This is a genomic window from Variovorax sp. FG153, assembly GCF_057809595.1.
The window spans coordinates 1-57,671 of sequence record NZ_JBMDKG010000039.1 but is presented as its reverse complement, the minus strand read 5'-3'; the positions used below and the strand labels follow the sequence as shown (position 1 = coordinate 57,671).

45 protein-coding genes (1 of these 45 running past the window's edge) are annotated in these 57,671 nt (G+C 71.5%); 27 read left to right on the top strand and 18 right to left on the bottom strand.

The window, feature by feature from the left end; translation table 11 throughout:
• The 15 genes from ACODT0_RS31460 to ACODT0_RS31390 form a co-directional block, all read left to right on the top strand.
• Nucleotides 1-780, top strand: partial view of a penicillin acylase family protein gene (locus ACODT0_RS31460; RefSeq protein ID WP_489043087.1) — the 3' portion only. Its footprint begins 1,686 nt before the window's first position; only the last 780 of its 2,466 coding nucleotides appear in the window; its start codon lies beyond the left edge, outside the window; it ends in the stop codon at nt 778-780.
• Between the two features lie 41 nt (nt 781-821).
• On the top strand, nt 822-1,829 hold the full coding sequence (gene paaA, locus ACODT0_RS31455; protein ID WP_057593739.1) for a 1,2-phenylacetyl-CoA epoxidase subunit PaaA: 1,008 nt from the start codon (nt 822-824) through the stop codon (nt 1,827-1,829).
• The gene (paaB, locus tag ACODT0_RS31450; protein WP_057593738.1) at nt 1,826-2,122 is read left to right on the top strand and encodes a 1,2-phenylacetyl-CoA epoxidase subunit PaaB; all 297 of its coding nucleotides are present in this window, start codon (nt 1,826-1,828) and stop codon (nt 2,120-2,122) included. The genes paaA and paaB overlap by 4 nt, the downstream gene beginning before the upstream one ends.
• Before the next feature lie 10 nt (nt 2,123-2,132).
• A complete protein-coding gene (gene paaC / locus ACODT0_RS31445) occupies nt 2,133-2,912 on the top strand; it encodes a 1,2-phenylacetyl-CoA epoxidase subunit PaaC (RefSeq protein WP_489043086.1) in 780 nt (259 codons plus the stop codon).
• A gap of 11 nt (nt 2,913-2,923) precedes the next feature.
• Nucleotides 2,924-3,442 carry a 1,2-phenylacetyl-CoA epoxidase subunit PaaD gene (paaD, locus tag ACODT0_RS31440; protein WP_093352182.1) on the top strand — a complete coding sequence of 173 codons (519 nt, stop codon included), beginning with the start codon at nt 2,924-2,926 and terminating at the stop codon, nt 3,440-3,442.
• Between the two features lie 11 nt (nt 3,443-3,453).
• A complete protein-coding gene (gene paaE / locus ACODT0_RS31435; protein ID WP_057593735.1) occupies nt 3,454-4,548 on the top strand; it encodes a 1,2-phenylacetyl-CoA epoxidase subunit PaaE in 1,095 nt (364 codons plus the stop codon).
• 45 nt (nt 4,549-4,593) lie between these two features.
• Nucleotides 4,594-5,739: an ABC transporter substrate-binding protein gene (locus tag ACODT0_RS31430; protein WP_261210023.1), complete on the top strand. Its 1,146-nt coding sequence runs from the start codon at nt 4,594-4,596 to the stop codon at nt 5,737-5,739.
• A 114-nt stretch (nt 5,740-5,853) separates the two neighbouring features.
• Entirely contained in the window at nt 5,854-6,882 is a 1,029-nt protein-coding gene (locus tag ACODT0_RS31425) for a branched-chain amino acid ABC transporter permease (RefSeq protein WP_261210021.1), read from the top strand.
• Entirely contained in the window at nt 6,879-8,795 is a 1,917-nt protein-coding gene (locus ACODT0_RS31420) for a branched-chain amino acid ABC transporter ATP-binding protein/permease (protein ID WP_489043085.1), read from the top strand. The genes ACODT0_RS31425 and ACODT0_RS31420 overlap by 4 nt, the downstream gene beginning before the upstream one ends.
• The gene (locus ACODT0_RS31415; protein WP_261210016.1) at nt 8,792-9,532 is read left to right on the top strand and encodes an ABC transporter ATP-binding protein; all 741 of its coding nucleotides are present in this window, start codon (nt 8,792-8,794) and stop codon (nt 9,530-9,532) included. Before ACODT0_RS31420 ends, ACODT0_RS31415 begins: the two co-directional genes overlap by 4 nt.
• A gap of 61 nt (nt 9,533-9,593) precedes the next feature.
• The gene (paaZ, locus tag ACODT0_RS31410; protein ID WP_261210014.1) at nt 9,594-11,657 is read left to right on the top strand and encodes a phenylacetic acid degradation bifunctional protein PaaZ; all 2,064 of its coding nucleotides are present in this window, start codon (nt 9,594-9,596) and stop codon (nt 11,655-11,657) included.
• Nucleotides 11,657-12,415 (top strand): SDR family NAD(P)-dependent oxidoreductase, encoded by a 759-nt coding sequence (locus ACODT0_RS31405; protein ID WP_422097854.1) that lies wholly within the window; start codon nt 11,657-11,659, stop codon nt 12,413-12,415. Before paaZ ends, ACODT0_RS31405 begins: the two co-directional genes overlap by 1 nt.
• 35 nt (nt 12,416-12,450) lie before the next feature.
• Complete coding sequence (locus tag ACODT0_RS31400) at nt 12,451-13,014, top strand: methyltransferase family protein (protein WP_489043084.1); 564 nt, start codon at nt 12,451-12,453, stop codon at nt 13,012-13,014.
• A gap of 126 nt (nt 13,015-13,140) precedes the next feature.
• Nucleotides 13,141-14,061: a c-type cytochrome gene (locus ACODT0_RS31395; RefSeq protein WP_489043083.1), complete on the top strand. Its 921-nt coding sequence runs from the start codon at nt 13,141-13,143 to the stop codon at nt 14,059-14,061.
• A gap of 64 nt (nt 14,062-14,125) precedes the next feature.
• The gene (locus tag ACODT0_RS31390; protein WP_261210007.1) at nt 14,126-14,926 is read left to right on the top strand and encodes a CPBP family intramembrane glutamic endopeptidase; all 801 of its coding nucleotides are present in this window, start codon (nt 14,126-14,128) and stop codon (nt 14,924-14,926) included.
• Between the two features lies 1 nt (nt 14,927).
• Here ACODT0_RS31390 and ACODT0_RS31385 read toward each other — a convergent pair whose 3' ends face one another.
• The 14 genes from ACODT0_RS31385 to ACODT0_RS31320 form a co-directional block, all read right to left on the bottom strand.
• On the bottom strand, nt 14,928-15,542 hold the full coding sequence (locus ACODT0_RS31385; protein ID WP_422097857.1) for a flavin reductase family protein: 615 nt from the start codon (nt 15,540-15,542) through the stop codon (nt 14,928-14,930).
• A gap of 58 nt (nt 15,543-15,600) precedes the next feature.
• Entirely contained in the window at nt 15,601-17,166 is a 1,566-nt protein-coding gene (locus ACODT0_RS31380) for a TerC family protein (RefSeq protein WP_489043096.1), read from the bottom strand.
• A gap of 270 nt (nt 17,167-17,436) precedes the next feature.
• Nucleotides 17,437-18,066: a hypothetical protein gene (locus tag ACODT0_RS31375; protein WP_489043082.1), complete on the bottom strand. Its 630-nt coding sequence runs from the start codon at nt 18,064-18,066 to the stop codon at nt 17,437-17,439.
• Nucleotides 18,067-18,085: 19 nt separating this feature from the next.
• A complete protein-coding gene (locus tag ACODT0_RS31370) occupies nt 18,086-19,681 on the bottom strand; it encodes a vWA domain-containing protein (RefSeq protein ID WP_489043081.1) in 1,596 nt (531 codons plus the stop codon).
• The gene (locus ACODT0_RS31365; RefSeq protein WP_489043080.1) at nt 19,678-20,943 is read right to left on the bottom strand and encodes a toxic anion resistance protein; all 1,266 of its coding nucleotides are present in this window, start codon (nt 20,941-20,943) and stop codon (nt 19,678-19,680) included. The genes ACODT0_RS31370 and ACODT0_RS31365 overlap by 4 nt, the downstream gene beginning before the upstream one ends.
• A gap of 13 nt (nt 20,944-20,956) precedes the next feature.
• On the bottom strand, nt 20,957-22,081 hold the full coding sequence (locus ACODT0_RS31360) for a hypothetical protein (RefSeq protein WP_422097860.1): 1,125 nt from the start codon (nt 22,079-22,081) through the stop codon (nt 20,957-20,959).
• Nucleotides 22,082-22,186: 105 nt separating this feature from the next.
• Nucleotides 22,187-23,662: an N-acyl-D-amino-acid deacylase family protein gene (locus ACODT0_RS31355; RefSeq protein ID WP_489043079.1), complete on the bottom strand. Its 1,476-nt coding sequence runs from the start codon at nt 23,660-23,662 to the stop codon at nt 22,187-22,189.
• On the bottom strand, nt 23,659-24,570 hold the full coding sequence (locus tag ACODT0_RS31350; protein WP_261209994.1) for a MurR/RpiR family transcriptional regulator: 912 nt from the start codon (nt 24,568-24,570) through the stop codon (nt 23,659-23,661). The genes ACODT0_RS31355 and ACODT0_RS31350 overlap by 4 nt, the downstream gene beginning before the upstream one ends.
• 11 nt (nt 24,571-24,581) lie before the next feature.
• Nucleotides 24,582-25,883: an amino acid deaminase gene (locus ACODT0_RS31345; RefSeq protein WP_261210133.1), complete on the bottom strand. Its 1,302-nt coding sequence runs from the start codon at nt 25,881-25,883 to the stop codon at nt 24,582-24,584.
• Nucleotides 25,884-25,885: 2 nt separating this feature from the next.
• Nucleotides 25,886-26,866, bottom strand: a complete 981-nt coding sequence (locus ACODT0_RS31340; RefSeq protein ID WP_261209992.1) for an ABC transporter ATP-binding protein — start codon at nt 26,864-26,866, stop codon at nt 25,886-25,888.
• Entirely contained in the window at nt 26,863-27,900 is a 1,038-nt protein-coding gene (locus ACODT0_RS31335) for an ABC transporter ATP-binding protein (protein ID WP_444814090.1), read from the bottom strand. The genes ACODT0_RS31340 and ACODT0_RS31335 overlap by 4 nt, the downstream gene beginning before the upstream one ends.
• Complete coding sequence (locus tag ACODT0_RS31330) at nt 27,900-28,739, bottom strand: ABC transporter permease (RefSeq protein WP_296738168.1); 840 nt, start codon at nt 28,737-28,739, stop codon at nt 27,900-27,902. The genes ACODT0_RS31335 and ACODT0_RS31330 overlap by 1 nt, the downstream gene beginning before the upstream one ends.
• A gap of 3 nt (nt 28,740-28,742) precedes the next feature.
• Nucleotides 28,743-29,684 (bottom strand): ABC transporter permease, encoded by a 942-nt coding sequence (locus ACODT0_RS31325; RefSeq protein WP_261209987.1) that lies wholly within the window; start codon nt 29,682-29,684, stop codon nt 28,743-28,745.
• A 174-nt stretch (nt 29,685-29,858) separates the two neighbouring features.
• Complete coding sequence (locus tag ACODT0_RS31320) at nt 29,859-31,430, bottom strand: ABC transporter substrate-binding protein (protein WP_489043078.1); 1,572 nt, start codon at nt 31,428-31,430, stop codon at nt 29,859-29,861.
• 205 nt (nt 31,431-31,635) lie between these two features.
• On the opposite strand from ACODT0_RS31320, the gene ACODT0_RS31315 reads away from it, so the two are divergent.
• Nucleotides 31,636-32,025 carry a RidA family protein gene (locus ACODT0_RS31315; protein ID WP_057597741.1) on the top strand — a complete coding sequence of 130 codons (390 nt, stop codon included), beginning with the start codon at nt 31,636-31,638 and terminating at the stop codon, nt 32,023-32,025.
• A 149-nt stretch (nt 32,026-32,174) separates the two neighbouring features.
• Here ACODT0_RS31315 and ACODT0_RS31310 read toward each other — a convergent pair whose 3' ends face one another.
• Complete coding sequence (locus ACODT0_RS31310; RefSeq protein ID WP_261209979.1) at nt 32,175-32,789, bottom strand: ATP-dependent Clp protease proteolytic subunit; 615 nt, start codon at nt 32,787-32,789, stop codon at nt 32,175-32,177.
• Nucleotides 32,790-32,870: 81 nt separating this feature from the next.
• On the opposite strand from ACODT0_RS31310, the gene ACODT0_RS31305 reads away from it, so the two are divergent.
• A complete protein-coding gene (locus ACODT0_RS31305) occupies nt 32,871-33,659 on the top strand; it encodes a sigma-70 family RNA polymerase sigma factor (protein ID WP_489043077.1) in 789 nt (262 codons plus the stop codon).
• A gap of 7 nt (nt 33,660-33,666) precedes the next feature.
• Here the strand turns inward: ACODT0_RS31305 and lolD are convergent, their stop codons facing one another.
• Nucleotides 33,667-34,344, bottom strand: a complete 678-nt coding sequence (gene lolD / locus ACODT0_RS31300; protein WP_261209975.1) for a lipoprotein-releasing ABC transporter ATP-binding protein LolD — start codon at nt 34,342-34,344, stop codon at nt 33,667-33,669.
• Nucleotides 34,337-35,593 carry a lipoprotein-releasing ABC transporter permease subunit gene (locus tag ACODT0_RS31295; RefSeq protein ID WP_489043076.1) on the bottom strand — a complete coding sequence of 419 codons (1,257 nt, stop codon included), beginning with the start codon at nt 35,591-35,593 and terminating at the stop codon, nt 34,337-34,339. The genes lolD and ACODT0_RS31295 overlap by 8 nt, the downstream gene beginning before the upstream one ends.
• Nucleotides 35,594-35,700: 107 nt before the next feature.
• Between ACODT0_RS31295 and ACODT0_RS31290 the strand changes: the two genes are divergently transcribed.
• The 9 genes from ACODT0_RS31290 to ACODT0_RS31250 all read left to right on the top strand — a co-directional run bounded on the left by ACODT0_RS31290 (nt 35,701) and on the right by ACODT0_RS31250 (nt 54,594).
• Nucleotides 35,701-36,672, top strand: coding sequence for a hypothetical protein (locus ACODT0_RS31290; RefSeq protein WP_489043075.1), 972 nt, complete (start codon nt 35,701-35,703; stop codon nt 36,670-36,672).
• Nucleotides 36,672-38,393, top strand: coding sequence for a single-stranded-DNA-specific exonuclease RecJ (gene recJ / locus ACODT0_RS31285; protein WP_489043074.1), 1,722 nt, complete (start codon nt 36,672-36,674; stop codon nt 38,391-38,393). The genes ACODT0_RS31290 and recJ overlap by 1 nt, the downstream gene beginning before the upstream one ends.
• Nucleotides 38,394-38,590: 197 nt before the next feature.
• The gene (locus tag ACODT0_RS31280) at nt 38,591-39,412 is read left to right on the top strand and encodes an SDR family NAD(P)-dependent oxidoreductase (RefSeq protein ID WP_296736001.1); all 822 of its coding nucleotides are present in this window, start codon (nt 38,591-38,593) and stop codon (nt 39,410-39,412) included.
• Between the two features lie 324 nt (nt 39,413-39,736).
• Entirely contained in the window at nt 39,737-44,014 is a 4,278-nt protein-coding gene (locus ACODT0_RS31275) for a DUF4132 domain-containing protein (protein ID WP_489043073.1), read from the top strand.
• Between the two features lie 61 nt (nt 44,015-44,075).
• Nucleotides 44,076-47,510, top strand: coding sequence for a DUF4132 domain-containing protein (locus tag ACODT0_RS31270; RefSeq protein WP_489043072.1), 3,435 nt, complete (start codon nt 44,076-44,078; stop codon nt 47,508-47,510).
• An 87-nt stretch (nt 47,511-47,597) separates the two neighbouring features.
• Entirely contained in the window at nt 47,598-48,740 is a 1,143-nt protein-coding gene (locus ACODT0_RS31265) for an ATP-binding protein (protein ID WP_489043071.1), read from the top strand.
• Between the two features lie 195 nt (nt 48,741-48,935).
• Complete coding sequence (locus ACODT0_RS31260) at nt 48,936-51,344, top strand: DUF5682 family protein (protein WP_489043070.1); 2,409 nt, start codon at nt 48,936-48,938, stop codon at nt 51,342-51,344.
• A complete protein-coding gene (locus tag ACODT0_RS31255) occupies nt 51,341-52,465 on the top strand; it encodes a VWA domain-containing protein (RefSeq protein ID WP_057596088.1) in 1,125 nt (374 codons plus the stop codon). Before ACODT0_RS31260 ends, ACODT0_RS31255 begins: the two co-directional genes overlap by 4 nt.
• The gene (locus ACODT0_RS31250; protein WP_489043069.1) at nt 52,462-54,594 is read left to right on the top strand and encodes an SWIM zinc finger family protein; all 2,133 of its coding nucleotides are present in this window, start codon (nt 52,462-52,464) and stop codon (nt 54,592-54,594) included. Before ACODT0_RS31255 ends, ACODT0_RS31250 begins: the two co-directional genes overlap by 4 nt.
• A gap of 3 nt (nt 54,595-54,597) precedes the next feature.
• On the opposite strand, the gene ACODT0_RS31245 is transcribed toward ACODT0_RS31250, so the two are convergent.
• The gene (locus ACODT0_RS31245; protein ID WP_261209953.1) at nt 54,598-55,479 is read right to left on the bottom strand and encodes a helix-turn-helix transcriptional regulator; all 882 of its coding nucleotides are present in this window, start codon (nt 55,477-55,479) and stop codon (nt 54,598-54,600) included.
• A gap of 270 nt (nt 55,480-55,749) precedes the next feature.
• Here ACODT0_RS31245 and ACODT0_RS31240 point away from each other — a divergent pair, with 270 nt between their 5' ends.
• On the top strand, nt 55,750-57,393 hold the full coding sequence (locus ACODT0_RS31240; protein WP_489043068.1) for an LVIVD repeat-containing protein: 1,644 nt from the start codon (nt 55,750-55,752) through the stop codon (nt 57,391-57,393).
• The last annotated feature ends 278 nt before the right edge of the window (nt 57,394-57,671 follow it).

The window sequence follows — 57,671 nt, the reverse complement described above, 5'->3', positions numbered from 1 at the left end:
TACGCCGACACCAACGCGCGCTACCTCGTGCCCTTCGCGCTCGAGGCGACGCGCGGCCTGCCGGCCGCCGACCCGGCGCGCCGCGCGGCCCAGCTGCTGGCGGACTGGAACATGCTCAACGAGGACCCGGCCGAGCGCGGCGTCTACGACAGCCCGGCCACCACGCTCATGACGGCCTGGCTGCCGATCCTCTACCGCAAGGTGCTGGCCGACGACCTGCCGCCCGAGGTGTTCGCGGCCTATGCGGGCACCGGCTATGCCGGCGAGACGCAGGTGGCCAGCATCCGCCCGGGCAACGGCCTGAAGCTGGTCTACAACGCGCTGCTCGGCCCCAAGGCCGGCGTGCCGCAGCGCTACGACTTCTTCAACGGCGAGGACAAGAACGCCGTGCTGCGCGCCACGCTCGCGCAGGCCGTGGCCGAGCTCGACAAGCGCTTCGGCAGCGACACCGCCAAGTGGCGCACGCCGGTGACGAAGCATGTCTTCCTCACCAGCAACTTCATCGGCGCGCCGCAGGCCGGGGCCGACGAGCAGCTGAGCCTGCCGAGCTACATGAACCGCGGCACGCAGAACGACAAGGTGGTGCTCGGCGCCAAGGGCGTCGTGCTGTGCACCGCCGCCCCGCCGGGCCAGAGCGGCTTCGTGGCACCCGACGGCCGCAAGTCGCCCCACTACGCCGACCAGATGGCGCTGTTCAAGGATTTCGGCTGCAAGAGCGAGGCCCTGACGCCGGCCGAGGTGGACCGCCGCGCGCGGTCCACGAAGCAGCTGAGCTACTGACAACCGATCGACGACCTCTTCACCTCTCAAGGAGAACCGCGATGTACACACAAGCCATGGACACCATGGGCAAGGACGCCGGCGACGGCAAGAAGGCCCTGCGCTCGGCCGACGAGTTGCGGCTCGAGGAACGCTTCGACGCGCGCATCGACGCCGGCGACTTCATCGAGGCCAAGGACTGGATGCCCGATCACTACCGCAAGACGCTGGTGCGCCAGATCAGCCAGCACGCGCACTCGGAGATCGTCGGCATGCTGCCCGAGGGCAACTGGATCAGCCGCGCGCCCACGCTCAAGCGCAAGGCGATCCTGCTGGCCAAGGTGCAGGACGAAGGCGGCCACGGCCTCTACCTCTATGCCGCCGCCGAGACGCTGGGCACCTCGCGCGACCAGATGTTCGACGCGCTGCACACCGGCAAGGCCAAGTACAGCTCGATCTTCAACTACCCCACGCTGACCTGGGCCGACATGGGCACCATCGGCTGGCTGGTCGATGGCGCGGCCATCATGAACCAGGTGCCGATCTGCCGCTGCTCCTACGCGCCCTATGCGCGCGCCATGATCCGCATCTGCCGCGAGGAGAGCTTCCACCAGCGCCAGGGCTACGAGGCGCTGCTGACCATGATGACCCACGGCACGGACGCGCAGAAGGCGATGGTGCAGGACGCGGTCAACCGCTGGTGGTGGCCCTCGATCATGATGTTCGGCCCGCCCGACGACCAGTCGCCCAACTCGGCGCAGTCGATGCGCTGGGGCATCAAGCGCTTCAGCAACGACGAGCTGCGCCAGAAGTTCATCGACGCCACCGTCGAGCAGGCGGCCATCCTCGGCGTGACCCTGCCCGACCCCGACCTCAAGTGGAACGAGGAACGCCAGGCGCACGACTTCGGCACCATCGACTGGAGCGAGTTCTGGCGCGTGATCGGCGGCGACGGTCCCTGCAACCGCGAACGCCTGCAGGCCCGTGTCGACGCCTGGGAAGACGGCGCCTGGGTGCGCGAAGCCGCACTCGCCCATGCCAACAAGCAACCGATGAAGGAGGCGGCATGACCGTCGAACAGAAACAAGAATGGCCCCTGTGGGAAGTGTTCGTGCGCAGCAAGGCCGGCCTGGACCACAAGCATTGCGGCAGCCTGCACGCCGCCGACTCGAAGATGGCGATCCAGATGGCGCGCGACGTCTACACGCGGCGCCAGGAAGGCTGCAGCATCTGGGTCGTGCGCTCCGAGCAGATCGTCGCGAGCGATCCGGGCGACAAGGACATGTACTTCGATCCCGCCGAGGACAAGGTCTACCGCCACCCGACCTTCTACGCGCTGCCCAAGTCCGTCGACCACATGTGAGCGGCCGGCCATGCAAGCATCGATCGAACTGAACCGCACGCCCGCCGTGCAGTACCTGCTGCGCATCGGCGACACCTGCCTGGTGCTGGCCCAGCGCCTGGGCGAATGGTGCGGCCACGCGCCCGTGCTCGAGGAGGACATCGCGATGGCCAACATCGCGCTCGACCTCGTGGGCCAGGCGCGCGCGCTGCTCACCCACGCCGGCAAGCTCGAAGGCGCCGGCCGCGAGCACGACGAGGACCAGCTCGCCTACCTGCGCGAGGAGCGCGACTACTTCAACCTCACGCTGGTCGAGCTGCCGCGCGGCGACTTCGCCTTCTCGGTGGTGCGCAACACCATGATCGCCACCCTGCTCAAGCTGCTGTGGGAACGGCTGGCGAGCTCGAGCGACGAGGAAGTGGCCGCCATCGCCGGCAAGGCGCTGAAGGAAGCGCGCTACCACCAGCAGCATTCGGCCGACTGGGTGGTGCGCCTGGGCGACGGCACCGAGGAATCGCGCCGCCGCACCGAGGCCGCGCTCAAGCAGGCCTGGCTCTACATGCCCGAGCTGTTCGAGGCCGACGCCGTCGACCGCGAGGCCAGCGCCAGCGGCCTGGGCCCGGCCTGGAACGAACTGCGCGAACCGTGGTTCGCCGAGATGCAGCAGGTGCTCGACGCCGCCGGCCTCGCCACGCCGGCCGAGGCCAAGTTCCGCAGCACCGGCAAGCAGGGCGTGCACAGCGAGCACATGGGCTACATCCTGGCCGAGATGCAGCACCTGCAGCGCGCCTTCCCCGGGGGCGTGTGGTGACTGCCGACACCATGGCCGCCTCGCGCATCGACGCCGCCTGGGAGGTGCTGCACTCGGTGCCCGACCCCGAGGTGCCGGCCGTGTCGGTCTGCGACCTCGGCATCGTGCGCGACGTGATCGAGCACGACGACGGCCTCGAGGTGGTGCTGACGCCGACCTATTCGGGCTGCCCCGCGACCGAGGCCATCGAGCACGACGTGCTGGCCGCGATCGAGCGCGCCGGCCTCGGCCCCGCGCGCGCCACCCTGCGCCGCGCGCCGGCCTGGACCAGCGACTGGATCAGCGACGAGGGCCGCGCCAAGCTCAAGGCCTACGGCATCGCCCCGCCCGCCCACCTCACGCCCGAGCAGGCCGCCGGCACCGCGGTGCCGATCCGCCTGTTCGGCCGCCTCGCCGGCGAGCGCATCGCCTGCCCGCGCTGCGCGAGCGAGCGCACCGAGCGGCTGTCGGCCTTCGGCTCCACCGCCTGCAAGGCGCTGTACCGCTGCCTCGCCTGCCGCGAACCCTTCGAACATTTCAAGCCGATCTAGGCCCCACGCCGATGAGTACCCTGTTCCACCCCCTGCGCGTGAAGGCCATCGAGCCCGACACGCCCGAGGCCGTCATCGTCTCCTTCGAGGTCCCCGAGACGCTGCGCGAAGTCTTCGGCTTCACGCAGGGCCAGTACCTGACCCTGCGCAACGAGATCGACGGCCAGGACCTGCGCCGTTCCTATTCGATCTGCGCCGGCGTCGACGACGGCGAGCTGCGCGTGGGCGTGCGCAAGGTGCGCGGCGGCCAGTTCTCGAACTGGATCAACGCCCACCTCAAGCCCGGCGACTCGATCCAGGTGATGGCGCCGCAAGGCCGCTTCTTCGTGCCGATCGAGGGCGAGTCCGCGCGCCACCACGTCGGCATCGCGGGCGGCAGCGGCATCACGCCGATCCTGTCGATCATGAAGACCGTGCTCGCGCGTGAGCCGAAGAGCCGCTTCACGCTGATCTACGGCAACCGCCAGCTCCAGTCCACGATGTTCAAGGAAGAGATCGAGGACCTGAAGAACCGCTACATGACGCGCCTGGTGCTGCAGCACGTGTTCTCCGACGAGCACACCGACTCGCCGCTGGGCTTCGGCGTGATGAACCGCGAGAAGATCGGCGAGTTCCTGCAGGGCCTGGTGCCCGCGGGCAGCATCGACCACGTCTACATCTGCGGCCCGTTCCAGATGAACGACGAGGCCGAGGCCGCGCTGCTGGCCGCGGGCGTGCCCGAGGAACGCATCCACATCGAGCGCTTCGGCGTCGCGCTGCCCTCGGCGAGCTCGACCGCCCAGGTCGGCGCCGTGGTGCACGAGGCCCAGCCCGGCGACGCCAAGCAAGCGCGCGTGACCATCGTGCGCGACGGCCTGCAGCGCGAGATCACCTACACCGAGGGCCAGCCCAGCATCCTCGACGCGGCCTCGGCGGCCGGCCTCGAGGTGCCGTTCTCGTGCACCTCGGGCGTGTGCGGCACCTGCCGCGCCAAGTGCGTGGACGGGGAAGTCCGCATGGAAAGAAACTTCGCGCTCGACAAGAATGAAGTGGCCGCGGGCTTCGTATTGACCTGCCAGGCCCATCCCCTTACCGAACGCGTCACGCTCTCGTTCGACGAGCGCTGAGATACTTCAGGCCTCAACCTTTTTTCAACCGGAGACAAGCCAACCATGAAATTCTTCAAGCCCCTGCTGATTGCCGCCCTGTGCGCCACGGCCCTGTCGGCCTGGGCCGACGTCAACGTCGGCGTGACCATCTCGGCCACCGGCCCGGCGGCTTCGCTGGGCATTCCCGAGAAGAACACGATCTCGCTGATGCCCAAGACCATCGGCGGCCAGAAGATCAACTACATCGTGCTCGACGACGCCTCCGACACCACGGCCGCAGTCAACAACACGCGCAAGCTGATCGCCGAGAACAAGGTCGACGTGATCCTGGGCTCGACCACCACGCCGGCCTCGCTCGCGATGATCGACGTGGCCGCCGAGGCGCAGACGCCGATGATCTCGGTCGCCGCCTCGGCCCGCATCATCGAGCCGATGGACGCCAAGAAGAAGTGGGTCTTCAAGACGCCGCAGAACGACATCATGATGTCGCTGGCCATCGCCGAGCACATGGCCGCCAACGGCGTGAAGAGCGTGGCCTTCATCGGCTTCTCCGACGCCTACGGCGAAGGCTGGTCGCAGGAATTCGCCAAGGCCGCCGAACTCAAGAAGATCAAGGTCGTGGCCAACGAGCGCTATGCGCGCACCGACACCTCGGTCACCGGCCAGGCGCTGAAGATCATGGCCGCCAAGCCCGACGCGGTGCTGGTCGCCGGCTCCGGCACGCCGGCCGCGCTGCCGCAGAAGACGCTCAAGGAGCGCGGCTACACCGGCAAGATGTACCAGACGCACGGCGTGGCCAACGCCGACTTCCTGCGCGTGGGCGGCAAGGACGTGGAAGGCACCTTCCTGCCCGCCGGCCCGGTGCTGGTGGCCGAGCAGCTGCCGGCCGCCAACCCGGTGAAGAAGTCCGCGCTCGCCTACGTGGCCGCCTACGAAGCCGCCTACGGCAAGGGCTCGGTCTCGACCTTCGGCGCGCACGCCTGGGACGCCGGCCTGCTCATGAGCTCGGCCGTGCCGGTCGCGCTCAAGAAGGCCCAGCCGGGCACGCCCGAGTTCCGCGCCGCGCTGCGCGACGCGCTCGAGCAGACCAAGGACGTGGCGGGCGCGCACGGCGTGTTCACCATGAGCGCCACCGACCACCTGGGCCTGGACCAGCGCGCGCGCGTGATGGTCAAGATCGAGAACGGCGCCTGGAAATACCAGCCCTGATCGCACGGGCTTGAACGACGGACACCGCGGGCCGGCGCCACCGGCCCGCGGTGTTCCTGCAAGAGGGGCACGGTTTTCTTTCGCCCCCAGGTTTTCTGAAGGAAAGTTGGTCGTATGGATTTGCAGATCGCCCTGCTGCTCGGGCAGGACGGCATCGTGAACGGCGCGGTCTACGGACTGATGGCGCTCGCGCTGGTGCTGGTGTTTTCGGTCACGCGCGTGATCTTCATCCCGCAGGGCGAGTTCGTCGCCTTCGGCGCGCTCTCGATGGCCGCGCTGCAGGGCGGCCGCGCGCCGTCCACGCTGTGGCTGCTGCTGGCGCTGGCGGTGGTCGTGCTGGCGGTCGAGGCCTGGCGCTGGAAACGCGGCGCCACGGTCGACTGGCGCTCGGCGCTCACCTGGTGCGTGGCCTTCCCCGCGGTCGCCGCCGCGCTGGTGCTGGTGCTCAAGCCCACCTCGCTGGCCGCGCAGGCGCTCACCGTGCTGGTGCTGATCGCGCCGCTGGGCCCGCTGCTCTACCGCCTCGCCTACCGCCCGCTGGCCGATGCCAGCGTGCTGATGCTCCTGATCGTCTCGGTCGCGCTGCACGGCGTGCTGGTCGGCCTGGGGCTCTTCTTCTTCGGCGCCGAGGGCTCGCGCACCAGCGCGTTCTCCGAGCTGCGCCTCGACCTCGGCGGCATCCCCGTCAGCGGCCAGTCGCTGGTGGTGGTCGGCGTCACGCTGGTGCTGGTGATCGCGATGTTCTGGTTCTTCGGCCGCTCGATGATCGGCAAGGCGCTGCGCGCCACCGCCATCAACCGCGTGGGCGCGCGCCTGTCGGGCATTCCCACCGAGCTCTCGGGCGACCTGAGCTTCGCGCTGGCGGCCGTCATCGGCGCCATCTCGGGCCTGCTGATCGCGCCGATCACCACGGTCTACTACGACACCGGCTTCCTGATCGGCCTCAAGGGCTTCGTGGCCGCCATCGTCGGTGGCCTCGCGAGCTATCCGCTGGCGCTCGCGGGCGCGCTCCTGGTGGGCCTGCTCGAGGCCTTCTCCTCCTTCTGGGCCAGTGCATACAAGGAAGTGCTGGTCTTCACTTTGATCATCCCGGTGCTGTGGTGGCGTTCGCTGCGCAGCCATCACGTGGAGGACGAGGAATGAACCCGTCTTCATCGACCCCTGTGACTTCTTCTTCCGCCAACGCCGTGCCCGAGGGCCGACCGCTGGTCACGCCGCGCGTGCTCACGCTCGTCTTCATCGTCGCGCTCGCGCTGGCCTGGGGCTGGCTGCCGCCCTTCACCGTCACCGTGCTCAGCAACATCGGCCTCTACGCGCTGGTGGCGGTGGGCCTGGTGCTGCTGACCGGCGTCGGCGGCATGACCTCCTTCGGCCAGGCCGCCTTCGTCGGCATGGGTGCCTATGCCACGGCCTGGATCTGCACCTCGCCGACCGCGGCCGGCTGGCTCGGCGGCCTCGCGGGTTCCGCGCTGGTGCCCTGGCTCGGCCTGCTGCTCGGGCTGGTGCTGACCTTCGCGCTGGCCTGGGCGCTCGGCGCGGTCACGCTCAAGCTCTCGGGCCACTACCTGCCGCTGTGCACCATCGCCTGGGGCCTGAGCCTGTACTTCCTGCTCGGCAACATGGAGTTCCTCGGCGGCCAGACCGGCATCACCGGCATTCCGCCGCTGGTGGTGGCGGGCGTCTCGTTCGCCACGCCGCGCATGCTCGGCGTGGTGATCTGGGCCGTGCTGCTGCTCGCGCTGTGGGCCATGCACAACCTGCTCGACTCGCGCGAGGGCCGCGCCATCCGCGCGCTCAAGGGCGGCCGGCTGATGGCCGAGTCGATGGGCGTGGACACCGCGCGCCACCGCATCAAGCTGTTCGTGCTGGCCGCGCTGCTGGCCGCGATCTCGGGCTGGCTCTATGCCCACATGCAGCGCTTCGTGAACCCCACGCCCTTCAACCTCAACATCGGCATCGAGATGCTGTTCATGGCGGTGGTCGGTGGCGCGGGCCATCTCTGGGGCGCGGTGCTCGGCGCCACGCTGATCACGCTGCTGAAGGAAAAGCTGCAGGACATCCTGCCCGCGCTGCTGGGCACCAGCGGCAACTTCGAGGTGGTGGTGTTCGGCCTGCTGATGCTGTTCGTGCTGCAGCGCTTCGCCGACGGCCTGTGGCCCACGCTGGCGCGGCTCACGCGCCGCTGGGTGCGCGAACTGCCGCGCGCCGCCGGCGCCGGCCCGGCCGTCTCGAGCACCGAGCAGCTCGCGCAGCGCGCGCTGCCGGCCACCGGCAGCCTGCTGCTGCAGGCCGACGGCGTGAGCAAGCGCTTCGGCGGGCTGGTCGCCAACAACGACATCTCGATGACGCTCAAGGCCGGCGAGGTGCATGCGCTGATCGGCCCCAACGGCGCCGGCAAGAGCACCTTCTTCAACATGATCTCGGGCGTGGACGATCCCACCACCGGCGAGGTGCGGCTGGTCGGCCAGGCGATGTCGGGCAAGCCCTCGCGCGCCTTCGCCTCGCTGGGCCTGGGCCGCACCTTCCAGCACGTGCGCCTGCTCGGCCAGCGCAGCGTGATCGAGAACGTGGCGCTCGGCGCCCACCTGCGCGCCAGGCGCGGCTGGATCTCGGCGATGCTGCGGCTGGACCGCGCGGAGGAAGCCGCGCTGATGGCCGAGGCACGGCGCCAGATCGAACGCTGCGGCCTCGGCGCGCATGCCGACACGCCCGCGGCCTCGCTCTCGCTGGGCCAGCAGCGCGTGGTCGAGATCGCGCGCGCGCTCGCGGGCCAGCCCTCGGTGCTGCTGCTCGACGAGCCCGCGGCCGGCCTGCGCCACCTCGAGAAGCGCGCGCTGTCGGAGCTGCTCGGCCAGCTGCGTGCCGAAGGCCTCGGCATCCTCGTGGTGGAACACGACATGGAGTTCGTGATGAACCTCGCCGACCGCATCACCGTGCTCGAGTTCGGCACCGTGATCGCCACCGGCTCGCCCGCCGAAGTGCAGGCCAACCCGCGCGTGCTCGAGGCCTACCTCGGCGGCGCCGACGACGAACTGCTCGAGGACGCATCGCGATGAGCCAACCCCTGCTTCAACTCGACGGCTTCTGCGTCGCCTACCGCGAGGTGGAGGCGGTGCACAGCGTGCGCCTGCACGTGAACGAAGGCGAGATCGTCACCGTCATCGGCCCGAACGGCGCCGGCAAGACCACGCTGCTGTGCGCGGCGATGGGCCTCTTGCCCTCCACCGGCAGCCTGTCGCTGCACGGCGAGCGCATCGCGCGCCCCGGCGTCGAGGCCATGGTGGCGCGCGGTGTGGCGCTGGTGCCCGAGCGGCGCGAGCTGTTCGGCGAGATGTCGGTGGAAGACAACCTGCTGCTCGGCGGCTTCTACCAGTGGCGCAAGGGCAAGCGCGACCAGCGCGCGCGCATGGACGAGATCTTCGAGATCTTCCCGCGCCTGAAGGAACGCCGGCCGCAGATGGCCTCCACGCTCTCGGGCGGCGAACGCCAGATGCTGGCGATCGGCCGCGCGCTGATGGCGCGCCCGCGCCTGCTGATGCTCGACGAGCCCTCGCTGGGCCTGGCCCCGCTGGTGGTGCGCGAGGTGCTGCGCGTGGTGGCGCAGCTGCGCAAGCACGGCGTGTCGGTGCTGCTGGTGGAGCAGAACGCGCGTGCCGCGCTGCAGGTGGCCGACCGCGCCTACGTGCTCGAGATGGGCGCCGTGGCGCTCGAGGGCCCGGCGCGCGAGCTGCTGCACGACCAGCGGATCATCGACACCTACCTGGGCATCGGCAAGAAGGACGACGCCCACTGACGAATGTCTCCCTCCCCCGCAGGGGAAGGCCCAACACAGAGAGAGCAAAGGACCCAGCACCATGAGCACCACCCTCCAAAGCTACATCGCCGGCCGCTGGATCGGCCGCGAGGCCGCGCAGTCGCTGCGCAGCGCCGTCAACGGCCAGGCCATCGCCAGCACGCACGCCGAGGCGATCGACTTCGCCGAGGCCCTGGCCCATGCGCGCCGCGTCGGCATCCCGGCGCTGATGGCGCTCGACTTCCAGCAGCGCGCCGAGCGCCTCAAGGCACTGGCCAAGTACATCGCCGCCAACAAGGAAACGCTCTACGCGGTCTCGGCCCACACCGGCGCGACGCGCGCCGACGGCTGGGTCGACATCGAGGGCGGCGCCGGCACGCTCGCGGCCTACGCGGGCATCGGCAGCAACGAGCTGCCCTCGGGCAACCTGGTGCACGAGGGCCCGGCCTTCCCGCTCGGCAAGAAGGGCGGCTTCGCGGGCACTCACATCCTGGTGCCGCGCGGCGGCGTGGCGGTGCACATCAACGCCTTCAACTTCCCGGTCTGGGGCCTGCTCGAGAAGTTCGCGCCCAGCTTCCTCGCGGGCATGCCCTGCATCGGCAAGCCGGCCACCGCCACCAGCTACCTCACCGAGGCGGTGGTGCGGCTGATCGTGCAGTCGGGCATCCTGCCCGAGGGCAGCCTGCAGCTGGTCATCGGCGGCACGGGCGACCTGCTCGACCGCCTCGAAGGGCCCGACGTCGTGACCTTCACCGGCTCGGCCGACACCGCCGCCAGGCTGCGCGTGCATCCGAACCTGGTGCGCCAGTCGATCCCGTTCAACGCCGAGGCCGACTCGCTCAACTGCGCGATCCTCGCGCCCGACGTCACGCCCGACGACGAGGAGTTCGACCTGTTCGTGAAGGAGGTGGCGCGCGAGATGACGGTGAAGGCCGGCCAGAAGTGCACCGCCATCCGCCGCGCCATCGTGCCGCGCCAGCACCTCGACGCCGTGGCCGAGCGCCTGCGCGCGCGGCTGGCCAAGACGGTGGTGGGCGATCCCTCGCGCGAGGAAGTGCGCATGGGCGCGCTGGCCTCGCATGCGCAACAGGCCGACGTGGCCGAGCGCGTGGCCGAGCTGCGCAAGGGCGCCGAGCTGGTGTACGGCGGCGGCGACGGTTTCTCGCCCGTGGGCGAGGGCACGGCCGAGGGCGCCTTCTTCGCGCCCACGCTGCTGTTGAGCCGCAAGCCGCTCGAGCACGACGCGGTGCACGACATCGAGGCCTTCGGCCCGGTCAGCACGCTGATGCCCTACGAGGGCATCGACGAGGCGCTGGCGCTGGCCGCGCGCGGTCGCGGCAGCCTGGTCGGCACGCTGGTCACGCGCGATCCCGCGACCGCCGCCAAGGCGATCCCCGTGGCCGCGGCCTGGCACGGCCGGCTGCTGGTGCTCGACCGCGAGGCCGCGGCCGAATCGACCGGCCACGGCTCGCCGCTGCCGCCGCTCAAGCACGGCGGCCCGGGGCGCGCGGGCGGCGGCGAGGAGCTCGGCGGCCTGCGCGCCGTCAAGCACTACCTGCAGCGCGCCGCGCTGCAGGGCTCGCCCACCATGCTGGCGGCCGTCACCGGCGAGCACGTGCGCGGCGCCAAGGTGCGCGAGACCGAGGTGCATCCGTTCCGCAGCCACTTCGAGGACCTGCGCATCGGCGACTCGCTGCTGACGCACCGCCGCACCGTGAGCGAGGCCGACATCGTGGCCTTCGGCGGCCTGTCGGGCGACTACTTCTACATGCACTTCGACGAGATCGCAGCCAAGGAGTCGCCGTTCGGCAAGCGCATCGCGCACGGCTACTTCGTGCTGTCGGCCGCCGCCGGCCTGTTCGTCTCGCCCGCGCCGGGCCCGGTGCTGGCCAACTACGGCCTCGACACGCTGCGCTTCGTCAAGCCCGTGGGCATCGGCGACACCATTCGCGCGCGCCTGACCTGCAAGCGCAAGATCGACCGCAACCGCAAGGACGCCAACGGCCAGGGCCAGGGCGTGGTGGCCTGGGACGTCGAGGTGACGAACCAGGACGGCGAGCTGGTCGCGAGCTACGACATCCTGACGCTGGTCGCGAAGAAGCCGGTGCCGGCGGCGGCGGCCTGATGTTCGACCTCGGCGGCAAGGTCGCGCTGGTCACCGGCGGCAACGGCGGCCTGGGCCTCGGCATGGCCCAGGGCCTGGCGCGGGCCGGCGCGCGCGTGGCGATCGCCGCGCGCAACCCCGAGAAATCGGCGGCCGCGGTCGAGACGCTGAAGGCGCTCGGCAGCGACAGCTTCGCGGTCGCCATCGACGTGGCCGACGAGGCCTCGGTGCGGCAGGCGGTCGACGCCGTGGCCGCGCGCTGCGGCCGGCTCGACATCCTGGTCAACAACGCCGGCACCACCGTGCGCAAGCCGGTCGACCAGCTCACGCTGGACGAGTGGAACCTCGTGCTCCAGACCAACCTCACCAGCGCCTTCCTCGTGAGCCGCGCGGCGCATCCGCACATGCAGCGCGCGGGCGGCGGCAAGATCGTCAACGTCGGCTCGATGATGTCGATCTTCGGCGCCGCCTATTCGCCCGCCTATGCCGCGAGCAAGGCCGGCGTGGTGCAGCTCACCAAGTCGACCGCGCTCTCGTGGGCGGCCGACAACATCCAGGTCAACGCGATCCTGCCGGGCTGGTTCCAGACCGAGATGACCGATGGCGCGCGCGCCCAGGTCGCGGGCCTCTACGAGCGCGTGGTCGCGCGCACGGCGGCGGGCCGCTGGGGCCGGCCGGCCGACATCGCGGGCACGGCCGTGTTCCTCGCGAGCCCCGCGGCCGACTACGTGACCGGCGTGGCGATCCCGGTGGACGGCGGCTACTCGACGATGGGCTGAGGGCGCCGGCGGCCCGGCGTGTAGATTCGGGCCCCATGCCTTTCGCCTGGATCCAGATCGCCCTCTTCGTCGCCGTCTCGGCCGCGCTGCTGTACGTCTCGCGCGGCGCGCTGCGCCGGCGCGGCTCGCACGGCTTCTACCGCTTCTTCGCCTGGGAGTGCATGCTGGCGCTGATCCTGCTGAACCTGCCCGTGTGGCACGTGGATCCGCTGGCGCCGCACCAGCTGCTGTCTTGGCTGCTGCTGGCGCTGTCGGCCTGGCTGCCGGTGCATGCCTGGCGCCGGCTGCGGGCCGCGGTGCGGCCCGGCGCGGCGCGCGACGACGATGCCGCGCTGCTCGGCTTCGAGAAGACCGACTCGCTGGTCACCGACGGCGCCTTCCGCTACATCCGCCATCCGATGTACACCGCGCTGATGCTGCTGGCCTGGGGCGCCTGCCTCAAGGACATCGGCGGCCCCGGCCTCGCGCTGGCGCTCGCGGCCACCGTGCTGCTGGTGCTGACGGCGCTCAGCGACGAGCGCGAATGCATCGCGCATTTCGGCGACGCCTACCGCGCCTACATGCGCGTCACCAGGCGCTTCGTGCCCTTCCTGCTCTGACGGCGCGGCCGGCGCGGCGCCGGGCATAGGCAATCCGGCCAATGCCCAGCCGCGGTGCTTTCTCCTATCGTTCGGGCTTGAAGGGCGCGCGCGGATCCGCCGCCGCCATCGATCCCACGATTCCCCATGACCGAGAAAAACAAGACCGCCCGCTGGCTGCGCCGCGGCGTGCTCGCGCTGCTGGCGCTGGCCCTGCTCGCCGCGGCCGCGCTGTCCGGCGCCGTGCTGATGGCGCACCACAAGATGGAACGCCGCGTCGACGTCGACGTGAAGCCGGTGGCCCTGCGCCCGCGCGGCGACACCGCGGCGCTCGAGCGCGGGCGCTACCTCTATGCCTCGCGCGGCTGCGTCGACTGCCACGGCGCCGACGGCGGCGGGCGTCTCTTCATCGACGCGCCGAACGGCCTGCGCGTGGCCGGGCCGCAGATCGCGCCCGGCGCCGCGAACGCGACCGCCGCCTACCGGCCCGAGGACTGGGTGCGCGCGATCCGGCACGGCGTCGATCCGGCCGGCCGGCCGCTGATGATCATGCCGAGCGAGGACTACAACCGCTTCACCGACGAGGACCTCGCCGCGCTGGTGGCCCACATCCGCGCCCTGCCGCCGGTGCGGGGCACGCCCGCCGTGGTCGAGATGCCGCTGCCGGTGCGCGCGCTCTACGGCTTCGGCCTGATCCAGGACGCGGCCGCCAGGATCGACCACCGGCTGCCGCCCGCGCTGCCGGTGGCCGAGGGCGTGAGCGTGGCGCATGGCGCCTATGTGGCGAACATGTGCCTGGGCTGCCATGGTCCGCAGCTCGCGGGCGGCAAGGTCCCGGGCGGCCCGCCCGACTGGCCCGCGGCCTCGCGGCTCGCGCCCGGCGAGGATTCGGCGCTGGCGCGCTATCCCGACGCCGAGTCGATGATCCGGCTCTTCCGCAGCGGCCTGCGCCCCGACGGCACGCCGGTGCGCGTGATGCCCTTCGAGTCGCTGCGCGAGATCAGCGACACCGACATGCGCGCGCTGTACCTGTTCCTGCGGCAGCTGCCGCCGCCGCGCAAAGGCTGAACGCGCCGGTCAGGCGGGCCGGGCCGGGCGCGGCTAACATGCGCGCCACCGCCCCGCCCGCGCCATGCCCTCCCCCCAACGCCCGGCCTTCCCCTCGGCGACGCAGGCCGTCCTGCTGTACCTCGCCCTGTTCCTGTGCGAGCTGCTCGTGGGCGCCGTGCTGCGCGACGCCAACCGGGTGTTCGGCCTGAGCACGATGCAGATCGGCGTGCTGTCGGCCGTGCTGGGCAACGGGCTGGTGTTCGCGGTCGTGATGCAGCAGCAGAAGCTGGGCTGGCGCGCGCTGTTCCATCCCTCGCGCGCCTCGATGCGCGCCACGCTGATGCTGGTGGTGCCGCCCGCGCTGCTGCTGGTGCCGGCGCTGATGCTGGCGATCACCTGCGCGATCAACCTGCTGACGCTGGCGCTGCCGCTGTCGGCCTGGGAGGAGGCGATGTTCAGCCGCATGGCCGACGGCAGCGTGGCGGCGGTGCTCGCGGTCTGCGTGATGGCGCCGCTGCTCGAGGAGATGCTGTTCCGAGGCATCGTGCTGCGCGGCTTCCTGCAGCGCTACGGGCGCTGGCAGGCGATCCTGATGTCGGCGCTGCTGTTCGGCGCGGCCCACATGAACATCTACCAGTTCGTGGTCGGCGTCGCCATGGGCACGGTGCTGGGCTGGCTCTACGAGCGCACGCGCTCGCTGATCCCCTGCATCGCGCTGCACGCGGCCTACAACTGCACCACGCTGCTGGTGGCCGGCTGGCTCGAGGACGCCTCGCCCGCCGGCGTGCTGAGCTTCGTGCTGCTGGCGGGCGCGGCCGCGCTGTGCGGCGGGGTGGTGCTGCGGCAGCTGCTGGTGGCCTCGGGCCGGACCAGCGAGGGCTGATTCAGCGCCCGGCCTGCGCCAGCGGCTTCGCGTCCACCGCCTCGCCATCGACGATGAAGTGCCCGCCCGCCACGTGGTGCAGCGTGCGCAGTTCGTCATGGCCCTCGAAGTGCCAGCGGCCGTTCGAGAACACGCGCGCATCGGCCTGGGCCGCGATCACCTCGCCGAGGAACAGGTCGTAGCGCTGCTGGATCGGCGGCTCGGGCAGCAGCCGGCATTCCAGCCAGGCCGCGCAGCCCTCGAGCAGCGGGGCCTCGGTGGCGCTGCCCGCGAAGCTGTGCAGCCCGTAGGCCTCGAACTTGTCGCGGCCGTCGCGCTCGACCAGCTCGCGGCCCGAGCTGCTGCCCAGCGCCTCGGTCAGGTCGAGCTGCGCGCGCACCGGCACCTGCAGCGCGAAGCTGCCCGCGCCCTCGAGCAGCACGCGGGTCCAGGTGCTCTTGTCGAGCACCACCGCCACCTTGGGCGGATCGAAGTCCAGCGGCATGGCCCAGGCCGCCGCCATGATGTTGCGCCGGCCCGCGTGGGCCGCGCTCACCAGCACCGTGGGGCCGTGGTTGAGCAGGCGGTAGGCCTTGGCGAGGGGAACGGGCTGGCGGTGGGAGGCGTTGGAGGTCATGCGCGAAGCGGGTCGGGAAGCGGGGGCGCCAGCCTACCAAAGCGGCGCCCTGCCCACTTCAGGCCTCGGGCAACGCCACGGGCACGCGCCGTACCGCCACCTCGCGGATGCGCTGCGCGTCCACGCCGGTGACGACGAACTCCCAGCCGTCGTGCACCCAGGTGGCCTCGGCCGCGGGCAGGCCGCCGAAGCGGTCGAGCAGCAGTCCCGCCACCGAGGTGTAGCTGTCGTCCTCGCTCGCCAGGCCGTCGGTCTGCAGCGCCTGTTCGAGCAGGTGCGGGTCGGCGCTGCCGGCCACGGTCCAGGCTTCGGGGCCGGTCTGCTGGATCTCGAGCGACTCGTCCTCGTCGGGGAACTCGCCCGCGATCGCCTCCAGCACGTCGATCGGCGTGACCACGCCGGTCAGCGTGCCATGCTCGTCGGCCACCAGCGCGAGCTGGCCGCGCGCGCCGCGCAGGGTGTCGATCAGGCGGATCACGCGCGTCGACTCGGCCACGTAGATCGGCGCGCGCAGGCCATGGCCCTCGTCGATGCGGCCGTGGCGCAGCAGCTGGCCCAGCAGGTCCTTGGCGCGCGCCACGCCCACCACCTGGTCGAGCGAGCCGCGGCACACCGGGAACAGGCCGTGCGGGGTGTCGAGCAACTGCTCGCGCAGCGCCTCGGGATCGTCGTCGAGGTCGACCCAGGAGACATCGGCGCGCGGCGTCATCACCGAGCGCACGTTGCGCTCGGCCAGCGAGAGCACGCCGCTGACCATGTTGCGTTCCTCGATGCCGAAGGCGGGTTCTTCCACGGGCGCATCGGCATCGGCCGCGGCGGCGCCCACCGGCACCGGTTCGCCGCGCGTGCGGCCGCCGAGCAGGCGGATCACCGACTCGGCCGTGCGCTCGCGCAGCGGCCGGCGCGCCTCGTGGCGCAGTTCGTTGCGGCGCGCCCACTGGTTGAGCGCCTCGATCAGCACCGAGAAGCCGATCGCGCCGTAGAGGTAGCCCTTGGGAATGTGGAAGCCCAGGCCCTCGGCCACCAGGCTCAGGCCGATCATCAGCAGGAAGCTCAGGCACAGCACCACCACCGTGGGATGGGCGTTGACGAAGCGCGTCAGCGGCTTCGAGGCCCACAGCATGATCGCGATCGAGATGATCACCGCGGCCATCATCACCGGCAGGTGGTCGACCATGCCGACGGCCGTGATCACCGCGTCGAGCGAGAACACGGCGTCGAGCACCACGATCTGCGCCACCACCACGCCGAAGCTCGCATAGGCGGTGGTGCCGGTCACGGCATGGGTCACGCCCTCGATGCGCTCGTGCAGCTCGGCCGTGGCCTTGAACAGCAGGAACAGGCCGCCGAACAACAGGATCAGGTCGCGCCCCGAGAAGCCCTGGCCGAACAGGCTGAACAGCGGCGTGGTCAGCGTCACCAGCCACGAGACGATGGACAGCAGCCCCAGGCGCATCAGCAGCGCCAGGCTCAGGCCGATGAGCCGCGCGCGGTCGCGCTGGTGCGGCGGCAGCTTCTCCGCGAGGATCGCGATGAAGATCAGGTTGTCGATGCCCAGCACGATCTCGAGCACGACGAGCGTGAGGAGACCGATCCAGACGGCGGGGTCGGACAGCAGTTCAATCATGGAAGGCGGTGCGCGAGCGCAGGCGGCCCGGCATGGCGCGAACCATGGCGGGCGATGAAGAGGGGATGGGGGAAGGAGACGGGGCCGGCGGACGCGGCGGAGGCCGTGTCAGGGGCGGGGACAGCACGCGCGGAAAACGGCGGCGGGGAGCAAGGCGGCTGGCGCAGGCCAGCGACGGACTGGGAGGCTCGGAGGAGGTTGTCACCCGCGCAGTCTACCGAAGCGCTCGCACGGCCCCACGTTTGCAAGGGCTTTGCCGGGGGCGCCTCAGCCTTCGAGGAAGTCGGGCTGCCTGAACTTCTTCTCGAGGAACCGGCCGTTGGCCACCAGCGCCGCGGCATCGCTCGCCGCCAGGTTGGCGACCACCTCGCGCAGCTTGGCATCGAGCAGGCCGAGCTGCTCGCCGAGCAGCTGGCGCGCGGTCTTGCCGTCCTTCAGCGGCTGCGTGACGCGAAAGGCCGGCGGCAGCGCCACGTAGTTGGCCAGGGTCTCGGGCAGGTAGCGCAGCACGGTCTCGCGCACGGTGAACAGGTCGTCGCCGCCCGCGCCGGCGTCCATCAACTGCGGCAGCACCTCGACCACCAGGCCGCGCACGCTCTCGAGGCTGTGCCGCATGTCCTCGGTGAGGTGCGGCGAGGCGCGCGCGACCACCTCGTCGAGCCGCCGCAGCGTCTCCTCCAGGCTCAGGCTGTCCTCGATGCGGCGCTCGAGTTCGGGCGCGCGCCGGCCCAGCAGCCAGCCGCCGACGTAGAGGCCGGCGGTGATGGCGAGCCAGCCGCGGTCGATGACGCCCGCGAACAGCAGCGCCGGACCGGCCAGCGCGAGCGCGCAGCCGAGGATGTTGCCGTTGCCGTAGAGGAACAGCAGCGCGCGCAGCTTCAGCGAACGCCGCGCCACGCCAGGCCTTTGCACAGGGTCACTGGTAGCCCCGGATTTCCTTGAACACCTGCGCCAGCACCAGCCGGCGCCCGTCGAACTCGCGCCCGCCCGAGGCCTTCGCGAGCGCCCGCATCTCGGCCACGTTGCCCTCGCCGAACAGGATCGGGAAGATGCGCGCCGGCAGCCCGTTCGCGTAGCGCGCCTGGAACTCCTCGGGCTTCAGGCCCGCGTTGTTCTGGCCGTCGGTCAAGAGCACGATGCTCACGAAGCGATCGGGATCGCTGCGCTGCTCCTCGCGCGCGAGGTCCTCGGCCACGGCCAGCGCGGAATAGATGGCGGTGCCGCCGTCGGCCTGCATCGCGTCGGCCTGGCGGCGCAGCTCCTCGCGCGCGGCGCCGATGCGCTCGGGCTCGAAGCGCACCCACACCGGCTCCGACACGCGCGTGGCGAACGGAACCAGCACCACCCGCTCGCGGCTCTGGAAGGCGCTGTAGCGCACGCTCGCCGCGGCGCCGGCCTCGGCCCCCGACAGCCGCTTGAGCGCCTCGCGCATGGCTTCCAGGCGCTGCCCCTGCATCGAGCCGCTGAGGTCGAGCACGAAGATGGAGGTGGAGGGCTTGCGCCAGCGCGCCTGGTAGGTGCCGAGCACGGCATCGATCACCTCGAGCCGGTTCGGAAAGGACAGCTCCGACACCGCCGCCGTGGGCAGCGCGCTCGCGGCCTGCACCTCGGGATTGGCCGGGCGCAGGAAGGCGGCCGACAGCGCATCGCGCTGGAACGCGGCCCCCTTCCAGGCCGCCACCAGCCGGTTGTAGGGCTCGCGCCGGGCCTCGTCGAGCAGCATCAGCGGATAGTCGGCCGAGATCATGCCGTCGCGCGGATAGATCGGCAGCAGCCGGTCGGCCGCGGGCAGCCGCTCGTTGAGGCGCAGGATCACCGCCTCGTAGTTGACCATCGCATCGATGGCCGCGGGATCGGCCAGGTAGGCATCGGCCAGCCAGCCCGAGCTGCCGGCCGTGAGCTTCTGGCCCGAGAGGAAGGCCTTGAGCGTCTTCTCGTCCACGTCCTGCGCAGTCAGGTCCTCGGTCTTGCCCGCGAGTGCCGAGGCGACCGCGAACAGCGCGCTCATGCCGGTGTTGGAACTGGTCGCGTTGGTCATGCCGTAGCGCAGCTGGCCCGTGCTCGCGGCCCGCGCGATGTCGGCCCAGCCGGGCGCGCGCTTGTCCCAGCCCAGCCGCGCGGCCTTGGCGGCCTTCACGCCGAGCGCGATGCGCGAATAGAAGAGCTTCTCGCGCGCCACCGCCGGTTTGGCGAGCGCCAATGCGGGATAGGCGCCGTTGGGCGGCAGGATCGCATCGAAGCGCTCGCCGGCATTCACGCGCTCCACGATGTCCAGCGTGCCCGCGTACGACAGCTGCAGTTCCACCCCGGCGGCGCGCGCGGCCTCGACCAGCGGCGCCTCGAGGTCCTTGAGCTCGGAGCCCGCGAGAACGGTGAAGGCCGTCGATGGCGGACTGACCTGCGGCGCGGCGGCGGTGGGCGTGGCCGCCTCGTCGCGGCCGCAGCCGGCCAGCCCGAGCGCCAGCGCCAGCAGCGCACCGAGCGCGAAGCGCCGTGCCGGCGCCAGGCTCACAGCACGACCCCGCTGCCCGCCGACGGCTCGCGCAGCGCGACGGCCGAGGTCTCGCGGCGCGCGCGGTCGAGGTAGCCGCGGCTGCGCGCCACCTCGTCGCTCAGCGTGTCGACCGTGGTCTGCATCGAGTCGAGCGCCTTGAGCTTGAAGTCGGCGATCGCGTCCATGGTCTGGTAGATGTTGGCGAAGGCCTGCTGCAGCTTGGCGATCTCGATCGTGCCCGAGGCCGCCTGCTGGTGGATCTGGCCGGTCTGTTCGCGCAGCAGCTCGCTGGTGGTCGCGATCAGGTTGCCGGTGGTGGCATTGAGCGCGCCGATCTGGTCGAGCACCAGCTTCTGGTTGGCCAGCGCCTGCGCCACGATCACCGCGGTGCGCAGCGCCGACACCGTGGTGGTGGTGGCGCGGTCCACGCCCTTGGTCAGCTCCTGGTTGTTCTTGCGGATCATGTCGAGCGCCAGGTAGCCCTGGATGTTGACCGCGAGCTGCGTCAGCAGGTCGGTGACCTTCTGGCGCGCGTAGAACAGCATCTCCTCGCGCACCACGCGCGCCTTCTCGGGATCGGTGGCGTCGAACTCGCGCGCCTTGGCGTCGAGGCGCGCGTCGAGCGCCTTGCCGATGTGCACGTACTTCTCGAGCCGCTCCATCAGCGTCCAGAGGTTGACCTTCTCCTGCTCGATGGCCGCGTTGTCGCGCAGCAGCTCGTCCTTGCCGCGCTTGAGCGATTCGATGATGGCGTCGAGGTGCGACTGCGAGGACTGGTAGCGCTCGAAGTAGGCGACCAGCTTGTTGCCCAGCGGGATCAGGCCCAGCAGCTTGCGCGGCGAGAACAGGTCGCCCTGCTTCGAGGGATCGAGGTCCTCGACCTGGTGGCGCAGGTCGATCAGCGACTGGCCGATCTGCGAGCCCTGGCCGAACAGCCCGTTGCGCAGCGAGCCCACCGGGCGTTCGAGCATGCGGTTGGAGACCGAGGCCGAGGCCTCGATCTCCTTGCTGCCCATCGAGTGGATGCGCGCCACCGCTTCCCTGAACTGCGGATGCTGGCTGTCGTGCGCCGTGATGTCGTCGATGAAGCGATCGACCTGCGCATCGAGCTCGCCGACCTCCTCGGGCTTGAGCCGCACCCGCCCGCTGGCGGATTCGACCGGCACCGGCGCGACGGGCGCCGGCGGCTCGAGCACGAAGGACTGCGGCGGCTGCAGCACGTCGGGCGCGGCAACGGCGACCGCCGTGGCGGGAGCGGACTCGGGACGGGAAGTGTTCATGGGTTCCTCGGGTTCACTTGAAGCGGCCTTCGATGGCGGTGGTCATGCGTTCGAGCCATTCGAAGCTGGGCGGGTCGATCACGTCGACCAGCACGTCGGGCACCTTGACGCCGCGGCCGGCCCAGTTCTCCGGCCCCTTGGCCTCGCCACCGGTGCGAAAGCCGTACTCGTGCGCGAGCTCGCGCAGCGTGGGATCGTTCTCCAGCGCCGCGCCCAGGCGCGCGCCGCCCGGCGTGTAGGGCACCAGCACGTGCTTCGAATAGACCGTGGGCCGCGGGTAGAGCAGCACCATGTCGCCGCGCAGCCGGTCGGGATGCTTGAGCCAGAACTCCACCAGCTGCGATTCGTAGGCCACCAGCAGCGGCGCCTTGCCCATGCCGAGCGCGAGGTAGTCCTCGAACGGACCGGCCGAGGACTGTTCCTGGAAGCCCTGGCGCAGGAACAGCGGCGCCACCGTCGGCAGCACGCGGTCCACGTCCTGCTGGCTCTGCACGATCTGCTGGCCGTTCGCGAGATAGCTCGCCAGCGCCAGGTACATCGCCGCCGAATTGGAGGTGCGCACGTCGGTCGAATTGATCAGCAGCGACTTGCTGGTGGAGAACGCGGCGCTGGCCTTGAGTTCCTTCCAGCGCGTGCCCTTCTCGATCATCGCCATCAGCCTGGGCAGGTCGACCACGTAATAGAAGTCGCCCTGCTTCTCGGCCACGCCATTGGCGATCAGGATCTCGGCGATCGGCCGCCAGCTCGCGAGCACGATCGGCGTGTAGAAGGGGTTGTAGACATTGGGCGCCTTCGCCAGCTCCTTGAGCCGCTGCGCGGCCGGCGCGCCCGAGGGAAAGCCGAAGTCGAACCTGCCGGCGTCGTAGCGCTCGGCGATGGTGCGAGAGCCGGCCTTCTCCACCGTGACCGTGATGCCCTGCGCGGCCAGCGCCTGCTTGACGCGCTCGTCGGCGAAGAACGACTCCTTCTCGGACCCGATCAGCCCGCGCAGCGCCACATGGCGCGCCTGCTCGATCCGCGCGGCGTTGCCGGCCGCCGTGTCGTCGCGCACGCGCTGGTTCGAATACCAGACGCCGCCCGCGACCGCGGCCAGCAGGACCACGGCAAGCGCCGGCGCGATCAGTTTGCGGATTTCCAACGGTGCTGCTCCTCGGCCCCTTCATCGGGGTTCGAGGAACATCCTAGCCACGCAATATGACGGTTCGTGACAGTCCGATGACAGCGGCGCGCCGCGCCGCCGCGCTCAGGTGCCGCGCGTCAGCATGCGCCCCGCGCGCGCCAGCACGCGCGCCTCGTCCACCGTCGCGCCGCCGCGGTAAGCGAGCTCGCCGTTCACGAACACGCGCTCGATGCCCAGGCTCAGCCCCTTGGGCCGGTCGTAGGTGGCGGTGTCGGCGATGGTCTCGGGATCGAACACCACCACGTCGGCCATGTGGCCCGCGCGCAGCAGGCCGCGCTCGGCGATGCGCAGGTTGCGCGCGCTCATGCCGGTCATCTTGTGCACCGCCTGCTCGAGCGTGAACAGCCGGCGCTGGCGCCAGTAGCGCGCGAACACGCGCGGGAACGCACCCCACAGCCGCGGATGCGGATGGCGGTCGTGCGGCAGGCCGTCGCTGCCGATCATGGTCAGCGGATGCGCGATCACGCGCTCCACGTCCTCTTCCTGCATCTGGAAATAGCAGGCGCCGCCGGGCTTCAGCCGCAGGCAGGCCTCCTGCTCGCTCACGCCCCATTCGCGCGCGATGTCCGACACCAGCCGGCCGGTCATCTCGGGATGCGGGTCGGACCAGGTCAGCAGCACGTCGATCACGCCGTCGACCAGGTCCTCGCGCAGCACGGTGGAACCGGCGACGTAGGGGTAGACGTCCATCGCGATCTTCTGGCGCCGCGCGAGCGACTCGATCAGCGGCAGCGTCTCCCTGGTGCGGCCCCAGTTCGCGGGCCCGGCGCACTTGTGGTGCGAGATCACCAGCGGCACGCCCGCGGCGAAGGCCGAGTCGCCGGCCTCGTGCAGCGCCTCGACGATCTGCTGCATCTCGCTGCGCAGGTGGGTGGCGTAGACGCCGCCATGGCGCGCCACCACGCGCGCGAGCGCGGTCACCTCCTCGGCGGGCGCGGCGAAGGCTTCTTCATAGAACAGGCCCGAGGACATGCCGTGCGCGCCCTCTTCCATGCAGGCCTCGAGCAGCGCCGCCATGCGCGCGAGCTCGTCGGCGCTGGCGGGCCGGTCGAGCGCCTCCATGGCCGCGAAGCGCAGGGTGGTGTGGCCCACCAGCGCGGCCACGTTGAGCGCGGGCTGCGTGGCGTCGACCGCGGCGCGGTACTCGGCCATGCTCGCGTGGCGGAACGAGTCGGCGCCCAGCAGCGTGAGCGGCGGCTTGGACTGCGGCGTGCGGTAGGGCGCGAGCGAGATGCCGCAGTTGCCCGTGACCACGGTGGTGATGCCCTGCGACACCTTGGGCAGGCACAGCGGGTCGCGCAGCACGATCGCGTCGTCGTGGGTGTGGGCGTCGATGAAGCCCGGCGCGATCACCTTGGCGCGGCAGTCGACGACCTCGACATCGGCCAGCTCGAGGCCCTCGGGCAGGCGCGCGCGCAGGCCCTCGCCGAGCGCGAGGATGCGGTCGCCGTGCAGCAGCACGTCGCCGGGCCACGAGGGGCCGCCCGAGCCGTCGACCACGAGGCCGGCCTCGAGCAGCACGGCTTGGGGAGCGCTCACGACCGGTGTCCTTTCTCGTTGATGCCGCCGCCGTCCCAGCTCTGCAGCGGGTGCGTGGTGGCGTCGATGCCGTGGCGCTGGAAGGCTTCGCGCGCGCGCTGCAGGCGCTGCACCGCCGGCTCGCCGCGCCGCTGCGCGACCAGCACCGTGAGGATCTCGATCGCCGTGAGGTGCGTCAGGTAGGCATCGATGCCCACGTGCATCACGGCGTCGTCGGGCACCGAGAGCCCGAGCAGGAAATCGGCCCTGGCCGCGAGCGCGGTGCCGGGCCGCGTGAGCGCGACCACCTTGGCGCCCTGCCCGCGCGCGATGTCGACCGCGTCGAGCAGCGAGGGCATGCCGCCCACGTGCGAGATCGCGATCACCACGCCGCCCGGGCGCTGCGCGGCACCGGCCACCTGCTGCAGGTGGTAGTCGGCCCAGGCATTGGCCGACAGGCCGAGCCGGAACAGCCGCGCCTGCAGGTCGTTGGCCATGAACCACGAGGTGGCGCCGGCGCCGTAGAGGTCGACGTGCGGCGCGGCCGCGATGGCCGAGACGGCGCCGTCGAGCACCTGCATGTCGAGCTGGCCGCGCACGCCCGAGACCGAGGCGGCCGCGCTGCGCGCGATCTTCGACACCACCTCGTCGGCGGCGTCCTCGATGTTGACGCGGCGGTGCAGCGGCGAGCCGCCGAGCGCGAGCTCCTGCGCCAGCGCGAGCTTGAACTCGCGCAGGCCCGCGAAGCCGAGGTCGCGGCAGGTGCGCATGATGGTCGGCACCGAGCTGCCGGAGCGCTCGGCCAGCGATTCGAAGCTCTCCTCGAGCACCCGGTCGGGGTCCTCGAGGATCAGGTCGAGGATCGCGCGCCGCGTGGCGGGCGCGCCCTCGCGGGTCTGCGCGATCTTCTGGAGCAGCGAGGGAGTCATCGGCCGCGCGGTCAGAAGTGCATCGCCACCGCGTCGCTCACGCGGTAGTCGTTCTCGACCACGGGCATCCAGTGCCACTTGTCGAAGGTGGTGCAGGGGTGCGAGATGCCCAGGCCCACGCGGTCGCCGACGGCCGGCGCGCGCGCCTCCTCGTCGGCCTCCCAGCGCAGGTAGGCATGCTGGTCGTTGAGCGCGGTGATCTTCCAGCCGGCGGGCACGGCCTCGGGCACCAGCACGCCGCGCGCCGCGCGCGCGATCGGCACCGGCAGCGAGAGGTCGAAGGAGATGTCGCGCTTGCCCACGGCAAGGATCGCGAGGCCGGGCTCGGGCCGCGACTGCACCGTGGCCCAGACCTCCATCGCGGGCACCAGGCTCTCGCCGCAATCGCAACCGAGGCGCTCGTCGACCGCGCTGACCATGCGCTTGTAGAAGCCATGGTCGTGCGTGACATAGCAGCCCGAGCGCAGCAGGCCGCGCACCGGCGACGCCAGCGCGGGCTTGAGTCGCCCGGCCACGAGGTCGAAGATGGCCGAGCCGCCGGCCGAGACCAGCACCTCGTCGGTCTCGAACAGCTGCTGCGTGTCGCAATGGCGCGCCACCGCTTCCACGCGGTCCATCAGGGTCGCGGCATAGGCCGCGTCGGGCTCGCTGGCGCCGGTGGCGCCCTGCCCTTCGTAGGTCTCGATGCCCACCAGCCGCACCGCGTCGCTCGCGCGCAGCCGCGTGGCGAGCGCCACCGCCTCTTCATGCGTGCGACAGCCGGTGCGCGCGCCCGCGACGCCGATCTCGAGCATGACCTCGAAAGGAACGCTGTTCGGGTGGCGGCGCGCCCAGTCCTCGATCAGCGCGAGCTGCGCCAGCGAATCGACCAGGAACACGATGCGCAGGCCCGCATGGTCGCGCAGCAGCAGCTGGATGCCGGCCAGGTCCTCGTCGCTCACCACCTGGTTGGCGATCAGCGTGCGGCGCGCGCCGGCGGCCACGCCCACCGCGAGCTGGGTCACGGTGGCGAAGGTCAGGCCCCAGGCACCGGCATCGAGCTGGCGCTGGAACAGCTGCGGCGACATGGTGGTCTTGCCGTGCGGCGCGAGGTCGATGCCCCATTCGCGCACGCGCGCCTGCATCCAGGCCAGGTTGTGCTCGAGCGCCTCGCGCTTGAGCACGGCCAGCGGCAGCGGCAGGTCGCCCGCGAGCACGTTCCAGCCCGCGGCGCCGATCTCGCTGCGCCGGCGCGGCGCCTGGGTGCGCGGATAGCCCTTGAAGCTGCTGCCCAGCAGCGGGTCGTCGAAGGAGGGAGCGGCGGTGTCGGTCATGGTCATGCGGCGATGGGGGAAAGCAGGTCCTTGCGGATGCAGGCGCTGTAGTGTCCGCTCGAAACCTGCTCGAGCGGCGGCACGGTCCGTGCGCAGGCCTCGATGGCATGCGGGCAGCGCGTGCGGAACACGCAGCCCGAGGGCGGCGAGATCGGACTGGGGATGTCGCCCTTGAGCGCGATGCGCTCGGTGGCGAGCTCGGGATCGGGCTTCGGGCTCGCGGCCAGCAGCGCCTGGGTGTAAGGGTGCGAGGGGCGCGCGAAGAGTTCGTCGGTTTCCGCGACCTCCATCACCTTGCCCAGGTACAGCACCACCACGCGGTCGCACAGGTACTCGACCACGTCGAGGTCGTGCGAGATGAACAGCATGGTCAGGCCCAGGCGCTCGCGCAGGTCGGCCAGCAGGTTGATGACCTGCGACTGGATCGACACGTCGAGCGCCGACAGCGGCTCGTCGGCCACGATGAACTCGGGCTCCACCGCGAGCGCGCGCGCCACGCCGATGCGCTGGCGCTGGCCGCCCGAGAACTCGTGCGGGAAGCGGCTCGCATGCTCGGCGCGCAGGCCCACGGTCTCGAGCAGCTCGGCGATGCGCCTGTCGCGCGCGGCCGCGCCCTTGTGCAGGCCGTGCGTGGCCAGCGCCTCGCCGAGGATCGCGCCGATGCGCATCTTCGGGTTCAGGCTCGCGTACGGGTCCTGGAAGATGATCTGCAGCTTGCTGCGCAGCTTGCGCATGCGCTCGCCCGAGAGCGCGCCGATGTCGTCGCCGCGGTAGAGCACCTGGCCCTCGGTGCGCTCGAGCAGGCGCAGCACGGTGCGTCCGATGGTGCTCTTGCCCGAGCCCGATTCGCCGACCAGGCCCAGCGTCTCGCCGGGCTGGATCGCGAACGACACATCGTCGACCGCGCGCACCGGGCGTTCGCCGCTGCCGAAATACTTCTTGAGTCCGCGGACTTCGATCAGGGGGGAAACGACGGCGTTCATGCGAGCCTCGCGAGGTGGGCGTCGGGCTGCACGCGGGTGCAGCGGGCCTGGCGGTCCAGGCGGATGTCGATCAGCGGCGGCATCGCCGTGGCGCAACCGGCCTGCGCATGGTCGCAGCGCGGCTCGAAGGCGCAGCCCGGCGGCGGCGCCAGCGGGCTCGACACCTGCCCGCGGATCGCGAACAGGCGCCTGGGCTTGGGCTGCCCCGGCTGGCGCGCCTTGCCCGGCAGGCAGGCCAAGAGGCCCTGGGTGTACGGATGCTCGGGCTGCGCGAACAGCGGGCGCACCGGCGCGCTCTCGACCACGCGGCCCGCGTACATCACGACCACGTCGTCGGCATGGTGCGCGACCACGCCGAGGTTGTGCGTGATGAACAGGATGCTCATGCCGGTCTCGGCCTGCAGCCGGCGCATCAGCACCAGGATCTGCGCCTGGATGGTCACGTCGAGCGCGGTGGTGGGCTCGTCGGCGATCAGCAGCGTCGGGTCGCAGGCCATGGCCAGCGCGATCATCACGCGCTGGCGCATGCCGCCCGAGAGCTGGTGCGGGTACTCGTGCAGGCGCTGCGCCGCGGCCGGGATCTCGACCAGGTCGAGCATGCGCTTCGCATGGGCCAGCGCGGCCTGGCGATCGAGCCCCTTGTGCAGCCGCACGCTCTCGGCGATCTGCTCGCCGATGGTGAACACCGGGTTCAGGCTGGTCATCGGCTCCTGGAAGATCATCGAGAGCTGGTTGCCGCGCAATGCGCGCATCTCGCGCTCGGGCAGGGTCAGCAGGTCGACGGTCCTGCCTTCGCGCGTGACGAAGCGCGCGCCGCCGCTGACCTGGGCGTTGGCGGTCCTGGGCAAGAGGCGCATCAGCGTGAGGCTGGTGACCGACTTGCCCGAGCCCGACTCGCCGACCAGCGCGGTGGTCTTGCCGGGCTGGATCGCGAAGCTCACGTCGGCCACCGAGCGGATCAGGCCGTCCTCGGTGGGGAAGCTGGTGCTCAGGCTGTCGACCACGAGGCGCGGGGAGGATGTGGCGGTCGTCATCACGCGGTCTTTTTGAGTTTGGGATCGAGCAGGTCGCGCACGCCGTCGCCGAGCAGCTGCAGCGACAGCGCCGTGAGGATGATCGCGAGCCCCGGGAACAGCACCACCCAGAAGGCCTGGTGCGCGTACTGCTGGCTGCCCGCGACCATGGTGCCCCAGGTCGGGATCTCGGGCGGCACGCCGACGCCGAGGAAGGACAGCCCCGCCTCGGCCAGGATCGCGTAGGCGAAGATGAACGAGACCTGCACCAGGATCGGCGACATCAGGTTCGGCAGGATGTGGCGCCACAGGATGCGCGAGGTGCGCACGCCGAGCGCGCGCACGGCCTCGACGAACAGCAGCTCGCGCACCACCAGCGTGGAAGCCCGCACCACGCGCGCCACGCGCGGCGTGTAGACCAGCACCAGCGCCAGCACCGTGTTGACCAGCGAGGGCCCGAGGATCGCCACCAGCGCGATCGCCAGCAGGATGTCGGGGAAGGACATCATCGCGTCGACCACGCGCATCAGTGGCGCGTCGAGCCGGCGGAAGAAGCCGGCCATCAGGCCCAGCACGGTGCCCGCGACGACCGCGCCCAGCGCCGTGAGCGCCGCGATCGCCAGCGAGTAGCGCGCGCCGTGCACGATGCGCGAATAGAGGTCGCGGCCCAGCTCGTCGGTGCCCAGCAGGTGCTCGGCGCTCGGCGCCTTCAGGCGCTGCAGCACGGCCGTGTCGTTGGGATCGATGGAGGCGAACAGCGGCGCGCCGATGGCGAGGATGGCGATCGCCAGCAGCACCAGCGCGGACAGCATCACGATGCGGCGGTGCATCAGCTGGCGAAGCATTCTTGGCATCCGCATGGCTCAGACCTTCACGCGCGGATCGACCACCGCATACAGCAGGTCGATCGAAAAATTGATGAGCACGTAGATCGCGGCGATCACCAGCAGCGCGCCCTGGATCACCGGGTAGTCGCGCCGCAGCACCGCGCTCACCACGAGGTTGCCCACGCCCGGCAGGCCGAACACGGTCTCGGTGATGACGGCGCCGCCGATCATCAGCGCCACCGTCAGGCCGATCACCGTGACGATCGGCACCAGCGCGTTGCGCAACGCATGCTTGAGCACCACCACCGTCTCGCTCAGGCCCTTGGAGCGCGCGGTGCGCACGTAGTCCTCGCCGAGCACGTCGAGCATCGAGGCGCGCGTGAAGCGGATGATGAGCGCGGAGTTCAAGAGGCCCAGCACCGTGGCCGGCAGCACCAGCGAATGCAGCCGCTCGGCCAGCGCCGCGTCGGGCGCGCCGTAGCCCGAGACCGGGAACCAGCCGAACGAGACCGCGAAGATCTGGATCAGCACGATGCCGAGCCAGAAGCTCGGGATGCTCGCGCCCAGCATCGCGATGCCGGTGAACAGCTGGTCGACCGCGCGGCCGCGGAACACGGCCGAGACGATGCCGCAGGGCACGCCGATCAGCGCGGCGATGGCCACCGCCATCAGCGCGAGCAGCGCGGTGGGCTCGGCGCGCTCCCACAGTGCCTGCGTGACCGGGCGCTGCAGGAAGATCGAGGTGCCGAGGTTGCCCTGCAGCACCTCGCGCAGCCAGTAGCCGAACTGCACGGGCAGCGGCTTGTCGAGGCCGTATTCCTTCTGCACGCGCGCGATGTCGGCCGCGGTGGCCTGGTCGCCCAGCAGCACCGAGACCGGGTCGCCCGAGGCGGCGCGCGTGAGCACGAACACCAGCACCGCCACGAGGGCGAGCACGATGAGCATGCCGGTGGCGCGGGATGCGATGTAGCGGATCATGGGATGTGGTTCTTTTCGGGAAATGCGGGATCGGACAGCCGGACGCAGAGGACGCGAAGGTTCCGCGAAAGACGCAAAAGGAAATTCATCTGAAGAATCTCCTTGGCTGTTCTTTCGCGCCCTTTGCGAAACCTTCGCGTCCTCTGCGTCCGGTACCCGTATCCGGCAGCCGCGTTACTTGATACGAGCGTTCCAGAAGAAGGGCCAGGTCGCCGGCTGGTAGTTGTCGAGCGCCGGGCTCCTGGCCGACAGCCCGTTGAACTTGCCGACGTTGATGTACGGCACCTCCTCGTAGACCACCTGCTGCACCTTGCCCCACAGCGCGCCGCGCCTGGCCGGGTCGCTCTCGACGTTGAAGGCCTGCAGCGCCGCCTTCTTGGCCGGCGTGTCCCACCAGCCGGGCGCGCCGTCGCCGAGTTGCGGCGGCGAGAGCATGGGCTCGGGGAACTGGCCCGAGTGGGTGACGTAGATGTCCCACAGCTTGGCGTCGTTGCGGCGCTGCACCAGCGTGGCCCAGTCGACCACGTTGAGGTCGACCTTGAAGCCGGCGCGCTTGAGCTGCTCGGCCATCAGCAGCGACATGTTGTAGTGGAAGTCGTACTGGCGGCTCGTGAGCACGCGGATCGGCTCGCCCTTGTAGCCGGCCTTGGCCGCGGCCTCCTTGGCCTTGGCGGCGTTGCGCTGGTTGTACTGGTCGGCGCCGGCCGTCGAATAGAAGGGCGAGCCCTTCGGGAAGTGGTTGGCCTCGGCCACGAAGAAGCGCGTGTCGCCGAAGCCGGCCGCGAGCATCTCGCCCTCGCCGAGCGCGGTCTGGATCGCCTGGCGCACCGGCTGGCTCGCGGCCACGCCTTCCTTGGTGTTGAGCACCAGGTAGGGGAAGCCGAACGAGGGCGTCATGATCGGCACCGTCTTGCCGCCCGACTTCTCGAGGCGCGGCAGCGCCTCCACCGGCAGCAGGTCGGCGAAGTCGTACTGGCCGGCCAGCGCGCCCTCGACGCGCGTGCTGGCGTTGGGCACCGGCACGAAGCGCAGCTCCTCGATCGCGGCCTCGCGCTTGCCGCCGTAGCCGCTCGCGGGCTCCTTGCGCGCCGCGTACTTGTCGAAGCGCGTGAGCAGCACGAACTGGTCGGGCCGGCGTTCCTTGAACTTGTAGGGACCGGTGCCGACGAAGTCCTTGAGCGGCGAGGCGATCGATTCCTTGGCCATGATCGCGGCCATGCCGCTGGGCAGCGCGAGCTGCGACAGCAGCGGCGCATAGGGTTCCTTGAGCACGATCTCGACCGCCAGCGGGCCCTTGGCCTTGAGGCTGTCGATCTCCTTGCCCACGGCCTTGCCGCGCGGCGACTGGTCCATCCAGCGCTGCAGGCTCGCGACCACGTCGTCGGCCGTGAGCTCGCGGCCGCTGTGCAGCATCACGCCCTTGCGCAGCGCGATCGCGTAGGTCTTGCCGTCGGCCGAGATCTTCGGCATGCCATCGGCCAGCATCGGCACCACGTTCCATTTGGCGTCGAAGGTGTAGAGCGTCTCGTAGACGTGCTGCATGATGGTTCCGACCAGGTCGGCGGTCGAGGCCATCGGATCGAGCGTCTGCGGCTCGGCCACCATCGCCAGCGTGGCGAAGTTGCGCGGACCCTGCGCCTGGGCGTTCAGCGGTGCCACGGCATACAGCGCCGCGAGCAGGGTGGCACCCAGAAGGGTGCGCTTCGACAGCATGGGCAGGCGCGGGAAAGAGCCGGCGTGGGGCATGGAGTTCTCCTTCATGGGGCGAGACGCGTTTGTGAAAAAAACTTTCTTTGCGGGCCGCACTTTGAAGCAGTATCTATGCCAAATCATCCGTGAAAACCCTTTATTCAGCGTTATCACTGAAATAGATTTTCAGTTTCGGCCGATACTGGCGGCCGTTTCCACCCCCCTCCCCTTTCATTTCCCTTCTTCAGACAGGAGTTCGTCCATGCCTCTCGAATACCTCGGCGCCCCGCCCACCGCTTCCGACCGCCAGGTGCGTCCCTTCTCGCCGGCCGTGCGCGCGGGCGACTTCATCTACGTGTCGGGCCAGGTGCCGGCCAATGCGCAGGGCGAGATCGTGGCCGGCGGCATCGAGGCGCAGACGCGCCAGGTGATGGAGAACCTGAAGACCGTGCTCGCGCTGGCCGGCGCCACGCTCGACGACGTCTGCAAGACCACCTGCTGGCTCGACGACGCGCGCGACTTCGGCGCCTTCAACCGCATCTACATGAGCTACTTCGGCGAGAACAAGCCCGCGCGCTCGACCACCGAGGCGCGGCTGATGGTCGATGCGAAGGTGGAGATCGACGTGGTGGCGTACAAGCCGAAGGCTTGAGACACGGGGATCGGGCAGCCGAACGCAGAGGTCGCGAAGGTTGCGCGGAGGTCGCAGAAGAAAACCGAAAATGTCTTCGGTCTTTTCTGCGACTTCTGCGTAGCTTTGGTTTTTCTTCTGCGTTCGGCGGTTCGGATTTCCGTCCAGCGTTAGCCCCGCAGCTCGCTCTTGCGCTGCACGATGCGCGAGACCAGCCCGTAGTCGACCGCCTCCTCGGCCGACAGCCAGCGATCGCGCTCGATGTCGGCCAGCACCACCTCGATGGGCTTGCCGGTCTCGCGCGCGATCTCGTGCGCGATGCGCTGGCGGGCCTTGACGATCTCCTGCGCCTGGATCGCGATGTCGGTGGCCTGGCCGCCGGCCCCGCCCGAGGGTTGGTGGATCAGGAAGCGGGTGTTGGGCAGGCACACGCGGCGCTCGCGCGGCGCGGCCAGGAACAGGTGGGTGGCGGCGCTGCCGACCCAGCCGGTGCCGATCATGTGCACCGGCGCGGCGATGAAGCGCACCACGTCGTGGATCGCATCGCCCGATTCGAGGTGGCCGCCGGGCGAGCTCACGAGGATGTCGATGGGCTTGTCGGCGCTGTCGGCGTCGAGCGCGATCAGCCGGCGCGTGACGTCGGCGGCCACGGCGTCGGTGATGCTGCCGAAGATCAGCAGCGTGCGCGAACGGAAGGCCTTCTCCTCGAGGTAGGAATTGCGCGGCTCGGCGGTGGCGGCCGGGCGGGTGTCGTCTTCGGATTCCAGCGTGAACATGGCGGTCATGAAAAGCTCCAGGGGGTGGGAACTGTCTTGACGAACAAGCCCACGCTTTCGTGACATCGCCGGCCGTGGCAAGCTGCGCCGATGCTCGACGAACGCTATCTCTCGCAATTTCCGGCCCTGCGCGGTCGTCTGGTGCGCGCGGCGGCGCGGCTGGCCGGCGGCACGGCGCAGGCCGAGGACCTGGTGCAGGACAGCTACCTGCGCGCGCTCGAGACCGGCGAACACGCCGGCATCGACACCGTCCAGGCCTGGCTCACGACGGTGATGCAGCACCTCGCGATCGACCGCCGGCGGCGCGAGGGCTGGATGCGACGCTGGCTCGACGAGGCAGGCGCGACGCCGGAGACGGCGGAATCGGCCGAAACCGAGGCCGCGCGCGCCGAAGAGACCGGGCAGGCCCTGCGCCTCCTGGCCGATCGGCTGAGCCCCGCCGATGGCGCCGCGGTGCTGCTGCGCGAGGTGTTCGAAGTCAGCTTCAAGGAACTGGCCGAGGCCACGGGCCGGACCGAGGCGGCCTGGCGCCAGCAGATGCACCGCGCGCTGCTGCGGCTGCGCGAGCCCCGCGAGAAGGCGCCCGACAGCACCGGACGCAACGCCGTCTTCCCGCTCTACCAGCAGGCGCTGCGAGATGCCGATGCGCGGCTGCTGTTCGCGATGCTGCGCCAGCCGCCGGCGCGGGCGATCGGGCTGTCGGCCCATGCCGCGCCGATCCCGGGCTCGGCCTCGGGCTCGCCGCGCGCGGCCTGCCAGGTGGTGCAGATCGGCGGCCGGCTCGGGCTGGTGCTGACGCTGGGCGGGAAGCTGTTGTGCGTGCTGCCGCTGGAGGCGCGGCAGGCAGCGCGGGAAGAAGCGGAAGCGCTGCCGCTCTAGGACGGGCTCAGCCCGCCAGCCGCCCCGCCACCAGCTGCAGCACCCGGTCGCAGCGCCGCGCCAGGTCCTGGTCGTGCGTGACCATCACGAAGGCCGTGCCATGGCGGCGCGCGAGGTCGAGCATCAGCTCGAACACGGTGTCGGCGGTGCCGCGGTCGAGGTTGCCGGTGGGCTCGTCGGCCAGCACGCAGGCCGGCTGCGTGACCAGCGCGCGCGCGATCGCCACGCGCTGGCGCTCGCCGCCCGACAGCTCGGCCGGCCGGTGGTGCAGCCGCTCGCCCAGGCCCACGCTCTGGAGGATCTTCGTCGCCGACTGCGCGGCCGTGGCCGGGTCGACGCGGCGGATCTTCAGCGGCATCGCCACGTTGTCGAGCGCGCTGAACTCGGGCAGCAGGTGATGGAACTGGTAGACGAAGCCCAGGTGCAGGTTGCGCAGCCGGCCCTGCTCGGCGGGGTCGGCATGCGCGATGTCCTTGCCGAGCAGCTCGACATTGCCCGAGGTCGGCGAATCGAGTCCGCCCATCAGGTGCAGCAGCGTGCTCTTGCCCGAGCCCGAGGCGCCGACGATGGCCAGCGTCTCGCCGGCATTCACGTCGAGGTCGATGCCGTGCAGCACGGTCAGGTCGAGGCGCCCTTCGTGGAAACGCTTGGTGAGGCCACGGGCCTTCAGGACCACTTCACTCATAGCGCAGCGCCTCGGCGGGGTTGACGCGGCTGGCGCGCCAGCTCGGATACAGCGTGGCCAGGAAGGCCAGCACCAGGGAGATGATCGCGATCGGCATGATGTCGCTGCGCTGCGGGTCGCTGGGCATCTTGCTGATCAGGTAGATGTCCTTGGGCAGGAAGCTCGCATGGAACAGCTGCTCGAGGAAGGGCACGATCACGTCGATGTTGTAGGCGATGCCCAGGCCCAGCAGCAGCCCGGCCACGGTGCCGATCACGCCCACCATCGCGCCCTGCACCACGAAGATGCCCATGATGCTGCGCGGCGAGCTGCCCAGGGTGCGCAGGATCGCGATGTCGGCGCGCTTGTCGGTCACCGTCATCACCAGCGTCGACACCAGGTTGAACGCGGCCACCGCCACGATCAGCGTGAGGATGATGAACATCATGCGTTTCTCGACCTGCACGGCCGCGAACCAGGTCTTGTTCTGGCGCGTCCAGTCGCGGATCAGGAACTGGCCCGGCAGCGAGACGGCCATCTCGTCGGCCACGTCGCGCGCCTGGTTGAGGTCCTTCAGGCGGATGCGGATGCCGGTCGGGCCCTCGAGCCGGAACACGCGCGCCGCGTCCTGCTCGTTGATCAGGGCCAGCGCCGAGTCGTATTCGTAGTGGCCCGAGTCGAAGGTGCCGACCACGGTGAACTGCTTCAAGCGCGGGACCACGCCGGCCGGCGTGACCTGGCCACCCGGCGCCACCAGCGTGACCTGGTCGCCGGGCTGCACGAACAGCGAGCGCGCCAACTCGCCGCCCAGCACGATGCCGAACTCGCCGGGCACCAGCTTGTCGAGCGTGCCCTTGGCCGCGGCGGCCGCGATGTCGGTGACCTCGGGCTCGAGCCTGGGCTCGATGCCGCGCACCAGCGTGCCCTTCATGTCCTCGCCGCGCGCGATCAGCGCCTGGGTCGCGATGAAGGGCGCCGCGCCGACCACCTCGGGGTACTTGCGCGCGGCCGCCATGATGGTGTCGAGCTCGGGCAGGGCCTGGCCGTCGCGCGAGATGATCTCGATGTGCGAGACCACGCCCAGCATGCGGTCGCGCACTTCCTTCTGGAAGCCGTTCATCACGCTCAGCACGATGATCAGCGCGGCCACGCCGAGCGCGATGCCGAGCATCGAGACGCCCGAGATGAACGAGATGAAGCCGTTGCGCCGGGTCGCGCGGCCCGCGCGCGTGTAGCGCCAGCCGAGCTGCAGTTCGTAGGGGAGTCGCATCAGGTCTCCTGCGGCGCTCGGGGCGACGGCATGGGTCGGTTCATGGGAAAAAGGGTGAAGACGAAGAGGAAGGCGGGCGGAATTGTGGCATCCCGGACAATAGGCCCATGGCCGAACCCGCTCCCGCCCGTCATCTCCTGATTCCCTTTGCCGGCCGCGGTTCCCCGTCCTGCCGCGCAGCCCTCCCAACCTTAAGGTTGCCCAAGCTCGAGGCCCTGCTCGGCCGGCTCGCCGTCACGGCCACCGACACGCAGGACGAAAGCACCCGCTCCCCGCCGCACGAACGCGCCCTGGCGCGCGCGCTCGGCATCGCCGCGGCCGACGGCTGCATCCCCTGGGCCGCGCTCGAGGCGCGCCGCAACGGCACCGCCGCGGCGGACGACACCGCCGCCTGGGGCCTGGTCACGCTGTGCCACTGGCAGGTCGGCATCGACGACGTGGTGCTCGGCGATCCCTCGGCGATCGAGATCGACGCCGAGGAGTCGGCCGCGCTGCTGGCCGCGGCGCGCCCCTTCTTCGAGGAGGACGGCATCGCGCTGCATCCGTCCGCGCGCCCCGGCCGCTGGCTCGCGCGCGCGCCGATCTTCCAGGACCTCGCCACCGCCGCCATCGACCGCGCCGTGGGCCATCCGATCTCGCAATGGTCGCCGCTGGCCGATGCCGCGCGGCCGCTGCGCCGGCTCCAGAACGAGATGCAGATGCTGCTCTACACCCAGCGCGTGAACGACGACCGCGCCGCGCGCGGCGCGCCGCCGATCAACTCCTTCTGGCTCAGCGGCACCGGCGCGCTCGCGGCCGGTGCCATCGGTCCCGAAGGCCCCGCGCCGCAGGTCGACGATTCGCTGCGCACCGCCGCGCTGCACGACGACGGCATCGGCTGGGCCGAGGCCTGGCAGGCGCTCGACGCCGGCCCCATCGCCGCGCTGCTCGACCAGTACAACGCGGGCGCTCCGGTCACGATCACGCTGTGCGGCGACCGCACGGCGCAGCGCCACGAGATCCAGCCGCGCGGCTTCGTGGGCTGGGCCCGCAGCCTGTTCGACCGGCCGCGCGCCGCCGCCGTGCTGGAGGCGCTCTGATGAAGATCCATCCCCGCGACATTCCCCCGCGCAGCGCCTGGGTGCTCGAGCAGGCCGGCGTGCATCCGCTGCTGGCCCGGCTGTTCGCCGCGCGCGGCGTCAGCGCCAAGGACGAGCTCGACGACGGCCTGGCGCGCCTGCTGCCGCCCGACACCCTGCGCGGCACGCAGGACGCCGCGGTGCTGCTGGCCGACGCGATGGCCGCCGACCGGCGCCTGTGCATCGTGGCCGACTACGACTGCGACGGTGCCACCGCCTGCGCGGTCGGCGTGCGCGGCCTGCGCCTGCTGGGCGCGAAGAACGTGAGCTACCTCGTGCCCGACCGCGTGGTCGACGGCTACGGCCTCACGCCGCCGATCGCCGAACGCGTGGCCGCGAGTGGCGCCGACATGCTGATCACGGTCGACAACGGCATCGCCAGCGTCGACGGCGTGGCCGCGGCCAAGGCGCGCGGCCTGCAGGTGCTGGTGACCGACCACCACCTGCCCGGCCCCGAGCTGCCGGTGGCCGACGTGCTGGTGAATCCCAACCATCCCGACTGCGGCTTCGAGAGCAAGTGCATCGCCGGCGTCGGCGTGATGTTCTACGTGCTGCTCGCGCTGCGCTCCGAGCTGCGCCGGCGCGGCGTGTTCGACGTGGCCACGCAGCCCAAGCTCGACGCGCTGCTGCCGCTGGTGGCGCTGGGCACCGTGGCCGACGTGGTGAAGCTCGACGCCAACAACCGACGGCTGGTGGCGCAGGGCCTGCGCCGCATCCGCGCGGGTGCCATGCCCGCGGGCGTGTCGGCGCTGTTCAAGGCCGCGGGCCGCGTGGCCGCCGCGGCCACCACCTTCGACTTCGGCTTCGCGCTCGGCCCGCGCATCAATGCGGCCGGCCGGCTGGCCGACATGACGCTGGGCATCGAATGCCTGCTGACCGAGGATGCCGCGCGCGCCGACGAGCTCGCGCGCCTGCTCGACGGCATCAACCGCGAGCGGCGCGACATCGAGGGCGGCATGCGCGACCAGGCGCTGCTCTTGGCCGAGTCGCTGTTCACGGTCGACGGCGAAGGCACCGAGACCGTGCCCGCGGCCATCAGCGTGTTCGACGCCGACTTCCACGAGGGCGTGGTCGGCATCGTGGCCTCGCGCATCAAGGAGCGCTTCCACCGGCCCACCTTCGTGTTCGCGGCCAGCGGCGCGCCCGGCAAGGAGCACGAGCTCAAGGGCTCGGGCCGCTCGATCCCGGGCTTCCACCTGCGCGATGCGCTGGACCTTGTCGCCAAGCGGCATCCGGGCGTGCTGCTGCGCTTCGGCGGCCATGCGATGGCGGCCGGCTGCACGGTCGCGCGCGAGCAGTTCCAGACCTTCGAGCGCGCGCTCGCGCAGGTGGCCGACGAATGGCTCGATGCCGCCACGCTCACGCGCCGCATCGACACCGACGGCCCGATCTCGCGCGAGTATTTGCGCGTGGACCTGATCGACACCCTGCACCGCGAGGTCTGGGGCCAGGGCTTCGCGCCGCCCACCTTCAGCGAGGAGGTCGAGGTGGTGTCGCAGCGGCTGGTCGGCGAACGGCATCTCGCGCTCAAGCTGCGCCACCAGGGCCAGCCCATCGACGGCATCTGGTTCGGCCACACCGACCCGCTGCCGCCGCGCGTGAAGCTGGCATTCCGGCTCGATGCCGACGAATGGCAGGGCGTGCGGCGCGTGCGCTTCCTGGTCGAGGGCGCGGAGATCTGAAGCCTTCGAGCCCCGGCCACAGGTTACGCCGGGGTTTCCGCTGCAAGCAATTGCATGCGCCGTCCCGCCTCGGCGGGCGCGCGCTCGGTACACATTCCTACATGGAAGGCACGCGGCGCTTCTACGCTGGTCTCCATGCACGGCGCGCCACGGCCGATTTCCGGCAGCGTCCACGCGGTGCAACGCAGGAGACCGGCATGCAGACACCCTCCCCCGACGTGTTCCCCGGCGCCGAACGCCGACCGCTCGCGCTGGTGACCGGCGCCTCCTCGGGCATCGGCTACCAGCTCGCGCGGCGCGCGGCCGAACATGGCTACGACCTGCTGATCGGCGCCGACGAATCGCTGGCCCAGGCCGAGGCCGAGCTGCGCGCGATGGGCGCGCGCGTGTTCGCGGTGCGCGAGGACTTCGCCACGCGCGACGGCGTCGATGCGCTGCTCGCGGCCTGCGAGGACCGGCCGATCGACGTGCTGTTCGCCAACGCGGGCCACGGCCTGGGCCATGGCTTCCTCGACCAGGAGTTCCACGACGTGCAGCACGTGATCAACACCAACGTGACCGGCACGCTCTACCTGGTGCAGCGCGTGGGCCGCGCGATGCGCGAGCGCGGCCAGGGCCGCATCCTCATCACGGGCTCGATCGCGGGCTTCCAGCCCGGCGCGTTCCAGGCGGTCTACAACGGCACCAAGGCCTTCATCGATTCCTTCGCGATGGCGCTGCGCAACGAGCTCAAGGACACGGGCGTGACCGTGACCTGCCTGATGCCCGGCGTGACCGACACCCACTTCTTCGCACGCGCCGACATGCTCGACACGCGCGTGGGCCAGCAGTCCGACAAGGCCGATCCGGCCGAGGTGGCGAGGGAAGGCTTCGAGGCGCTGATGAAGGGCGAGAGCGGCGTGATCGCGGGCTGGCGCAACAAGATGCAGGTGGCGCTGTCGCGCGTGATGCCCTCGCCCGCGCTGGCCGAGCAGCATCGCAGGATCGCGGAGCCGGGCAGCGCGCACGCGCCTTCTTGAGCTTTTTCGAGGCGTCGGCGCGCGAACCGCAGACCTTCTTCGTACATTCCCGACGCCCTACGTAGCCTTGCGACTTTTGGAGGTGCACGCGAGCGTGCCGCGCGGGCATGATCGCGCCCATGCGTTGTCCTTTCCCGATCGCTCCGGCGCGCAGCATGCGACTGCCGGGTGCCCATCGGGCGCCTGCGTCTTGAACCCCCGCGCCCTTCGATGCGCCGCTGGCACGCGGCGTTCACATGGCGCGCCTATCCTGCCCTCAGGCTTGCGTACGGCAACGCTTCTCGATGTCCGCTCACCGACGAACCCCAGGAGGATTTTCTTTCCATGCGCCGTTTTGAACTGATCGAGGGTACCGCCAGCAAGTTCTGGGAAGTGGAACAGGCGGAGAACGATCTCAACATCCGCTGGGGCCGCATCGGCACCGCGGGCCAGAGCCAGACCAAGTCCTTCGCCGATGCCGCGAAGACCGCCACCGCGCTGACCAAGCTGGTGAGCGAGAAGACCGGCAAGGGCTACAAGGAAGTCGGCGTGAGCGCCGATGCGAGCATCGGCAAGACCGAGGCCAGGCCGAAGGCGGAACCGCCTGCCGAGGCACCTGCAAGCGCACCCGTGGAGGCAGCGGCGAAGGTCACCGCATCCGCGCCCGCACCCGCCACGCCGGCACCGCCGCCCGTCGCGAGCGAAAGCCTCGACAGCCAGTGCGAGCGCGTCGTCGAGGCCGTGCGCGCAGCGATCGAGGACGGCAGCGTCAAGAGCGGCGACAAGTTCTCGGCCGCCGCGCTCAAGCGCCAGTACGGCGTGAGCGAGCAAGGCGCCACGATGGCCTTCGAGGAGCTCAAGTCCCATGGCCTGCTGTCGGGCTGGGGCACCACCGCCGAGGTGCGCGAGAAGGCGCAGGATGCGGCGCGCGAGCTCGCGCAACGCACAGTGGCCGCGCACGGCGAGACGCCCGCCCAGCCCGTGGCCGAAGGCGCACCGCCCTGGCTCGCGCAGGGCGCGCCGCTGCGCATCACGGCGCAGACGCGCGAGTTCGCCTATGCCTCGCGGCGCTTTCCCTCGACCCGTCCGGTGCTCGACCTGGCGCAGGCCTGGATCCGCGCCTGCAACGACCTCGAGCTGCCGCTGGACCTGGCCGCGACCGATGCCGCGCTGCGGCCCGCGGCCGAGCGCATGCTCGCGCGCGACAAGCCCGCCACGCCCGCGCCCGATGCCGAGGCCGATGCGCTGCTGCTGGCCTTCATGGACCACAACACGCGCCGCGACAAGGCCGGCTCGGTGGTGTTCCTGATCCAGTACCTGGTCGCGCAGTACGGACTGGCCGGCGCGATCGAGGTCTACCTGTCGGCGCTGCGCCTGCAGGTGGAAGGCAGCTACGACCAGAAAGCCAAGAAGTGGCGCAGCCATTTCTCGAGCAACCCCGGCCACGCGGTCAACCACGGCTGGTACGGCGCCGTGGGCGATGCCGAGGAGGTGCTGCGCGAGCAGCTCTCGACCGCGACCGAAGCCGAGTGGCAGCAGTGCGCCGACCTGATCGAGGCCGCGCTGCCCTCGCTGCACCCGAGCCGCCAGCCGCTGGCGGCGCTGCTGCTGCCCGAACGCCCCGAACTCTCGAACGCGCTCGCGCTGCGGCTGGCCGGCGAGAAGGACAGCGGCGAGACCTTGCACTGGCTGCTGCTGACCATCACCGATGCCGCCGCCGCCGCGCAGGCCGCCAAGGTGCGGCTCAGCTATTCGAGCGGCTTCTGGGGCCACTACAAGATGACGGCCACGGCGCTGCTGGAACGCGGCACCGAGGCCGTGGCGCTGCTCGAGCGCGGCGCGGCCGAGGAACACGCGGGCGAGACGCTCGCGGCCATCGGCACGCCCGAGGCAGTGGCGGCGCTCGCCAAGGTCGCGAGCGGCTCGAAGGCGGCACTGGCGCGGCTGTCGCTCGCGGTGGACCGCTGGCCGCAGGCCGCCATCGTCGCGCTGGCGCGGCTGGTGGCCGCCGGCGGCAAGGACGCGGGCCTGCTCACGCCCAGCCTCACGCGGCTGCTGCGCGCGCATGGCGGCCTGGTCGACGGCCTCAGGCCCTGGCTCGATGCCGGCGCGCAGGGCGCGATCGATCGCCAGCTCGCGCTGCTGTCGGGCCCGAGCGAGGTCGCCGAAACGAGCGAGCTGCCCGGCGTGCTGGCCTCGCCGCCCTGGCTCGCCAAGGTGCAGAAGAAGGCGGCCGCGGTGCTGGCACTCGAGCCGCTCGCGCTGGCGCCGGTCGAGCAATGGGCACCGGGCGCGCGCGAGGAGGCGCAGCGGCCCGGCACCTCGTGGCAGGTCAACCGCTTCGCGAGCGCGCGCAACGACGTGCAGGTGATGCTCAAGGAGCTGGGCTTCGAAAGCAAGGCCAGCAAGCTCGCGCACGAGGAGCAGGTGAAGCTGATGCAGGCCGCCTACGAGGCCGAGGACTCGCCCGACGCCGCGGTGCTGCAGGACATCCACCAGCGCGGCGAGGCGCGCGAGAAGGAACTGCTCGCGAGCCTGCGCGACCCGATCCTCGACACCGCGCGCGAAGGCATCCGCACGGGCGATGCGGGCAAGCTGATCGCCGCCTGGCGCGGCATGCTGGCCGCGCGCAAGCAGGAGCGCTACTACTTCTTCTGGTTCGACGCGCGCTATGCGGCGCTGCTGCCGCCCGAGCTCGGCGTGCCGTTCTGGAACGCGGTGGCGGGCCAGGCCGAGACCCAGGGCGCCGACTTCGTGATGGCGAACTTCGGCCTGCCCGCGCTGCCGGGGCTGCTGTCGGTGGTGCGCGCCAAGCCCGGCGAGAACCTGCAGCTGGCGCTGAACTACGGTGCGGTGGAACTCGCGGCACCGGCCGCGCGCGCCTTCGCCAAGCTCAAGACCGTGCGCCAGGCCGGCCGCGACTGGCTGCTCAAGTACCCCGAGCACGCGGCCTGCGGCCTGATCGCGCCCGCGCTCGGCAAGGCCGGCGAGGCGCGCGACGTGGCGGGCGCGGCGCTGCGCCTGCTGCAGTCCGAGGGCCATGCCGAGCTGCTGCTCGAAGTGGCCGGCCGCTACGGCAAGGACGAGGTGGTGCAGGCGCTGCGCGCCGTGCTCGAGGAGAGCCCGCTCGACCGCTTCCCCACCAAGCGCGCGAAGCTGCCCGAGTTCTGGCAGCCGCGCGGCTGGCGCCGGCCGGTGCTGCGCAACGGCAAGGCGCTGCCCGACGAGGCGCTCGACCACCTGGGCCAGATGTTCACCTTCCCGACCAACGAGGAGGTCTACGGCGGCATCGCGGTGGTCAAGGAGGCCTGCGCGCCCGAGTCGCTGGCCGACTTCGCCTGGGATGCGTTCAGCGCCTGGCTCGAGGCCGGCGGCCCGAGCAAGGAAGGCTGGGCGCTCACCGTGCTGGGCCTGCTCGGCAACGACGACACGGCGCGCCGGCTCACGCCCTTCATCCGCGCCTGGCCCGGCGAGGCCGCGCATGCGCGCGCCGTCACCGGCCTCGACGTGCTGGCCGGCATCGGCTCCGACGTGGCGCTGATGCTGCTCAACGGCATCGCGCAGAAGGTGAAGTTCAAGGGCCTGCAGGACCGCGCGCGCGAGAAGATCGACGCGATCGCCGAAGCGCGCGGCCTTTCGACCGAGGAGCTCGAGGACCGGCTCGCGCCCGACCTCGGCCTCGACGAACAGGGCACCTTGCTGCTGGACTTCGGCCCGCGCAGCTTCAAGGTCGGTTTCGACGAGGCGCTCAAGCCCTATGTGCGCGAACGCGCCGACGGCGTCGACGGCGCGCGCCTGTCCGACCTGCCCAAGCCCAAGAAGACCGACGACGCCGAGAAGAGCAAGGAAGCGGTCGAGCGCTTCAAGCTGCTCAAGAAGGACGTGCGCACCATCGCGAGCCAGCAGTTGCTGCGGCTCGAGGTCGCGATGTGCGCACGCCGGCGCTGGACGCCCGAGGTGTTCCGCACCTTCCTGGTCGAGCATCCGCTGGTGCGCCACCTGGTGCAGCGGCTGATCTGGGGCGCCTACCGCGTGCAGGGCGAGGCCAGCTACGGCGGCGAACTGCTGGCGTGCTTCCGCGTGGCCGAGGACGGCAGCCTGACCACCGCCGAGGACGATCCCTTCGAGCTGCCCACCGGCGAGGACATCCGCATCGGCGTGCCGCACGCGCTCGAGCTCTCGCCGGCCGACGCTGGCGCCTTCGGCCAGGTGTTCGCCGACTACGAGCTGCTGCAGCCCTTCGCGCAGATCGGCCGCGACACCTACGTGCTGACCGAGGACGAGAAGAAGAGCCAGAAGCTCGAGCGCTGGAAGGACGCCACCGTGCCCACCGGCCGCGTGCTGGGCCTGGTCAACAAGGGCTGGCGCCGCGGCGAGGCACAGGACGGCGGCGGCATCTGGTACTTCACCAAGCCGCTGGGCCCGAGCCGCGTGATCGAGCTCTACCTCGACCCCGGCATCATCGTCGGCATGGTCGACGAGTACCCCGAGCAGAAGCTCGGCGAGGTGCAGGTCGGCAAGCCCTCGGGCTGGGGCAACATGCAGAACGCCGAGACGCTGGACCGGCTCGATCCGATCTCGGCCAGCGAGCTGATCCGCGACATGGAAGGGTTGCGAGCATGAGCGCCACGCCGGGCCGCCCCAAGCAAGCTCGCACCGCAGTGCGAAGCACGAAGGTCTTCGAATGAGCGCCGCGCCGCTCGTGCTGCCACCCGAACTCCAGAACGCACTGCCGCCCGGCGAGCCCGGCGCGAAGCCGCCGCCCAAGGCCTCGACCTTGCCGACGCTGCGCAAGCGCGTGCTCGACAAGTGCAGCGAGTACCTGATCGACGCGCTGCTGCCCGAGCCCTTCGAAGTGCGCTCGCCCGCCACGCGCGGCTGGCTCGAGGCCGCGATGGACGCGGCCGACACGCGGCTGCTGGGCCTGATGATCGCGCGCTTCCGCGAGCAGGCCTACACCGGCCGCGACGAACCGGCCGAGGCGCTGGTGCACTGGCTGGTGCTGCAGCACGGTCTCGGCACCGCCTTCGACGCGCTGCTGCATGCGGCGCGCTGGCGCCGCGAACGCATCGGCCACAAGCCGCTGCGCCAGGATGCGCCGCCCGACGATGGCGCCCATTCCTTCTGGGGCCAGCCCGCGAGTTCGCTGTGGCAGTTCCGCGGCCACTGGATGGCGGCCGACGCCGCGACGCGCGCCGCCTGCATCGAGCGGCTGCGCGCGCTCGACCCGCAACTGCCGCTGGCCGCGCGCGCCCGCTTCGCGATCGCGCTGCCCGAATGGCGCCCGCTCGCGCGGCAGCTGTTCGACCAGGCCACGCCCGAGCAGCTCGAGCGCTGCGGTCCCTGGCTGCGCTGGGCCGCCGGCCTGCCGCTGGCCGAGGTGGCGGGCGACGGCACGCGGCTGCTCGACCAGCCGTCGCTGCTCGCGCTGCTGCTGCGCGAACACGGCGAGGCGATGCTGCCGCTGCTGCTGGACCTCGGCGCGCGCCAGCGCAGCGTGGCCGTGGCCTGGACGCTGGCCGCCTTCGACACGCCCGAGGCCACCGAGGCGCTGGTGCGCATGACCGCCGCCGATGCCGCCTGTGCCAAGGCGCTGGGCTGGGTCGCGGGCGAACGGCCCGAGCGCTGCTTCCTCGCGCTCGCGAAGGTGCTCGAGGACGGCGGCCTGCCCAAGGCCGGCGCCGCGCGCCTGGTGCCGCAGCTCAAGACCCTGGCCGGCACGCTCGGCGAGCGCCTGCCCGCGCTGTTGCCGGCGCTGCCGGCCGCCGTGCGGCGCCAGCTCGGCGCGGTTGCCGACCAGGCCGGCGCGGCACCCGAGGCCTTCGCCGAACGCGCGCGCTGGCCCGCGGTGCTCGCCGACCCGCCCTGGGCGCGGCGCGCCGCCGATGCGGCGCCGCCGCTGGTGCTGGCCGGCCTGCCCGTGCTCGAGGTGCCGCCCGAGGAGGACTGGGGCGACGAGGTCCGCCAGGACTGGATCGACCGCGACACGCCCTATGTCTACCGCCAGCCGATGGAGGCCGAGCGCGCCATCGGCGAGCGGCTGCGCGAATGGACGCCGGAGCGCGTCGCCGCGCTGCACACGCAGCCGCCGCAGGAACTCGAGCGCTTCATCGCCGACTGGCAACGCGTGCACGACGATGCCGCGCCCGACCGCCGCCAGTACGGCGCCTTCATCGCGGTGCAGTCCGCCTGGTTCCTGCCGCCGGCCACCGGGCTGGCGTTCTGGAATGCCGTGGGCAGCGGCAAGGAAGCGCCGCGCGCCGGTGGCTTCGTGGCGCGCTTCGGCAGCGCCGCGCTGCCGGGGCTGCTGCAGGCGCTGGCCAACGACGGCGACGAGTATTTCGTCGCGCGCTTCATCGGCGCCACGCAGCTCGCGCCCTTCATGGCGCAGGCGCTCGCGCGCCGGCCGACACGCCGCGCGCACGCGCGCCAGTGGCTGGTGCGCTTCGCGCCGCATGCGGCCGCCGGCCTGCTGCCCGCCGCGCTGGGTGCCGAGGGCGAGGCGCGCCAGCAGGCCCGCGCCGCGCTGCGCGCCATGGCCGCGCTGGGACAGGCCGAAGCGCTGCGCGCCATCGCGCGCCGCCACGACGATCCGGCCGTGACAGCCGCCGTCGATGCGCTGCTGGCCGAAGACCCGTTGCGCGACTTCCCGTCGCGCATCAACGCGCGCAGCAAGCTCCCGGCCTTCTGGCAACCGGCCGGCTGGCGCAAGCCGCGGCTGCGCGACGATGGCCTCGCGCTGCCCGACGAGGCGCTGCAGCCGCTGGGCCTGATGCTGAGCTTCGCGGCCGACCTGCCGCAGGGCTATGCGGGCCTGGACGCCGTGCGCGCCGCCTGCGAGCCCCAGAGCCTGGCCGACTTCGGCTGGGACGTCTGCGAATCGTGGGAGGCCGCGGGCGCCGGCGCGCCCGGCAACTGGGCGCTGCGCGCGCTCGGCCTCATCGGCACCGACGACACGGCGCGCCGGCTCGGCGCCCTCGTGCGGCGCTGGAGCGCGCCCGGCGCCGGCGGCACCGCCACGCGCATCGGCTGGGTGCTCGAGGCGCTGGCGCGGCTGGGCAGCGACGTCGCGCTGATGCAGCTCGACGCGATCGCGCGCAAGAACCGCATCGCCACGGTGCGCCAGTCGGCCGCCGAGAAGCTGGCGCAGGCCGCGGCCGAACGCGGCCTGAGCGGCGACGAACTCGAGGACCGGATCGCGCCCGACCTCGGCCTGGACGAACGCGGCGGCCTGCTGCTGGACTTCGGGCCGCGCCAGTTCCATGTCGGCTTCGACGAGGCGCTGGTGCCCTTCGTGCGCGAATCGGTCGAGGGCCGGCCCGGTCCGCGCCTGGCCACGGCACCGCGCCCGCGCGCGAGCGACGATGCCGAACGCGCGGCCGCGGCCGCGGAACGCTTCAAGGCGCTCAAGCAGGATGCCGCCACCGTCGCGGCCCAGCAGCCGCTGCGGCTGGAACGCGCGATGCGCGCGGGCCGCGGCTGGCCGGTGGAAGACTTCCGCCGCTTCATCGCCGGGCATCCGCTGATGCGCCACCTGGCCGAGCGGCTGGTGTGGGGCGTGACCGAGGGCGGGCGCGACGCGCGCGGTCTGACGCTGCTGCGCGTCGCCTTCCGCGTGAGCGCCGAAGGCGAATGGGTCGATGCCGATGAAGTGCCACAGACACTCGACGACGGCACCGCCACGCGCATCGTCGTCGCCCATCCGCTGCAGCTGAGTGCCGCGCAGATCGCCGCCTTCGCGCAGCAGTTCGCCGACTACGAGCTGATCCAGCCCTTCGAGCAGCTGCACCGCGCCGTGCATGCGCCGCGCGAGGACGAACGCGCGCTGACCGCGCTCACGCGCTGGTCGGGCCGCGTCGCGCGGCCTGGGCCGCTGTGGGCGCTGGAGTCGCGCGGCTGGCTGCGCGGGCGCGGCGGCGGCGGTGCCTACGACCATGCCTGGCAGGGGCTGGGCGGCGGCCGCGCGCTCGCGCTGCGCTTTGGCCCCGGCCTCGACAACACGGGCGCCGGCGAGGACCAGACGCTCGACGTGCTGCATCACGGTCACCCGTTCAGCGAACTCGATCCCATCGTCTTCAGCGAGGCGGTGCGCGACATCGACGCGCTGGGCGCGCGCTGAGGCGCGCTACACCGTTCCGCTATCGCTCTGCTATGTTTGCGCGGACACGCCCCGCGCCCCTTTTCAGATCCGACACCGATCCCGACCATGGCCACCTCCCGCAAGCCGACAGACACCTCATCCACCGGTTCCCCTGCCCTGCAGCGCCCGCCCGCCGAGATCCAGTACGCCGCGCAGATCGCGCAGCTGCAGGCGCAGGGCAAGGACCCGCGCCCGCCGGGCTGGGCCATGAGCCTGAAGGCCGCGCGCGCCTTCATCCTCGGCGATGCGCAGTTGGGCATCGCGCCGAAGATCGTGGCGCCGGTCGCGAGCATCGAGCGCATGCTGGTCACCCTGGCCACGGGCCGCGGCCTGATGCTGGTGGGCGAGCCGGGCACCGCGAAGTCGATGCTCTCGGAGCTGCTGGCGACCGCGATCTCGGGCGTGTCCACGCTGACCATCCAGGGCGGCGCCTCGATCACCGAGGACCAGATCAAGTACGGCTGGAACTACGCGCTGCTGATCAACGAGGGCCCGAGCCCGCGCGCGATGGTGCCGGCGCCGCTGTACATCGGCATGCAGCAGGGCCAGGTGGTGCGCTTCGAGGAGATCACGCGCGCGCCGCTCGAGGTGCAGGACTGCCTGCTGGGCATGCTGTCCGACCGCGTGATGGCCGTGCCCGAGCTCTCGGGCGAGCACGGCATGCTCTATGCGCGCGAGGGCTTCAACATCATCGCCACCGCCAACACGCGCGACCGCGGCGTCAACGAGATGAGCGCCGCGCTCAAGCGCCGCTTCGATTTCGAGACCGTGTTCCCGATCCTCGACTTCGAGCGCGAGCTCGCGCTGGTGCGCGAGTCGTCGGCACGCCTGCTCGCGCAGAGCGGCATTCCGAAGACCGTGCCGCAGCCGGTGCTCGAGCTGCTGGTGTCGACCTTCCGCGATCTGCGCGGGGCGCCGGCCTCGTCGGAGAAGAACGGCGGCGGCGGCGACGCCGCGATGGACCGGCTCACGGCCGTGATGTCGACCGCCGAGGCGGTCAACGTGGCGCACGCGGTGGGCGTGCGCGCCTGGTTCCTCGAGCAGCGCGAGGGCTCGCCGGCCGACCTGGTCGACTGCATCGCGGGCACGGTGGTCAAGGACAACGCCGACGACCGCGCCAAGCTGCGCCGCTACTTCGAGCAGAAGGCCGCCAAGCGCAGCGGCGAGCACTGGCGCGCCTACTACGAAGCACGCCATCGGCTGCCTTGAGAAGCGTTGTGCCATGGGCGACCAGCAAACAACACCAACAGCCGGACGCAGAGGACGCGAAGGTTCCGCGAAGAACGCGAAAGAAGAAATGAAAAACTTCTTGGGGCTGTTCCTTTCGCGACCTTCGCGAAATCTTCGCGTCCTCTGCGTCCGGAAGTCCGATCCCGCATTCATAGACGCTCGCGATTGCCAAGGATGAACGCGCCCCATATCGTCGGCGTGCGCCACCACAGCCCCGCCTGCGCGCGGCTGGTGGCCGAGCGCATCCGCGCGCTGCGCCCGGCCCATGTGCTGATCGAAGGGCCGGCCGACTTCAACGCGCGGCTCAAGGAGCTCTACCTGCCGCACCGGCTGCCGGTGGCGATCTACAGCTACCTCTCGGCCGGCGAGACGCACCACGGCTCGTGGTCGCCGTTCGCCGAGCACTCGCCCGAATGGCAGGCGCTGCAGGTGGGCCGCGAGGTCGGCGCCGAAGTGCGTTTCATCGACCTGCCGGCCTGGCACGACGCCTTCTCGCGCATGGAGAACCGCTATGCCGACGTGGCCGACACCCAGCACGAGGAACGCGCCGCGGCCTACGAGCGCGCGCTGACCGAGCAGCTCTCGGTGCAGGGCCGCGACGCGCTGTGGGACCACCTGTTCGAGGACGGCTGCGACAGCGCCGAACTCGCGCAGCGGCTGTCCACCTACTTCGAGCACCTGCGCGGCGAGGACCCGGGCTCGCTCGGCAACCAGGCGCGCGAAGCCATGATGGCGCGCTGGATCGCCTGGGCCATGGCGCAGCCCGCGGTGCAGGCCGGCGCGCCGGTGCTGGTGGTCTGCGGCGGCTACCACGCGCCCGCGCTCGCGCGCTTGTGGCCCGGGCTGCCGGCGCAGCTGCCCGAGACGCCCGAACCCGAGGTCGAGGACACGCCCGATGCCGACGACCAAGACACCGTGGTGCGCTACGGCTCCTACCTCGTGCCCTACACCTTCAAGCGGCTCGACGCCTTCGCGGGCTATGCCTCGGGCATGCCCTCGCCGGCCTACTACCAGTGGATGTGGGAACTCGGCCCCGAGGGCGCCGCGCACCGCGCGCTGCAGCAGGTGATGCAGCGGCTGCGCGACAAGAGGCTGCCGGCCTCCACCGCCGACCTGATGGCGGTGCACCTGCGCGCGCAGGGCCTGGCGCGGCTGCGCGGCCACGAGAAGCCGCTGCGCTCCGACTGGCTCGACGCGCTGGCCGGCGCGCTGGTCAAGGAAGCACTGGACGCGCCGCTGCCCTGGACCTACCGCGGCCCGATGCGCCCCGGCACCGCGCCGGTGCTGGTGCAGGCGATGGACGTGCTGGCCGGCGACATCGCGGGCCAGCTCGCCGACGGCACGCCGCAGCCGCCGCTGGTGAAGTCGGTGCGCGACGAGCTCGCGGCGCACGGCCTCGAGCTGCGCGGCCAGCGCAAGCTCGACCTGCTCGATGCCGCCGACCGCGCGCGCAGCCGCGTGCTGCACCGGCTCGCGCTGCTGCGCCTGCCCGGCGTGGTGCGCAGCCAGGGACCGAAGCTCGCGATGTCGGGCGAACGCACCGAGGTCTGGACCCTGGGCCAGCCCTTCGAGCAGCAGGCCGCGCTGATCGAGGCCGGCGCCTGGGGTGCCAACCTGCACGACGCGGCGCGCGCGCGGCTCGAGGACGAGCTGCGCCATGCGCAAGGCCGCATCGGCCCGCTGGCCGAGGGCCTCAACCAGGCCGCCTGGGCCGGCCTGCCGGCACTCAGCGGCGCGCTGCTGCGCGAGCTGCAGCAGGCGATGGCGCGGGAGCCGCGCTTCGAGGCCATGGGCCCGGCCCTCGCGGTGATGCACACGCTGCTGCGCCACGGCCAGTTGCTCGGCATGGCCGACGCGCCGGTGCTGCGGGTGGCGATCGAGGCCGGCTTCGACCGCGCGCTGTGGCTGCTCGAGCCGCCCGCGGCGATCGCGCCTGCCGACATCGACGCGCACCTGCAGGGCCACCTCGCGCTGCGCCGCATCGTGGCCGACGTGCTGGCCGACCGCGAGGACGCCGCGCAGGCCGAACCGCTCGACGTGGAGCCCGCGCGCGCGCTCGCCGTGTGGCAGCGCAAGGCGGCCGATGCCGGCGCGGCACCGCTGAGCCGCGGCGCGGCACTGGGCGCGACGCTGAGCCTCGCGCACCGCGTGCCGCAGGCCACGCAGGCCGGCGTGGCCGATGCGATACAGCTGCTGCACGCGATGCCCGCGCCAGTGCTTGGCGATGCGCTCACGGGCCTGCTCGCGCTCGCGCGCGAGACGCTGTCGTCCGAACCCGCCTTCGCCGCCGGCATGGACCGCACCGTGCAGGCGCTGGACAACGCCGACTTCGTGCGCGCCATGCCGAGCCTGCGCGCCGCCTTCGCCTGGCTGCCGCCGCAGGAACGCGGCCGGCTCGCCGACCAGGTGCTGGCGCTGCACGATGCCACCCACCTGTCGCGCCGCGCGCTCACGGCCCGGCACGAAGGCGAGGCCGCGCCCGAGGCGCTGGCCGCGGCGCGCGCCGCCGAGGACGCGGCGATCGCGCGCCTGGCCGGCTGGGGCCTGAGCCTGCCGAGCCTGGATACGGAAGAACAGCCATGAGCCTCGACATCCCCGATCCGCTGCAGCGCTGGCGCCTCCTGCTCGGTGATCCGGCCGAGCGGGCCTGCGGCGGCCTGAGCGCCGAGGCGCAGGCCGCCGACGCCGCGCTCGACTGGCTCTACGGCCGCGACGGCGACCGCGCCGAGCGCGGCGAACGCAGCGCCGGCCTCGGGCCCTCGGCGCTCAGCACGCCCGACTGGATCAACGCCATCCACACGCTGTTCCCCAAGGAAGTGATCGAGCGGCTCGAGCAGGACGCGGTGGAGCGCTACGGCATCGACGAGGTGGTGACCAACCTCGAGGTGCTCGAGCGCATCGAGCCTTCGGAGTCGCTGCTGCGCGCGGTGCTGCACACCAAGCACCTGATGAACCCCGAGGTGCTCGCGGCCGCGCGCAAGCTGGTGGCCGAAGTGGTGCGGCGCATCATGGAGAAGCTCGCGACCGAGGTGCGGCAGGCCTTCAGCGGCAGCCGCGACCGGCGCCGGCGCTCGCGCATGAAGGTGGCGCGCAACTTCGACTTCAAGCAGACACTGGCGGCCAACCTGCACCGCTACGACCCGCAGCGGCGCAAGCTCTACGTCGAGCGGCCGGTGTTCATCAGCCGCACGAAGCGCCATGCCGAGCCCTGGGACATCATCCTGCTGATCGACCAGAGCGGCTCGATGGTCGACTCGGTGATCCACAGCGCGGTGATGGCCGCCTGCCTGTGGCAACTGCCCGGCATGCGCACGCGGCTGGTGGCCTTCGACACCGCAGTGGTCGACCTCACGGCCGACGTCTCGGACCCGGTCGAGCTGCTGATGAAGGTGCAGCTCGGCGGCGGCACCGACATCGCGAAGGCCGTGGCCTATGCGCAGTCGCTGGTGGCCAATCCCGCGAAGACCATCGTGGTGCTGGTCAGCGACTTCTACGAAGGCGGCAGTCCCTACGAGCTGGTGCGCCGCGTGAAGGCGCTGGTGGAGGCCGGCGCCAAGGTGCTGGGCCTGGCCGCGCTCGATGCGAAGGCCGAGCCCAGCTACGACCGCGAGATGGCCGCGCGGCTGGTGCGCGAGGGCGCGCAGATCGGCGCCATGACGCCGGGCCAGCTCGCGGGCTGGCTGGCCGAGAAGGTGCAGGCATGACGGCGGTGCGCGGCGACCTGCTCGAACTCACGCCCGAGGCGCTGACCGCGCTCGCCAACGCGGGCTTCGTGAAGCGCGCGCAGAAGGACGTGGCGGCCGGCCTGCTGCCGCTGCTCGAGACCGCCGACGACGGCACGGTGAGCGCGCGCTTCGACGACGGCGTGCGCACCAGCCTGCCGCCGGGCCGCACCCTGCGCGATGCGCAGTGCAGCTGTCCGGCCAGCGGCATGTGCCGGCACCGCGTGATGCTGGTGCTGGCCTACCAGGCGCAGGCGGCGAGCGCCGCGCCCGCGCCCTCGGCCACGCCGGCCGCGGAGGAAGTCGACGCCTCGGCCGCGGGCGGCGAATGGAGCCCGGCCCATTTCGACGATGCCGCGCTCGCCGCGAGCTTCGCGCCCTCCGTCATCGAGCAGGCCCAGCGCCTGGCCGCCGCGCGCCCCGTGGTCGCGGTGCAGGCCTGGCGCAGCGCGAGCGCGCCGCCGATCGCGCGGCTGCCGATGTGCAGCGTGCGCTTCTTCTCGCGCAGCTCGCTGGTGCACGCGCGCTGCGACTGCAAGCAGGGCAGCGGTTGCGCCCACGTGGTGGTGGCGCTGTGGGCCTTCCGCCAGGCCGGGCCGCTGGCCGCGGGCTCGCCCGAGCGCATGGTGGAGGTGCGCGCGCCGGCCGACCGCGACGCGGCCGGCGACGGCCACCGCCCCGCAGCGCTGATGCAGGGCGAGGCCGCGCGCGCGCTGCAGGCGCAGCTCGAGGCGCTCAGTCTCTCGCTCTGGCTCGATGGCTCGAGCCAGCCGCTGATGGCGCTGGCGGCGCGCTTCGAGGCCGCGCGCGAGCAGGCGCGCGCGCTGGGCTGGCGCTGGGTGGAAGATGGCATCGACGAACTCTGGATGCTGCTGCAGGCACAGCAGGCGCGCAGCAGCCGCTTCGATCCGCGGCGCCTGCTGCACGTGATGGCCGAGCTCTGGGCGCGGCTGCGCGCGGCCGCCCATGCCGACGGCGCGGCCGGACCGCCGCCGCTGCCCGCGAGCCAGATCCTCGGCGTGGGCGTGAAGGGCGAGGTCGCGCTCGATCACCTGCGGCTGGTGTCGCTGGGCGCCGAACTCTGGTCCGACGAGAGCGGCGAAGGCGCGAGCGTGATGTTCGCCGACCCCGACACGCAGGCCGTGACCGTGCTCGAGCGCCAGTGGTCGCGCGCCGACGATGCCACGGCCGGCGGCACGCCCGCCAACCTGCTGGGCCGCCGCGTCGCGGGCTTTCCGCTGCGGCAGCTCGCGAGCGGGCAGGTCATCACCAAGACCGCGACCCGGCGCGCCAACGGCCAGATCGACATCGCGCCCGGCGCGCGCCAGACCGGCGTGATGCCGCTGTCGCCGAAGTCGTGGGACGACCTCGTCGCGCCGCTCAAGCAGCCGAGCGTGCAGGCACTGGTCGCGCACCTGCGCGAGACGCCGCCCGACTTCGTGCGGCCGCGCCAGGCGGCGAGCGGTGCCGCGGCGGGCGCCTCGGGCCAGCTGCATGTGGCGGCCTTCGAGCACATGGCGGTGCTGGCCAGCCACTGGGATGCGGCGGCGCAGGTGCTGCATGCGCGCATCGGGCGCGCGGCGGACGACACGGACGCGGCCGCGCCTGCCGATGATGTCCCGCCGCTGCATCTCGCCCTGCCCCATCGCGCGGCCGCGCCCGGCGCCGTCGATGCGCTCGCGCGCGCGCTCGCCGGCGAATGGGGCGCGCTGCGCGCCGTGGCCGGCAGCGTGCGGCTGCAGGACGGCGAGCCCGTGATGCAGCCGACGGCCCTGCTGACCGTGCAGCGCGCCGTGGTGCTGCAGGCCGAGGCACCCGCGCCGCAACCGCTGCCGCTGCAGGGCGAGCACGAGGCGCCGCCCGCGCTCAACGCGCTCGCCACCGACACGCTCGACCTGCTCGCGCTGTGGCTGCGCCAGGGCCTGCGCCACCAGGGCGGCGGCGGCGCTTCGCGCGCCGAGACGCAGGCCGCGCAGCTCGAGCGGGCCGGGCTCGCGCGCAGCGCCAGGCTGCTGCGCGGCGTGCTCGGCCAGTTGCGCGCGGCGCAGCGCGGCGCGCTGGTGAGCCAGCTCGCGCTGCTGAGCCTGTGGATGCAGGGCGTGGGGCAGTAGGGACTAGACAGCGCAGCAGTTGCGGTACTCGAGCGCCGTGCGCCGCTCCACCTTCTTGAAGGTGTCGGCGAAGTGGCTGGGACTCGCGAAGCCGCAACGCAGCGCGATGTCGGTCACCGGCAGCCGCGTGAGGTGCAGCATCTGCTTCGCATGCTCGATGCGCGCGCGGATCAGGTACTGGTGCGGCGTCACACCGGTGCTGCGCTTGAAGGCGCGCAGGAAGGCATAGGGATCCATGTCGAGCAGCGCGGCCAGCGCGCCGAGCGACACGCCGATCTCGAGCCGGCCGCGGATGTGCTCCTTGACGCGCTCGAGCGCGGCCTTCGACAGCAGGCCCTCGGCCTGCGCCTCGCTGGCCGCGGCCGTGTGCGTCTGCCGCAGGTGCGCGAGCAGCGCGATCAGCAGCGTCTCGCCATAGCCGGGCCCCTCGGGTTGGCCGGTCTTCGCATCGGCATGCAGCGCGAGCAGCAGCTGCGCGATCAACGGACTCGACACATTGCAGCAGGGCACCAGCGCGCGATCGCCGCCATCGCCCTCACCGGTGCTCTGGAAATGGCGCGGATCGATGCTCAGCGTGAGCGCCTCGCACGGGTCCCAGGTGCGTCCCTTGATCTGCGCGCCGGCCGGCAGGATGCTGATGCCCAGCGGCTGCGCGGTCGCGGACCAGAAGCGTTCGTCGTGCAGGCGCATCTCGAAGCGCGTGGGACCGCCGAGGTTGACCGAGATGCAGTGGCGGATCAGGCCGCCCTCGACGTTGTCCATCGGATCGGCCGCCTCGTGCTCGAGAACGATGCCTTCCCAGCGGGCCTCGAAGAGAAGCCTGCCGCAGCCGCGGTCGATGCCGACCGGCTGGCCGCGGCCTTGCACGCGCTGCCGAACGCCCATGGCCTGGTCCTTGTGGTTGTATGTATGTCTCCGGGCGGCGATGGTTTGCGAGCGGACTTACAGCGCGCTGACGGGTCGCCGATGCCGCGCCGCTGCAATTTTCCGGAAGCCGCACCGCCGCCGCGCGGGGCCGGCGCGGCGCGCATGCGCCTGCAATTCCCCGGAAGCGCCGAAACGCCCTGCCGCGAATACTTCTCCCACACGCAACGAAGCGCGGCGGCCCGCGCCGCGCGAACGGTGCGTGGATCACAACAACGGAGACACGCAGGAATGAAACGCGCAAGACTCATCGGCGCCGCCGCCTCGGCGACGGCACTTCTCATGGCATGCGGTGGCGGCAGCGGCGGGGGCGCGGTGCTGCCCATCCTGCCGCCGCCCAGCAGCGTGGCCGAGCCGCCCGCGCCACCGCCGCCGCCCGAAGGCCCGCCGCCGCTCACGGTCGCGAAGGCCGTCTGCGCCGAAGGCGGTACGCCCGAATCGGCCCTGCAGGGCCAGGTGCCCGCGGCGATGCGCCAGGGTTTCAAGGGCTTCTCGTGCAACCTGCAGCTGGTGGGCCAGTTCGAGGGCGAAGGCGGCAACTGGTCGGCGGCGTCGTTCCGCGATCCCGGTGGGCGCACCTGCGCCTATCACGCGACCGCGCATCCGATCGGCTACGACGGCAAGCCGCGCGGCCGCGTGAATCCCGGCGTGCCGGTGATCGACATCACCGATCCGACCAAGCCCTGGCGCTCGATGTCGCTCACCACGGCCGCGATGATCGACCCGTGGGAATCGCTGCGCGTGAACGCGCCGCGCCAGCTGCTGCTGGCCGACAACGCCGGCAATGGCGGCGTGCTCGGCGGCGCCGAGGTCGACATCTACGACCTCTCGGCCGACTGCCGCACGCCGCAGCTGCTCGCGAGCATGGAAGTCGGCACCGGCAAGGACGGCGGCATCGTGCCGCCCGACAAGCCGAAGGGGCACGAGGGCAACGTCTCGCCCGACGGGCTGACCTACTACATCGGCGACATCACCACCGGCCGCTACCACGCGGTCGACATCACGAACTCGACCAAGCCGCGCATGGTGTCCTCGTTCGACATGAAGACCGTCGACCTCGGCATTCCGCACGGGCTCTCGGTCAGCGAGGACGGCAAGCGCGCCTACGTGGTGTCCGCGAACATTCCGGCGCCCGGCGAATTCCTCGACCCCGACGCGAAGACACGCAACGGCTTCCTGATCCTCGACACCTCCGAGGTGCAGGCGCGCGTGCCCAACGCACAGATGAAGGTGATCTCGGCCACCACCTTCAAGGACGGCAGCGTGGCGCAGCACACCATCCCCGTGACCATCGCGGGCAAGCCGCACCTGGTGATGGTCGACGAAGGCGGTGCCGCGGGCCTGAGCGACACGGCCAACGTGAAGCTGGCCTGCGAGGCAAAGATGGCGCCCTACCCGATGGCGCGCATCTACGACATCAGCGACGAGACCAAGCCCGTGCTGGTATCGAAGCTGATGCTCGAGACGCACGACCCCGCGAACTGCGACAAGGTCCTGCCCGACATCGCGGGCCTGTCGACCTTCACCTACGGCAGCCACTACTGCTCGGTCGACAACCGCAACAACGGCACGGCGCTGGCGTGCTCCTACTTCAACTCGGGCGTGCGCGTGTTCGACATCCGCAATCCCGCGCGGCCCAAGGAGATCGCCTACTACAACCCCGCGGGCGCGACCACGCCGCGTGCCGGTTCCTTCCACAGCCAGCTGACCGTGGCCGGCAGCGGCGGACCCGACTGGTGCGCCTCGCGCGCGGACTTCGATTTCGATCGCGGCCTGCTCACGACCATGTGCCAGGACAACGGGCTGCTGGTGCTGAAGTTCGCGAAGAACACCTGGCCCTTCGCGCAGAGCACTCCTTCGACCTTGCAGAACTGAAGACCATGGGACGCGGGGAATGCAATTCCCGGAATGGCATTCCCCGCTCGCGCTCGATCGCATCTCGTCGCAATGGACAACGAATCTTGCCAGCAGACAGCCCCATTTATTCCTTCCGCTATTGCAGTAAGAGTGCAGTAAGTGCTCATGCAAAGACTCCCGCCGGACCTGGCGCCACCGGTCCTTCGCGCACATGCGCGAAGGCCGTGCCCGGTTCATCAAGGAGACAAACCATGAGATTCCAGGGACATCCTCGCGCCGTGGCCACCATGATGGCC

Bases quoted from the DNA above. Each gene is read 5' to 3' on its own strand.
- ACODT0_RS31305 (WP_489043077.1), top strand. From the start codon at position 32,871: ATGCTCGACGAACGCTATCTCTCGCAATTTCCGGCCCTGCGCGGTCGT.
- ACODT0_RS31315 (WP_057597741.1), top strand. From the start codon at position 31,636: ATGCCTCTCGAATACCTCGGCGCCCCGCCCACCGCTTCCGACCGCCAG.
- ACODT0_RS31365 (WP_489043080.1), bottom strand. From the start codon at position 20,943: ATGAACACTTCCCGTCCCGAGTCCGCTCCCGCCACGGCGGTCGCCGTT.
- ACODT0_RS31295 (WP_489043076.1), bottom strand. From the start codon at position 35,593: ATGCGACTCCCCTACGAACTGCAGCTCGGCTGGCGCTACACGCGCGCG.
- ACODT0_RS31425 (WP_261210021.1), top strand. From the start codon at position 5,854: ATGGATTTGCAGATCGCCCTGCTGCTCGGGCAGGACGGCATCGTGAAC.
- ACODT0_RS31430 (WP_261210023.1), top strand. From the start codon at position 4,594: ATGAAATTCTTCAAGCCCCTGCTGATTGCCGCCCTGTGCGCCACGGCC.
- paaZ (WP_261210014.1), top strand. From the start codon at position 9,594: ATGAGCACCACCCTCCAAAGCTACATCGCCGGCCGCTGGATCGGCCGC.
- ACODT0_RS31345 (WP_261210133.1), bottom strand. From the start codon at position 25,883: ATGACCGACACCGCCGCTCCCTCCTTCGACGACCCGCTGCTGGGCAGC.
- ACODT0_RS31240 (WP_489043068.1), top strand. From the start codon at position 55,750: ATGAAACGCGCAAGACTCATCGGCGCCGCCGCCTCGGCGACGGCACTT.
- ACODT0_RS31415 (WP_261210016.1), top strand. From the start codon at position 8,792: ATGAGCCAACCCCTGCTTCAACTCGACGGCTTCTGCGTCGCCTACCGC.
- paaC (WP_489043086.1), top strand. From the start codon at position 2,133: ATGCAAGCATCGATCGAACTGAACCGCACGCCCGCCGTGCAGTACCTG.
- ACODT0_RS31320 (WP_489043078.1), bottom strand. From the start codon at position 31,430: ATGCCCCACGCCGGCTCTTTCCCGCGCCTGCCCATGCTGTCGAAGCGC.
- ACODT0_RS31340 (WP_261209992.1), bottom strand. From the start codon at position 26,866: ATGAACGCCGTCGTTTCCCCCCTGATCGAAGTCCGCGGACTCAAGAAG.
- ACODT0_RS31280 (WP_296736001.1), top strand. From the start codon at position 38,591: ATGCAGACACCCTCCCCCGACGTGTTCCCCGGCGCCGAACGCCGACCG.
- ACODT0_RS31400 (WP_489043084.1), top strand. From the start codon at position 12,451: ATGCCTTTCGCCTGGATCCAGATCGCCCTCTTCGTCGCCGTCTCGGCC.
- ACODT0_RS31310 (WP_261209979.1), bottom strand. From the start codon at position 32,789: ATGACCGCCATGTTCACGCTGGAATCCGAAGACGACACCCGCCCGGCC.
- ACODT0_RS31290 (WP_489043075.1), top strand. From the start codon at position 35,701: ATGGCCGAACCCGCTCCCGCCCGTCATCTCCTGATTCCCTTTGCCGGC.
- ACODT0_RS31265 (WP_489043071.1), top strand. From the start codon at position 47,598: ATGGCCACCTCCCGCAAGCCGACAGACACCTCATCCACCGGTTCCCCT.
- paaE (WP_057593735.1), top strand. From the start codon at position 3,454: ATGAGTACCCTGTTCCACCCCCTGCGCGTGAAGGCCATCGAGCCCGAC.
- ACODT0_RS31350 (WP_261209994.1), bottom strand. From the start codon at position 24,570: ATGACTCCCTCGCTGCTCCAGAAGATCGCGCAGACCCGCGAGGGCGCG.
- ACODT0_RS31245 (WP_261209953.1), bottom strand. From the start codon at position 55,479: ATGGGCGTTCGGCAGCGCGTGCAAGGCCGCGGCCAGCCGGTCGGCATC.
- ACODT0_RS31325 (WP_261209987.1), bottom strand. From the start codon at position 29,684: ATGATCCGCTACATCGCATCCCGCGCCACCGGCATGCTCATCGTGCTC.
- ACODT0_RS31255 (WP_057596088.1), top strand. From the start codon at position 51,341: ATGAGCCTCGACATCCCCGATCCGCTGCAGCGCTGGCGCCTCCTGCTC.
- paaD (WP_093352182.1), top strand. From the start codon at position 2,924: ATGGCCGCCTCGCGCATCGACGCCGCCTGGGAGGTGCTGCACTCGGTG.
- ACODT0_RS31275 (WP_489043073.1), top strand. From the start codon at position 39,737: ATGCGCCGTTTTGAACTGATCGAGGGTACCGCCAGCAAGTTCTGGGAA.
- ACODT0_RS31270 (WP_489043072.1), top strand. From the start codon at position 44,076: ATGAGCGCCGCGCCGCTCGTGCTGCCACCCGAACTCCAGAACGCACTG.
- ACODT0_RS31260 (WP_489043070.1), top strand. From the start codon at position 48,936: ATGAACGCGCCCCATATCGTCGGCGTGCGCCACCACAGCCCCGCCTGC.
- ACODT0_RS31330 (WP_296738168.1), bottom strand. From the start codon at position 28,739: ATGCGGATGCCAAGAATGCTTCGCCAGCTGATGCACCGCCGCATCGTG.
- ACODT0_RS31420 (WP_489043085.1), top strand. From the start codon at position 6,879: ATGAACCCGTCTTCATCGACCCCTGTGACTTCTTCTTCCGCCAACGCC.
- lolD (WP_261209975.1), bottom strand. From the start codon at position 34,344: ATGAGTGAAGTGGTCCTGAAGGCCCGTGGCCTCACCAAGCGTTTCCAC.
- ACODT0_RS31395 (WP_489043083.1), top strand. From the start codon at position 13,141: ATGACCGAGAAAAACAAGACCGCCCGCTGGCTGCGCCGCGGCGTGCTC.
- ACODT0_RS31390 (WP_261210007.1), top strand. From the start codon at position 14,126: ATGCCCTCCCCCCAACGCCCGGCCTTCCCCTCGGCGACGCAGGCCGTC.
- ACODT0_RS31250 (WP_489043069.1), top strand. From the start codon at position 52,462: ATGACGGCGGTGCGCGGCGACCTGCTCGAACTCACGCCCGAGGCGCTG.
- recJ (WP_489043074.1), top strand. From the start codon at position 36,672: ATGAAGATCCATCCCCGCGACATTCCCCCGCGCAGCGCCTGGGTGCTC.
- ACODT0_RS31405 (WP_422097854.1), top strand. From the start codon at position 11,657: ATGTTCGACCTCGGCGGCAAGGTCGCGCTGGTCACCGGCGGCAACGGC.
- ACODT0_RS31335 (WP_444814090.1), bottom strand. From the start codon at position 27,900: ATGACGACCGCCACATCCTCCCCGCGCCTCGTGGTCGACAGCCTGAGC.
- paaB (WP_057593738.1), top strand. From the start codon at position 1,826: ATGACCGTCGAACAGAAACAAGAATGGCCCCTGTGGGAAGTGTTCGTG.
- ACODT0_RS31385 (WP_422097857.1), bottom strand. From the start codon at position 15,542: ATGACCTCCAACGCCTCCCACCGCCAGCCCGTTCCCCTCGCCAAGGCC.
- paaA (WP_057593739.1), top strand. From the start codon at position 822: ATGTACACACAAGCCATGGACACCATGGGCAAGGACGCCGGCGACGGC.